General features: G+C 36.4%; 47 protein-coding genes and 1 riboswitch (2 of these 48 cut by a window edge). Of the genes, 24 read left to right on the forward strand and 23 right to left on the reverse strand.

The features are described 5' to 3' along the window. The 4 genes in view from P164_RS01495 to P164_RS01510 are tightly spaced (at most 5 nt apart) and all read left to right on the forward strand, a layout consistent with a single transcriptional unit that may run on beyond the window. On the forward strand, nucleotides 1–30 hold the final stretch of the coding sequence (locus tag P164_RS01495) for a hypothetical protein (protein ID WP_028374720.1). The gene continues 201 nt to the left of window position 1, outside the view; the window shows 30 of its 231 coding nt (coding positions 202–231); its start codon lies beyond the left edge, outside the window; it ends in the stop codon at nucleotides 28–30. After that, the gene (locus tag P164_RS01500) at nucleotides 31–600 is read left to right on the forward strand and encodes a phosphatase PAP2 family protein (protein ID WP_028374721.1); all 570 of its coding nucleotides are present in this window, start codon (nucleotides 31–33) and stop codon (nucleotides 598–600) included. A 1-nt stretch (nucleotide 601) separates the two neighbouring features. Continuing rightward, nucleotides 602–1,546, forward strand: a complete 945-nt coding sequence (locus P164_RS01505) for an NAD-dependent epimerase/dehydratase family protein (protein ID WP_028374722.1) — start codon at nucleotides 602–604, stop codon at nucleotides 1,544–1,546. Between the two features lie 5 nt (nucleotides 1,547–1,551). Continuing rightward, nucleotides 1,552–1,821: a hypothetical protein gene (locus P164_RS01510; protein ID WP_028374723.1), complete on the forward strand. Its 270-nt coding sequence runs from the start codon at nucleotides 1,552–1,554 to the stop codon at nucleotides 1,819–1,821. Between the two features lie 78 nt (nucleotides 1,822–1,899). On the opposite strand, the gene P164_RS01515 is transcribed toward P164_RS01510, so the two are convergent. Beyond that, nucleotides 1,900–3,045 carry a hypothetical protein gene (locus P164_RS01515; protein ID WP_051621114.1) on the reverse strand — a complete coding sequence of 382 codons (1,146 nt, stop codon included), beginning with the start codon at nucleotides 3,043–3,045 and terminating at the stop codon, nucleotides 1,900–1,902. A 138-nt stretch (nucleotides 3,046–3,183) separates the two neighbouring features. Continuing rightward, nucleotides 3,184–3,381, reverse strand: a riboswitch (cobalamin riboswitch). Between the two features lie 103 nt (nucleotides 3,382–3,484). Here P164_RS01515 and P164_RS01520 point away from each other — a divergent pair. After that, nucleotides 3,485–4,507: a family 43 glycosylhydrolase gene (locus P164_RS01520; protein WP_035899283.1), complete on the forward strand. Its 1,023-nt coding sequence runs from the start codon at nucleotides 3,485–3,487 to the stop codon at nucleotides 4,505–4,507. A gap of 47 nt (nucleotides 4,508–4,554) precedes the next feature. On the opposite strand, the gene meaB is transcribed toward P164_RS01520, so the two are convergent. Further along, nucleotides 4,555–5,589: a methylmalonyl Co-A mutase-associated GTPase MeaB gene (gene meaB, locus P164_RS01525; RefSeq protein WP_028374724.1), complete on the reverse strand. Its 1,035-nt coding sequence runs from the start codon at nucleotides 5,587–5,589 to the stop codon at nucleotides 4,555–4,557. Nucleotides 5,590–5,848: 259 nt separating this feature from the next. On the opposite strand from meaB, the gene P164_RS01530 reads away from it, so the two are divergent. Then, nucleotides 5,849–6,274: an organic hydroperoxide resistance protein gene (locus tag P164_RS01530; protein ID WP_028374725.1), complete on the forward strand. Its 426-nt coding sequence runs from the start codon at nucleotides 5,849–5,851 to the stop codon at nucleotides 6,272–6,274. 55 nt (nucleotides 6,275–6,329) lie between these two features. Here P164_RS01530 and P164_RS01535 read toward each other — a convergent pair whose 3' ends face one another. Further along, nucleotides 6,330–6,986, reverse strand: a complete 657-nt coding sequence (locus P164_RS01535; RefSeq protein ID WP_028374726.1) for a hypothetical protein — start codon at nucleotides 6,984–6,986, stop codon at nucleotides 6,330–6,332. A 190-nt stretch (nucleotides 6,987–7,176) separates the two neighbouring features. Here P164_RS01535 and P164_RS01540 point away from each other — a divergent pair, with 190 nt between their 5' ends. The 6 genes from P164_RS01540 (at nucleotide 7,177) to P164_RS01565 (ending at nucleotide 15,645) form a co-directional block, all read left to right on the forward strand. Continuing rightward, a complete protein-coding gene (locus tag P164_RS01540) occupies nucleotides 7,177–7,668 on the forward strand; it encodes an RNA polymerase sigma factor (RefSeq protein ID WP_051621116.1) in 492 nt (163 codons plus the stop codon). Next, nucleotides 7,652–8,251, forward strand: a complete 600-nt coding sequence (locus tag P164_RS01545) for a hypothetical protein (RefSeq protein ID WP_028374728.1) — start codon at nucleotides 7,652–7,654, stop codon at nucleotides 8,249–8,251. The genes P164_RS01540 and P164_RS01545 overlap by 17 nt, the downstream gene beginning before the upstream one ends. 4 nt (nucleotides 8,252–8,255) lie before the next feature. Further along, nucleotides 8,256–9,971: a DUF4097 family beta strand repeat-containing protein gene (locus P164_RS01550; RefSeq protein ID WP_159105999.1), complete on the forward strand. Its 1,716-nt coding sequence runs from the start codon at nucleotides 8,256–8,258 to the stop codon at nucleotides 9,969–9,971. 88 nt (nucleotides 9,972–10,059) lie between these two features. Then, nucleotides 10,060–10,758, forward strand: a complete 699-nt coding sequence (locus tag P164_RS01555; protein ID WP_028374729.1) for a peptidoglycan DD-metalloendopeptidase family protein — start codon at nucleotides 10,060–10,062, stop codon at nucleotides 10,756–10,758. Between the two features lie 278 nt (nucleotides 10,759–11,036). After that, nucleotides 11,037–14,033 carry a SusC/RagA family TonB-linked outer membrane protein gene (locus P164_RS01560; protein ID WP_028374730.1) on the forward strand — a complete coding sequence of 999 codons (2,997 nt, stop codon included), beginning with the start codon at nucleotides 11,037–11,039 and terminating at the stop codon, nucleotides 14,031–14,033. Between the two features lie 10 nt (nucleotides 14,034–14,043). After that, nucleotides 14,044–15,645: a RagB/SusD family nutrient uptake outer membrane protein gene (locus P164_RS01565; protein ID WP_081817295.1), complete on the forward strand. Its 1,602-nt coding sequence runs from the start codon at nucleotides 14,044–14,046 to the stop codon at nucleotides 15,643–15,645. An 85-nt stretch (nucleotides 15,646–15,730) separates the two neighbouring features. Here P164_RS01565 and P164_RS01570 read toward each other — a convergent pair whose 3' ends face one another. Next, complete coding sequence (locus P164_RS01570) at nucleotides 15,731–16,573, reverse strand: AraC family transcriptional regulator (RefSeq protein ID WP_028374732.1); 843 nt, start codon at nucleotides 16,571–16,573, stop codon at nucleotides 15,731–15,733. A gap of 365 nt (nucleotides 16,574–16,938) precedes the next feature. Here P164_RS01570 and P164_RS01575 point away from each other — a divergent pair, with 365 nt between their 5' ends. Beyond that, nucleotides 16,939–19,635 carry a DUF5695 domain-containing protein gene (locus P164_RS01575; protein ID WP_035899285.1) on the forward strand — a complete coding sequence of 899 codons (2,697 nt, stop codon included), beginning with the start codon at nucleotides 16,939–16,941 and terminating at the stop codon, nucleotides 19,633–19,635. Between the two features lie 28 nt (nucleotides 19,636–19,663). Here P164_RS01575 and P164_RS01580 read toward each other — a convergent pair whose 3' ends face one another. Both P164_RS01580 and P164_RS01585 read right to left on the reverse strand, forming a co-directional pair. Next, complete coding sequence (locus P164_RS01580; RefSeq protein ID WP_234405807.1) at nucleotides 19,664–20,296, reverse strand: DUF1684 domain-containing protein; 633 nt, start codon at nucleotides 20,294–20,296, stop codon at nucleotides 19,664–19,666. Beyond that, on the reverse strand, nucleotides 20,286–21,167 hold the full coding sequence (locus tag P164_RS01585; RefSeq protein ID WP_028374735.1) for an AraC family transcriptional regulator: 882 nt from the start codon (nucleotides 21,165–21,167) through the stop codon (nucleotides 20,286–20,288). The genes P164_RS01580 and P164_RS01585 overlap by 11 nt, the downstream gene beginning before the upstream one ends. Nucleotides 21,168–21,269: 102 nt before the next feature. Between P164_RS01585 and P164_RS01590 the strand changes: the two genes are divergently transcribed. After that, nucleotides 21,270–21,617 (forward strand): DUF983 domain-containing protein, encoded by a 348-nt coding sequence (locus tag P164_RS01590; protein WP_028374736.1) that lies wholly within the window; start codon nucleotides 21,270–21,272, stop codon nucleotides 21,615–21,617. 85 nt (nucleotides 21,618–21,702) lie between these two features. On the opposite strand, the gene P164_RS01595 is transcribed toward P164_RS01590, so the two are convergent. From P164_RS01595 to P164_RS01610, 4 genes are all read right to left on the reverse strand, one after another. After that, complete coding sequence (locus P164_RS01595) at nucleotides 21,703–24,963, reverse strand: S41 family peptidase (protein WP_028374737.1); 3,261 nt, start codon at nucleotides 24,961–24,963, stop codon at nucleotides 21,703–21,705. Nucleotides 24,964–25,160: 197 nt separating this feature from the next. Continuing rightward, entirely contained in the window at nucleotides 25,161–25,643 is a 483-nt protein-coding gene (locus tag P164_RS01600; RefSeq protein WP_028374738.1) for a hypothetical protein, read from the reverse strand. A gap of 310 nt (nucleotides 25,644–25,953) precedes the next feature. After that, complete coding sequence (locus P164_RS01605; protein ID WP_028374739.1) at nucleotides 25,954–27,288, reverse strand: DEAD/DEAH box helicase; 1,335 nt, start codon at nucleotides 27,286–27,288, stop codon at nucleotides 25,954–25,956. 158 nt (nucleotides 27,289–27,446) lie between these two features. After that, the gene (locus P164_RS01610; protein WP_028374740.1) at nucleotides 27,447–27,860 is read right to left on the reverse strand and encodes a hypothetical protein; all 414 of its coding nucleotides are present in this window, start codon (nucleotides 27,858–27,860) and stop codon (nucleotides 27,447–27,449) included. A 414-nt stretch (nucleotides 27,861–28,274) separates the two neighbouring features. Here P164_RS01610 and P164_RS01615 point away from each other — a divergent pair, with 414 nt between their 5' ends. Beyond that, complete coding sequence (locus P164_RS01615; protein ID WP_028374741.1) at nucleotides 28,275–31,484, forward strand: carboxypeptidase regulatory-like domain-containing protein; 3,210 nt, start codon at nucleotides 28,275–28,277, stop codon at nucleotides 31,482–31,484. Between the two features lie 231 nt (nucleotides 31,485–31,715). Here the strand turns inward: P164_RS01615 and P164_RS01620 are convergent, their stop codons facing one another. From P164_RS01620 to P164_RS01630, 3 genes are all read right to left on the reverse strand, one after another. Further along, nucleotides 31,716–33,224 (reverse strand): M20/M25/M40 family metallo-hydrolase, encoded by a 1,509-nt coding sequence (locus P164_RS01620; RefSeq protein ID WP_234405808.1) that lies wholly within the window; start codon nucleotides 33,222–33,224, stop codon nucleotides 31,716–31,718. A gap of 225 nt (nucleotides 33,225–33,449) precedes the next feature. Then, the gene (locus P164_RS01625; RefSeq protein ID WP_028374743.1) at nucleotides 33,450–34,427 is read right to left on the reverse strand and encodes an acyl-ACP desaturase; all 978 of its coding nucleotides are present in this window, start codon (nucleotides 34,425–34,427) and stop codon (nucleotides 33,450–33,452) included. A gap of 310 nt (nucleotides 34,428–34,737) precedes the next feature. Next, nucleotides 34,738–37,188, reverse strand: coding sequence for a prolyl oligopeptidase family serine peptidase (locus P164_RS01630; RefSeq protein WP_028374744.1), 2,451 nt, complete (start codon nucleotides 37,186–37,188; stop codon nucleotides 34,738–34,740). Nucleotides 37,189–37,356: 168 nt separating this feature from the next. On the opposite strand from P164_RS01630, the gene P164_RS01635 reads away from it, so the two are divergent. After that, nucleotides 37,357–38,364 (forward strand): 3-oxoacyl-ACP synthase III family protein, encoded by a 1,008-nt coding sequence (locus P164_RS01635; RefSeq protein WP_028374745.1) that lies wholly within the window; start codon nucleotides 37,357–37,359, stop codon nucleotides 38,362–38,364. A gap of 100 nt (nucleotides 38,365–38,464) precedes the next feature. On the opposite strand, the gene fahA is transcribed toward P164_RS01635, so the two are convergent. Then, on the reverse strand, nucleotides 38,465–39,757 hold the full coding sequence (gene fahA / locus P164_RS01640; protein ID WP_028374746.1) for a fumarylacetoacetase: 1,293 nt from the start codon (nucleotides 39,755–39,757) through the stop codon (nucleotides 38,465–38,467). Between the two features lie 109 nt (nucleotides 39,758–39,866). On the opposite strand from fahA, the gene glyA reads away from it, so the two are divergent. The 4 genes from glyA to P164_RS01660 all read left to right on the forward strand — a co-directional run bounded on the left by glyA (nucleotide 39,867) and on the right by P164_RS01660 (nucleotide 44,509). Continuing rightward, the gene (gene glyA, locus P164_RS01645) at nucleotides 39,867–41,141 is read left to right on the forward strand and encodes a serine hydroxymethyltransferase (protein WP_028374747.1); all 1,275 of its coding nucleotides are present in this window, start codon (nucleotides 39,867–39,869) and stop codon (nucleotides 41,139–41,141) included. Between the two features lie 287 nt (nucleotides 41,142–41,428). After that, on the forward strand, nucleotides 41,429–41,836 hold the full coding sequence (locus tag P164_RS01650) for a two-component system response regulator (protein ID WP_051621122.1): 408 nt from the start codon (nucleotides 41,429–41,431) through the stop codon (nucleotides 41,834–41,836). Between the two features lie 472 nt (nucleotides 41,837–42,308). Next, nucleotides 42,309–44,105 (forward strand): sensor histidine kinase, encoded by a 1,797-nt coding sequence (locus P164_RS01655; RefSeq protein ID WP_028374748.1) that lies wholly within the window; start codon nucleotides 42,309–42,311, stop codon nucleotides 44,103–44,105. Further along, entirely contained in the window at nucleotides 44,102–44,509 is a 408-nt protein-coding gene (locus tag P164_RS01660; RefSeq protein ID WP_028374749.1) for a response regulator, read from the forward strand. The genes P164_RS01655 and P164_RS01660 overlap by 4 nt, the downstream gene beginning before the upstream one ends. An 11-nt stretch (nucleotides 44,510–44,520) precedes the next feature. Here P164_RS01660 and P164_RS01665 read toward each other — a convergent pair whose 3' ends face one another. The 3 genes from P164_RS01665 to P164_RS01675 all read right to left on the reverse strand — a co-directional run bounded on the left by P164_RS01665 (nucleotide 44,521) and on the right by P164_RS01675 (nucleotide 46,714). Next, entirely contained in the window at nucleotides 44,521–44,964 is a 444-nt protein-coding gene (locus P164_RS01665; protein WP_028374750.1) for a hypothetical protein, read from the reverse strand. 85 nt (nucleotides 44,965–45,049) lie between these two features. Beyond that, on the reverse strand, nucleotides 45,050–45,643 hold the full coding sequence (locus P164_RS01670) for an RDD family protein (RefSeq protein ID WP_051621123.1): 594 nt from the start codon (nucleotides 45,641–45,643) through the stop codon (nucleotides 45,050–45,052). Nucleotides 45,644–45,718: 75 nt separating this feature from the next. Beyond that, nucleotides 45,719–46,714, reverse strand: a complete 996-nt coding sequence (locus P164_RS01675; protein ID WP_051621126.1) for an alpha/beta fold hydrolase — start codon at nucleotides 46,712–46,714, stop codon at nucleotides 45,719–45,721. Nucleotides 46,715–46,867: 153 nt separating this feature from the next. Between P164_RS01675 and P164_RS01680 the strand changes: the two genes are divergently transcribed. After that, a complete protein-coding gene (locus P164_RS01680) occupies nucleotides 46,868–47,788 on the forward strand; it encodes a metallophosphoesterase family protein (protein WP_028374752.1) in 921 nt (306 codons plus the stop codon). 1 nt (nucleotide 47,789) lies between these two features. Here P164_RS01680 and P164_RS01685 read toward each other — a convergent pair whose 3' ends face one another. Beyond that, nucleotides 47,790–48,251 carry an Lrp/AsnC family transcriptional regulator gene (locus tag P164_RS01685; protein ID WP_028374753.1) on the reverse strand — a complete coding sequence of 154 codons (462 nt, stop codon included), beginning with the start codon at nucleotides 48,249–48,251 and terminating at the stop codon, nucleotides 47,790–47,792. A gap of 163 nt (nucleotides 48,252–48,414) precedes the next feature. Here P164_RS01685 and P164_RS01690 point away from each other — a divergent pair, with 163 nt between their 5' ends. From P164_RS01690 to P164_RS01700, 3 genes are all read left to right on the forward strand, one after another. Beyond that, on the forward strand, nucleotides 48,415–49,377 hold the full coding sequence (locus tag P164_RS01690; RefSeq protein ID WP_028374754.1) for an NAD-dependent epimerase/dehydratase family protein: 963 nt from the start codon (nucleotides 48,415–48,417) through the stop codon (nucleotides 49,375–49,377). 10 nt (nucleotides 49,378–49,387) lie between these two features. Continuing rightward, nucleotides 49,388–50,575, forward strand: a complete 1,188-nt coding sequence (kbl, locus tag P164_RS01695) for a glycine C-acetyltransferase (protein WP_028374755.1) — start codon at nucleotides 49,388–49,390, stop codon at nucleotides 50,573–50,575. Between the two features lie 211 nt (nucleotides 50,576–50,786). Beyond that, nucleotides 50,787–51,743 (forward strand): family 43 glycosylhydrolase, encoded by a 957-nt coding sequence (locus P164_RS01700; RefSeq protein ID WP_234405809.1) that lies wholly within the window; start codon nucleotides 50,787–50,789, stop codon nucleotides 51,741–51,743. Nucleotides 51,744–51,822: 79 nt separating this feature from the next. Here P164_RS01700 and P164_RS01705 read toward each other — a convergent pair whose 3' ends face one another. The 5 genes from P164_RS01705 to P164_RS01725 form a co-directional block, all read right to left on the reverse strand. Next, on the reverse strand, nucleotides 51,823–53,010 hold the full coding sequence (locus P164_RS01705) for a DUF4861 family protein (protein ID WP_035899287.1): 1,188 nt from the start codon (nucleotides 53,008–53,010) through the stop codon (nucleotides 51,823–51,825). A 143-nt stretch (nucleotides 53,011–53,153) separates the two neighbouring features. Then, the gene (locus P164_RS01710; protein ID WP_028374758.1) at nucleotides 53,154–53,486 is read right to left on the reverse strand and encodes an STAS domain-containing protein; all 333 of its coding nucleotides are present in this window, start codon (nucleotides 53,484–53,486) and stop codon (nucleotides 53,154–53,156) included. 194 nt (nucleotides 53,487–53,680) lie between these two features. Further along, complete coding sequence (locus P164_RS01715) at nucleotides 53,681–54,262, reverse strand: hypothetical protein (RefSeq protein ID WP_125411733.1); 582 nt, start codon at nucleotides 54,260–54,262, stop codon at nucleotides 53,681–53,683. Nucleotides 54,263–54,270: 8 nt separating this feature from the next. Further along, nucleotides 54,271–54,852 (reverse strand): hypothetical protein, encoded by a 582-nt coding sequence (locus tag P164_RS01720; protein WP_028374760.1) that lies wholly within the window; start codon nucleotides 54,850–54,852, stop codon nucleotides 54,271–54,273. A 2-nt stretch (nucleotides 54,853–54,854) separates the two neighbouring features. After that, a protein-coding gene (locus P164_RS01725) for a hypothetical protein (RefSeq protein WP_028374761.1) crosses the window boundary here: on the reverse strand, nucleotides 54,855–57,671 show its 3' portion. Its footprint extends 45 nt past the window's final position; 2,817 of the gene's 2,862 nt are visible here — the last part of the coding sequence; the start codon falls outside the window, past its right edge; it ends in the stop codon at nucleotides 54,855–54,857.

Raw genomic sequence — 57,671 nt, forward strand, 5'->3', positions numbered from 1 at the left:
AGAGAGGTAGCGCGTTACGAAGAAGATTAAATGAACGAATTACAGCAACTGGATCACGAGGTTTATCTTTTTCTCAACAACCTGGGAACAGAGACGTGGGATCCTTTCTGGCTTTTTATTACCAATAAATGGTGCAGCATACCGCTCTACGTTTTTTTACTGATTTTAATTTATAAGAAATTTGGTGTTAAAGGGACGCTGTATACCCTGGTTACCGTAGCACTTTTGATAACCGCTACAGATCAGCTGGCAAATGTTTTTAAACACGGTTTTGAGCGTTTGCGACCTTGCCGACAGGAAGGAGTAATGGAGCAGGCGCGTTTTATCGCAGTTAGATGTGGGAGTTTTGGGTATTTTTCTGCACACGCAGCAAGCTCAATGGGTCTGGCCGTATTTGTAGGACTTTTATTAAAAGCACGTTACAAATGGATATTTCCCGTGTTGTTTGTTTGGGCCGTATTTATAGGGTATAGTCGTATATATGTAGGTGTTCATTATCCCGGTGATGTTTTAACCGGTATGTTAATAGGTGGCTTGATAGGTTTAGTTATGTTCTATCTGCACCGTTTTGGCTTTGCCAGAATTTTTAAAGATAATTAGTATGAAAGCATTAGTAACCGGTGCAGCCGGTTTTATAGGTTCACATTGTGCAGAGCGTTTAAAAGCGATGGATTTTGACGTGGTAGGAATAGATAATTTCTCGCCTTATTACAGTCCCGATCTTAAAAATAGAAATGCAAAAACTCTTAAGAATGCAGGTATTCCTATTGAAATAGTTGATTTAAGAAAGCCTGAAGATTTTAAAAAATTAAAGGCAGATTTTAATTATATCTTTCATTTTGCTGCTCAACCCGGTATTGCTGCGACTTCAACCTTTGAAGATTATTTGATGAACAATCTGGTGGCGACAAAAAATCTAATGGATTTTGCTCTTACCTGCAAAGACTTAAAACTTTTTACTAATATTTCTACGTCTTCAATTTATGGTCTAAGAGCAACCTTAACCGAAGATGCAGCGCCAGAACCGGCCTCGCTTTACGGTGTTACAAAACTAGCGGCAGAACAACTGGTATTGTCAAAGGCCAGAGAAAATCAAATTAAGTCTTGTTCTTTACGATTGTTTTCAGTTTATGGGCCTCGCGAGCGTCCTGAGAAATTGTACACAAAACTAATAGGTTGTGGTTTCTTTCATCAGGAATTTCCACTTTTTGAAGGTAGCGAGACTCACGTACGCAGTTTTACTTTTGTAGATGATATTATTGACGGCGTGGTAAGCGTTATAGGTAAAGAAGCGGTCGTAGATGGCGAAGTGATTAATCTGGGAACCGAGCAGGAGCACACCACTGGCGAGGGAATGGCAATCGTAGAAGAATTATTAGATACGCAGATACGTAAAGATATTGTAGGCAAACGGGGCGGAGATCAAATGTTTACTAAAGCAAATATTGATAAAGCCAGACGCTTGTTAAATTATAATCCTACTACGACTTTAAAAGATGGTTTAGCTAAGCAAATAGACTGGTATCGAAAAGAATTTGTAGAGTAAGAACTATGATGCTAACCGAAAAAGACAAAGCCTTTATCAAAATGTGGCGCGAAAAAAGAACTGCAAAATTTCAATTTTTTAGTGGAATTGTGCTGCAGATTGTTCTAATTGCCGTCACGTATAAGTTGGTTGTTAATTATTTTTCCGGCGGAATATTTGATATTGAAGTATTTCTCAAATACGGTCTTTTTGGGTTGATACTGGGAATTGTCGTGGCGTTCTTAAAATTCAGAACTAATGAAAAGCGCTATAAAAAGCTGAAGCCTGGAAGTTAAATTCGTAAAAAAGGTAAAATTAAAACCACTGACTAAACGTGTACTCGAGTTACTACGTTGAGTCAGTGGTTTTTTTATTTATTCTAGCATAGAAAAGTCTGCGATACCGCGTATTTCGGTGGATAGTTCACCTAAGGCACCTGCATTAACCTGAGCTCCCGTGTAAATACGTATAAAGTCAATACCTCTTAGATTAACAGAATTTCCGTCTGCATCAATGGCCTGATCTATATCGAGAAGGTTTCCTTTATAAGTGGCATAATCTGCATCGTAATTATCTACATAACCCCATTCTAGCGAAGCAATATTTGTAAATCCGCTGTTAGATACTACAGGAAAGACACGAGTTCCTGTGTACGATACTTCTTCAAGTTCGGTGATAAAAAGGGGATAAAAGTTCTGGGGGTGATATGAGTTTACCACAACACTTCCTGCAGTATTGGAGCTGTCTAACCACGGTACGTCTGCGTGCATTCCCGGGTTAGTATACGTTGTCGTGTAATTTTTAAGTGTTGCTGCATCGGCGTGAGCACTTCCGCGTAACTCATAAAAGGTATCGTCTGCGAGTCCGTTTCCATTAGCATCAAAAGAAACCTGTACAATACCGGGTTCAGAAAGGCCATTAAATGCGTTACCATAAACCAGAAAATCTTTAGCGTCTGTTACATTTTCTATAGTATGATCAAAACCTACTAAAATAGAGCCTCCCCAGGCACCTAGTGAAATTGTATTTGTAGTGCTACCGATTAGTTTTTGGGCATCCTCGGGAGTACCAAAAGAACTATTAATAAATTGACCTGGAGCTGGGTTATATGCCAGTACTTGAGAAATTAACGAGCTACTTTCAGAAGATTTAGGTCTGTAATATACATCATAGGGGTCATTTACTTTAACCTGATAGGTGCGCGATATCGAATCAAGATTGGTCGTGGCTTTAAACGTGAGTGCAAATGTTTTGGCCTGCTTAGGAATATATTCTAAGTTTTGTAATGTGCTTAGGACAGTATCTTCAGTAGTCCATTTAAATTGCACGTTTTCCGGAAGATTTAAAATTTCCTGATTCAGTTTAAGCGTGTCTCCTAAAAGGAGTTCAAGGTTGGTTTCATAGGTTGGTGTTGTAAATTCCATAGGGGTGAAAGCCGTGTCATCATCATTAGCACAGGATGCTAATAGCATAGTGATTCCTGCCAGAAAAAGTAGTTTGATTGTGTTTTTGTGTTGCATAATACTAGATATACTAATTAATAAAAGGTTACTTTTTTAGTAAATCGTACAACGGGAAATAGATATAGATAGAAGAAGCACACCTTAAAATTTAGACGCACAGAACAATCTACCCAAAGCAATAACTCCCGAAAGCTTTGATTTATAATAGATTGTGGCAGGTCTTCTGACTCATCCCTCGTTTTAACCCTTCCCATCATTGCGACAGTGGTTTTGTTAAACGATTATCCTGTAATACAGAATAGGATTTACAGCAGCGGGAACTGTTCAGGATTTACACCTGATTCCCTTTTAATACAGCATAAGAATGCTATAACCAAAAATCTGTACAACGTTAGTATATTTTAATAAGCTAACTCAATGTTTCTAGAATAAAAACGAATTATTTTATCTTAAATGTATATATTACATTTAAGTAAGTAGGTATAGGTTCGTTATTATGAAAAAAAGGCTATTGTTAAGTTCTGCTATGTTATTAGCGGTTTTGAGCAGCTGTAAGCAGACAGATAAAGCAAAACAAACCAGTAATCAGGAAAAATCTGAAGATTTAATAACTAACCCTATTGCTGAGGGTTATTACGCAGATCCTTCTATTGTTCAGGAAGAGGGTACATTTTATATTTATGCAACCAAAGACCCGTGGGGTAAAGAAGACCTTGCCGTTTTAGAGTCGACCGATTTTAAAAACTGGGAACAGAAAACTTTAAACTGGCCTACAAAAGAGGCGTGCACGAGCCCCACTTCAAACGGAAGTATGGTTTGGGCACCTTCCGTAATTAAAGCTAAAAACGGTAAGTTTTATATGTATGTGTCTGTAGGAAGCGAGGTCTGGGCAGGTGTTGCTGAATCTCCTTTAGGACCGTGGAAAAACGCCAAAGAAGATGAAAGTCCTTTAATAAAAGGAAATCTATTCCCCGAATATCATATGATAGACGCGGAAGTTTTTATAGATGATGACGGGCAGGCCTATTTGTATTGGGGTTCTGGTTTGAACTGGGTTAACGGGCATTGTTTTATTGTAAAACTGGGTGCAGATATGATCACCTTTGAAGGCGAAATTAAGGATGTTACGCCAGCCAATTATTTTGAAGCTCCTGTAATGGTTAAAAGAGATGGTGTGTATTACCTGATGTATTCAGATGGAAAGGTAATAGAAGACACCTACAAGGTGCGATATGCTACAGGAAATAATCCTTATGGGCCGTTTACTGAAGCAGAAAACAGTCCTATACTTTCTACAGAAACCGATTCTACAACCTATAGCCCCGGACATCATACTGTTTTTAATAGAAGCGGACAGGATTATATTTTGTATCACAGACATTCTGCAAACTCGCCAAACTCTGAAGACTTACTTCGGGAGTTGTGTGTAGACAGTTTAAACTTTACAAAAGATGGTTTAATAGAAAAAGTTAGACCTTCCGGGATTGCAGCTTTTAAAAGTAAAGCCCTAGAAAATTAGAAATTAGAAAAGGGGTTTATTTTTGTATTTGATTCAGAAAGCAGAAATCAGACCTTTTTCAATAACTCCTGTGCAGCCTGAAACGGAGTAGTTTTTCCTTCGTTTAAAGCTTCAAGAAGTAGCGGTAGTTTTGCTTTTATTTTAGGGTCTGAGTAAAAATTATCTTTAAGGGTATTTTCTATAGTGTTTTTTAACCAGTAGGTGTTTTGCTTTTTACGGTTGGTTTCAAAATAACCGTTTTCATTTACAAGTTTTATATAATTAGAAATTGTTTCCCAGATTTCTTCTATACCTTCATTTTGTAAGGCACTGCAACGTTTCACTTTTGGAGACCATTCACTTTCTTTAGCGGGATAAAGGTGTAGAGCTTTTGCAAATGCACTGGCAGCAAGTTTGGCTGCATTTTTATTGTCGCCGTCTGCTTTATTAATAACCAGAAGATCTGCCATTTCCATTATTCCGCGTTTAATGCCTTGCAGTTCGTCACCGGCTCCTGCTAATTTTAGTAACAGGAAAAAATCGGTCATCGCGTGAACAGCGGTTTCACTTTGTCCCACGCCCACTGTCTCAATAAGAATAACCTCATATCTGGCAGCTTCACAAAGTATTATAGCTTCGCGGGTTTTGCGGGCAACTCCTCCCAGAGAATCTCCTGCAGCAGATGGTCTTATAAATGCACGTTCATTTACAGATAAGGTTTCCATTCGGGTTTTGTCACCCAGAATACTTCCGTGGCTAATGCTGCTACTAGGGTCAATTGCCAGAACGGCAATCTTTTTACCCTGTTGCGTTAGATGGTGACCTAAGGCTTCTATAAACGTACTTTTTCCTACGCCGGGAACTCCGGTTATTCCTATACGTATAGATTTATTGGCGTGTGGCAGGCATCCGGTTAATATTTCTTGAGCGATTGCTTGATGACGTGCCGCGGTACTTTCAACCAGGGTAATACTTCGGCTAAGTGCGGTTGTATTTCCTGAGCAAATTTGCGTGATAAGTTGCTGCGCATCGGGTAAATTTCGGCGTTTAGCAATTATAGTATTTGCTGAGGTAGAATCGATATGATTCGTTTTTTTAGACATTCTTTAGGCAATTTTCAAAATGGAATAAAGGTAAGGGAAATGATTAAAGTAGAAATACGAAATACGAAATACGAAATACGATTTTTAAATGATACTAATAAATACGGAGTGTTTAATCTGATCTCCTATGACAAGTGTTTTTCAAATACAATTGGAAATTAGACTCAACTTATTTTTTGTGAAATCTTTAGTAAGTTGAAGTTGATTTCTGTTTATGGTATTGGTATCTTGAACCCTTAATCATTGAAAAATTCTAGATATGAAAGCTTTATATAAAGCAAAAGCGACTGCAAACGGTGGTCGTGACGGCAGTGTTTCATCAGATGACGGAACTTTAGATTTTAAATTGTCTGTACCTAAAGGTCTTGGTGGTGCAGGAGGAGAAGGTACAAACCCAGAGCAACTTTTTGCTGCAGGATATTCTGCTTGTTTTGGTAGTGCTTTAGCTCACGTAGCACGTAGTAAAAAAGTAGATCTTGGGGATTATACGGTTACTGCAACGGTGAAAATTGGCAAAAATGAAGAAGACATGTTTCAGCTGGCAGTAGTGCTTGACTGCTACCTACCAACCGTAGATGTAGAACAGGGTGAAGAGCTGGTAAACGAAGCTCACGAAGTATGCCCGTATTCTCGTGCTACGATGGATAATATAGATGTGACTTTAAATTTACTTTTAGATGAGTAATTTGAAGTTTATATAAAAATAAAAAACCCGCGACTGGCGGGTTTTTTTATGCTTTTTAGTTTTTTGAGAAAGGAGGTGGGGGCGGTGGAGGAATATGAGTCGTGTCAATTTCTAAATAATAAGAAATTTCTAAATCATACTTTTCCTGAATTTCGGTCATCGTTTTTGTAATAAAAAGTAAGGTGTTTTTTAAATTTTCAACAGACGTATTTCGTCTCTCGTGAGCGTAATGAACACTAATTAAGATCCTTCTTAATTTCTCTTTATTAAAATAGGGTGATCTGAGTTGCTCATCTAAAGAGACTTGAACTTCTTCATTAAAGAATTTTGGTGAGATTTTAGTATTATAATTCTTCAGTAGAGAATCGTTTTGAAAATCAAAAAAATCAACCCTTCTATAACAGGCACCACCTCTACTTTTAGAGCAGTCCTTAAAAACTGCAATTTTAAAATGGATATTGTTATGCTTAAAACTTAAAACATTTGTTTTATCGTCGCAGGAATTTTTATCCATTACTGTGACTAGTTCTTCATACGTTTTATAATCATCGAGATTGATGTTACTATTCTCTAGATCAATTGCATTAAATCGTTCTTTATTCGGAAAATAAAAAGTTTCAACATCTTGAAATTCTTCTGCAATTTCTGGCGGATTTTCACAGGAATACAGCCCTAAAAAAAATACCATAATCAAAAAATAGAGGTGTTTCATAGAAGCCTGTTTACAGTTTTAAAATCAAATAACATGCCATTATTCCTAGTTCTAAATTAATTAATCACAATTTTGCAACGCAGGCGAAATAGATTCGTCTTTAGAAAAGGAATTAGCAACTAACCAAACCATCATTTTGCAAATTACCGAAATACTTGAACGATGTAAACAGAACGACAGGCGGGCGCAGATGCAACTGTATAATAAATACAGCCAGGGTATGTACTACGTAGCGTTTCGGTTTTTAAAAAACTCTTTTGAAGCTGAAGAAGCGATGCAGGAGGGTTTTGTAAAAGCGTTTACAAAAATGCATCAATACAATGGAGAGGTGACGTTTGGTGCATGGCTTAAGCGTATTGTGATTAATAAGAGCATAGATATGCTTAAGGCAAAAAAGCTTGAGCTGGTAGCGATAAATGAGCAGGTTTTAGGTACCGTAGATGATGACAATGACTGGGCGGTAGAAGATGGTATCACAGTAGATCAGATTAAGGAAGCTATAGAAGAACTTCCAGAACGGTACCGGTATGCTGTTATGCTCTTCTTAATTGAAGGTTATGACCACCAGGAAATATCTGAAATATTAGAAATCACCGAAGTCGCATCGCGCACACTGGTGCACAGAGGTAAAAAGAAATTACAAGAAAAATTAAAAACAAAATATCATGGCACAGGATATTAGAGAGCTTCTTAAAAATGATTTGAGCGTCCCGTCAGAAGGCTTAAAGCCTAATCATGAAGCTCGATTTAACGCTCGACTTGACGCTAATTTTGGAGCGCAGGCTAAGGCAAAAGCAGAAGGATATCTCTGGATGAAAATTGCTGCAGTATTGGTTGTACTTATTGCCGTTACCGGTTTGCTTTTAAACAATCCGTTTAGTGCTTCCATTCAGCAACAACAACCTACAGAGGCTAATTCTGTAGCGAGTGCAGAAACCACAAAGGTTCAATTAAGTGATTTCTCACCAGAGTATAAGCAAATAGAAGATCGCTATCTGGCAAGCATTCATATGGAGCTGGCGCAGCTAAATGTAAATGATGATAATAAAGCAGTTGTAGATGCTTTTATGGGACAGCTAGAAGAGCTGAATCAGGAGTATGATCGTCTTAATCGTGATCTGGTAGAAACCGGGGTTAACGATCAAAACATACAATCTCTTATAGATAATTTACAGTTTAGGCTAGACCTTTTATTAAAGCTAAAAGAAAAATTGAATGAATTACAAGAATCTCAATTTGATGAGATTAAAACCAACACCGTATAATACAATGAGACTATTTGTTCATTTTTGCGTGCTTACCCTTGTAGTGAATCTTGCTTCACAAGCACAGGCACAAACAACAAACACTAAGTTTAATGAGCGCTTTTCAACGCGTGCAGATGTTACAATTAATGCAGATACACAATATGCAGATGTTGTTTTTGAAAACTGGAATAAAAATGAAGTTGCGGTAGAAGCTGTTATAGAATCTGAAGATCTTTCTAAAGAAGAAATTAATGAGTTATTAAAAGGCTGGCAGGTACAAGTACAGGGCAACAGCAACGCCGTGCAAATACTAAGTAGAGGTGCACCTGCTGCAGTAAATATCGCTTTAAGTGATGTACAAATGCGGGGAGCTAATGATTTAATAGCATCATCTATGCAAATGATGCAGCCTATGATGAAGAATATGTTGAGCCCTATGCTTGAGCAGTTTTCAGGAATGAAATTACCTGTGGAATATTATAAGGGAATGAAAAATATTTCATTTGATTACAATGCATACAAGCGGGATGGGGAGAAGTATTTAGAGCAATATAAAAAGAAGATCGAAGCTAATTTTGGTGAAGACTTTGATGCGGTGATGAAAAAATGGGAACGCAACAATCAAAAGAAAGTTGCTGCAGGACAAGGACTAGCCGGAAGTAGTCTATTAGGAATGCCAAAATCGCCATTCTCAAAGCAAATGAATTTTGATGCGGATGCCTATAAAAGAGATAAGAAAGGCTATGTATCTGCGATGAATAAAAAATATGGTACGAGTGTAAGTGTGTCACAGACCGATAAGTGGCGCGCAGATATGGAAGCCTGGGGAGCAGATTTTAATAAAGATATGAAAGCCTGGGGTGAGCGTTTTGGGAAACAGTTTGGTGGTTCTACCGAAGCTTTAGGGGCTAATTTCAGTAGAGCTTTAGAAAGCGATATGGCGGCTTTAGGACAAAATATAGGTAAAGCTATGGAAGGCTGGAGCGATAGTTTTGCAAAAAAACTTGAGCAAATGGCAGAGCAACAGGGAGGTAATCTTCAGAAAACGGTTACCCGTGATGCTAATGGTAATGTGAGCACGCAAATGACGTATAGTTTTACGGGATCTAATGTTCCTAATGTTGCTAAACCTAAAGGATCATACAAACGTAAGATTGTGGTGCGTATGCCTAATGACGCTAAATTAGATCTTAATGTACGTCACGGTAATATAAAAATTGCTGAGGCTACTAATGCTAAGGTTAATTTGTCGCACGGTGATTTTATTGCCAATACCATTTCTGGAGATAAAACATTTATAAACGTAGCTTATAGCCCTGTTGATGTGGCAACCTGGGATTATGGTACACTGCAGGCGAGTTACACAAAATCCTGTGTGATAGATAAGGCAAAAAGCATCAATATAAATTCAAGAGCAAGCAGTATTGTTATAAATGAATTACAAGATGCAGCGGTTATTACCGGTAGTTTTGGTGAGTTGTCTATACCTAAGTTGGGTAAAAATTTCAAGACTTTAAATATAAGTGTAGAGAATAGTGATGTGGTACTTAATCTGCCAGATACACCTTTCCATTTTAATTTTAACGGTGTACGTAGTCGTTTAAATTATCCAAAAAGTTTAGACGCAAAAGTGATGGAAGGTTATAACAGCAGTATGGTAAATGGTTTTTATAAATCGAGAAATACAGATAGTATAATCGCCATCTCTTCAAAGTTTAGTGATATAGTTTTAAATTAGTTTTAAGTTAATTAGTAAAAAGTCCGTTCCTGCCAGAACGGACTTTTTTTGTGCTTAATAATTTCAATAGAATTGTATTTTTGAGCGTATGCAAACACGAGATTTTTCAGCAGAATTAAGCAAATTAACTTCCGGTTTTACGCCGATAATTGACACCACTTATAAAGCGGAAGATTATAAATTTCTTGATCTTTCGGTAACCAACCCGGTTTTAGAGGAAGTAGATACAAGCTCTGCGGAAGCAATACAGGTTTATATAAATACTTATTTGTCTAAAGTAGGCGGTACTATCGCCTATGGCGGGTATTTAGAAAAACGTAGTATTTACGACCGAAGCCTTTATTTTAGTAATACAGATGAGGTGCTAAAGCGTAATATACATTTGGGGCTTGACATCTGGTGTCCTCAAGGTACAGCGGTTTTAGTACCTGTAAAAGGTATCGTGCATAGCTTTAAAGATAACCGCAATCACGGCGATTATGGCCCGTGTATCGTTTTAGAACATCGTTTTGAAAATCTCACATTTTACACACTTTACGGCCATTTAACTCGATCTTCTTTATCTAATTTAAGCATAGGACAAATGTTTGAGGCAGGTGAAATCCTGGCCCATCTTGGCGTACCCGAAGAAAATGGCGATTACGCTCCGCATTTACACTTTCAGATTATTCGAGATATACAAGGTAATAGGGGTGATTATCCGGGAGTGTCTACGCTTCAGAATCTAGATTTCTACAAGAAAAATTGTCCCGATCCACAATTACTTCTTAAAATCAATACGCTGTAGATTTAGATAAAATCAATTTCAGTTTCCGCAACTTCTTCAATATAAAATGACATAATAGTTTTTAAAAACTACTATTCCTATTGTTAAAAAATTAAGATGAAAGTAGGTAACTAACCGTAAATGATGTTATTTAAGTGAAATACTGTTAAGATAGTATTAGGTTAAGCTAAGATAAAGTTAAAAAAGGATTTCGATCCCTGCTAATTTTATTCCGCAGTTAATGATTCCCTAAGGGGTTATTAATTCTCACGAAGCAACTAACCTAAACTGTCTAACAAATGAGTCAAAAATTAAATCAATTAGTAGTAGCTAAGCGTAAGGCTTATAAAAACAAAGGACATCTTCTCTTTGGTCTATTTCTACTGTGTTCTTTTATTACCCATTCACAACGTATACTTACAGGAACTGTAAAAGATGACAAAGGAGTTTTACTTCCCGGTGTAAACGTAAAGGAGAAAGGTGTTTCAAACGGTTTTATCACAGATTTTGATGGTAATTTTCAGTTAACTACCCAAAATGAGGCTGCAGTTTTAATATTCTCGTATGTAGGATTTGAAACTTTAGAAGTATCAACACAGGGTAAAATAGAATTCAATATCACCTTAAAAGAAAACCTAGAGGCTCTTTCTGAAGTCGTGGTCATAGGTTACGGTACACAAAAGCGGGCAGATGTAACCAGTGCAGTAGCTAGTGTAAAGTCTGAAGACTTTATAGAAGGTAACGTGCGTGACGCAGCCCAACTTGTACAGGGTAAAGTAGCCGGTCTTTCGGTTTCTGCACCTTCTGGAGATCCTACAGCGGGCACGCAAATACAACTAAGAGGGATTGCATCACTTAATGGCAGCAGCGCTCCCTTAATCCTTGTAGATGGTGTTCCCGGAAGTTTACAAACTGTTGCTCCCGAAGATATTGCTTCTATAGACGTTCTTAAAGATGGGTCTGCGACTGCTATTTATGGTACTCGGGGTACAAACGGTGTGATCATTATTACTACCAAAGGGGCAAATAATGATATGCAAAATACAATCGAATATACAGGTAATGTGTCCTTTCAATCTATTAGTAACAATCTCGACTTCTTAAATGCTTCAGAACTTAGAGAGAAGTATGCTGAGGGGTATACGTTTACCGGAGCTAATTTTGAAGATTTTGGTTCAGATACAGACTGGTTAGATGAGATTACTCAAAATGCTGTAAGTACCGTGCACAATGTACTTTTTAGAGGCGGAAACAAAACAACAAACCTGAGTGCTTCGGTTAATTACAGAAACCTGGAAGGAATTTTTATAAATACCAATAACAAACGCTATACCGGTCGTATAGATGTCAACCACGCGATGTTTGACAATAAATTGAAAGCCAATTTTAATGTCGTTCTCAGTGAACAGGAATTTTATACCGGTGGCGATGGTTACAGTTTTAACCCGTATGTGTATCGCCAGGCGCTAATACATAATCCTACTGAGCCCGTGCGTAACGAAGATGGGAGCTGGTTTGAAAGAGATGTGTATTTATACGACAACCCGGTCGCCTATCTAAAAGAGACAGACGGTCAAAACCGTTACCGCAATACGCGATTTACAGGAAGTTTAGCTTATTCTCCCATAGAAGATTTAACCATTCAAGGTTTATATACGCGTAAAGGAAATTCAAATATACGAGGCTATTACGAGAGTAAGAATCACGTTTCTACTACAAAAAATGGTGTTGAAGGCTATGCTTCAAGAGGTACCGATGATTATGTGGGAGATTATGGGCAGATTACCTTAGACTACAAGAAAAATATTGGTCTTCATAAAATCACAGCGCTTGCGGGTTATAACTATGAGAAAAATGTAAATGAAGGTTTTTACGCAAATAACCGCAACTTCCCATCAGATGCATATACTTACAACAATCTTGGTATTGGACAGGGGCTTCCGTTAGGTGAAGCAGGTATGGGTAGTTATAAAAACTCAGACAAGCTTATTGCATTTTTTGGTCGATTAACTTACAACTACGATGATAAATATCTGTTTATGGCAAGTTTGCGTCATGAAGGTTCGTCGCGTTTTGGCGCAGATAACAAATGGGGAAGTTTTCCGGGAGTTTCTGCAGGATGGCGTATTAATGAGGAAGAATTTATGAAAGATGCCAAGTGGGTAAACAACCTTAAATTAAGAGGAGGTTTTGGTATCACAGGTATAAATGCAGGAAGTTCGTATCAATCTTTAAGTAGCTTAAATTATAGTAATTACTTCTATTATAACGGCAGGTGGTTACGCGAATTAATTCCGTCAAGAAATCCAAACCCGGATCTTAAATGGGAGAAAAAAGAAGAATTTAATATAGGTCTTGATTTTGACCTATTTGATGGTCGCTTAGGTGGTGCATTAGATTATTACAACCGTCACACTAAAGATGCACTCTATAATTACGATGTGCCCACACCTCCCTATTTGTACAGCAGCATTACGGCTAACGTTGCTGAGGTGAGCAATGTAGGTTTTGAAGCGTTGTTAACCGTTTTACCGGTACAGACCGAAAACTTCAACTGGAATTCAACGTTTACCTATTCTACAAATAAAAATGAGTTAGTGTCTTTATCTAATGATCAGTTTCAGACAACAAATGATTTTTTCTACACTGGTTACACGGGTGAGCCCATTCAACTTTCTACGCACATCGTACAGGTAGGAGAGAGCATCGGTAATTTCTACGGATTAAAAAGTGTAGATATTTCAGATGAGGGAATCTGGTTAGTAGAGAATGCTGATGGGGAGATTATACCTGCTACAGAATCTTCTACTGCAGACCGCCAGGTTTTAGGAAACGGGTTACCTAAACATTATTTAAGCTGGAATAATACCTTCAATTATAAAAACTGGGATTTAAATGTGAATATGCGCGGAGCTTTTGGGTTTCAGATATTAAACTTTTCAAGAATGTTTTATGAGAATCCTACCATAGGTTACAATGTTCTTGATACTGCTTTTGATGAGGTATATGGTAAAGCTGTGCTCTCTGATGTACAGCGATTTGTGAGTTACTATGTTGAAGATGGTGATTACTGGAAAATAGATAACGTGACTTTGGGATATACCGTTAATACAGATAAAAGCGACATCATTAAGCGCTTGCGGGTATTTGCATCTGGTTTAAATCTTGTAACACTTACTGGCTACAAAGGTATAGACCCTGAGGTTAACAGATCTGGCTTATCTCCGGGTAATGATGAGCGGGATAAATATCCTACCACACGCACATTTAGTTTAGGAGTGAACGTAACGTTTTAATAAAAAGACTATGAAAACTATATTTAAGCATATCGTATTAAAAAGATCATTTACAATGCCGGTTTTGGGGTTGTTCGTTTCCCTATCATTTTTAGCCTGTACAAATCTTGAAGAAGAGGTATTTTCAGAAATTACCGAAGATTCATTTGTGCCTGCAGATGAGGATATTGTAGCATTAACAGCTTCTGCCTATACACCCTTACGCTATATTATGAGCTGGCAGGGGTTGTTTGATGTGCAGGAAGAGTCTGGTGATACCTTTATAACCCCTACGCGACCTAACGGTTGGGATGACGGTGGTACGTACAAAAGAATGCATTTTCACACGTGGGATGAGACGCAATATCAACCTAGAAATACATGGCTCACTTGCTTTAGAGGTGTAAATAATATCAACAGGGTGATTTCACAGCTAGAGTCGGGCTCCCTTCCTGTAACCCCAGAACAGGCCGCAACAGTAATTTCAGAATTGAGAGCGTTACGAGGATTGTATTATTCAATATTATTAGATACCCACGGAAATGTGCCAATACTCAAAGATTTTAGTGATGAAATTCCACAACAAAGCACGCGGCAGGAAGTGTATGATTTTGTAGTTTCAGAACTTACTGAAGTTATTCCTGATCTTTCTGAAACCGTAGATGCTACTACCTATGGCAGATTAACGAAGTTTGCCGCTATGCAAATTTTAGCTCGGGTATATTTAAATGCCGAGGTGTACACAGGTACTGCAAAATGGGCAGAATGTTTAGCGCTTTGTAATCAAATTATAGATTCTGGAGCTTATGAACTCGATACAGATTATGGTGCAATTTTTACTACTGAAAATCAAAACTCTCCTGAAATTGTTTTTGCTATTCCTTACGATCAAATCTATGCAGGAGAGTGGAATCAACATATGAAAATGTTACTGCCCAGTCACCGCGATGTTTTTAAAATGCAATCACAGCCCTGGGGAGGGAGTAGTGCAAATCCACAAATTATAAATAGTTATGAAAGTGGTGATAAACGCCTTGAAGAAACCTGGTTAGTAGGTGATCAAAAAAATGCCGATACCGGTGAGACCTTATTTACGCTGGTAAATTTTATGCCCAGTATTTATTTCTGTGAATTTGAAGAAGGTTTACGTTGCCATAAATACGACATTGCCCCGGGATCTAATAGTAGATTAAGTAACGACTTCCCTCTGTTTAGATATACAGATGTTTTAATGATGAAGGCTGAAACATTATTACGTACAAACCGGGCAGATGAGGCAGCTCTAATTGTAAGTAATGTACGAAGCAGAGCTTTTGATAATGCTGCAGATGCTATAGTTACGGGAGCAGAATTAATGGGCGATACAACGGTAGAATATGGTGTTTTAGGTGAGGACGGTAGTGTTACAGATGCCGGAGACACGACACCGGTTGTCTACGGCAGGTTTTTAGATGAACTAGCCTGGGAGTTTACGGCCGAAGCACGACGTAGAACAGATATGATTCGTTTTGGAGTATACCAGACAAAAAGCTGGTATAACCACACTCCTAAGGGTAATCATACCACGCTTTTTCCCATAGGATTAGAAGAGTTAAATACAAATCCTAATCTTAAACAAAATACAGGATATTAATTGGTTTATTTATCTGAATTGCTGAAGCGGACAATTTTAAAAAATTGTCCGCTTTTTTATGATCTAAATAGAAATGTTATTTGGGTTACATACTTAATCGAAACTGCGTAGGTGTCATTGCTTTGATCTCTTTAAATTTTCTATTGAAATTAGCTATATTCTGAAAACCACAACGCTCAGAAACTTCTGCAACCGGAAGTTCTTTTTCCTTATAAAGCAGTTTACAGGCATATTCTATGCGCAACTCAATTAAAAACTGAAGAAAGGTTTTATTGGTACGTTTTTTAAAATATCTGCAAAAAGCATTCTTACTCATATTGGCTTTTTCAGCAATTGTTTCAAGTGTGATATTTTCTTTAAAATGATCTAATGTGTATTGAAAAACATCACTCATACGTTTACCTTCAACTTCTGTGTATTTTTTATGATAAACAAATGATGAAAGGGGTTTCTTTTCTGCACGTAAAATAATTTCAAGAATTTGAAGCAGATTTGCAATACGTTCAATACGGTTTTGATGTTTTAGTTTATTAAACTTTTTAAGGAGTTTGTTTTTATAGGAAGTTACTTTAATTCCGTATTCAGACTGATCGAAAAAACTGTCGATTTCAGATAAATCGGTGAGTTTAAAGAACTCGTTACCAAAAGAATTTTTAGTAAAAAAAAGTGTGTACATAATTGATAGATCATCGGTATTGCGATCACTTCTAAACACGTGCGGAATATGCTCTCCTATTATGAGTATGTCATTTTCCTGGTATTCATTTATTGTATCTCCCAAGATTAAACTTCCAGATCCTTTAACAATATAACTTATCTGTATTTCTTCATGCTCATGAAGTTTATCATAAAAAAAATGCTCCCGATCTTCTTGATATACAAGAGCTTCTTTACCGGGTTTTGGGATTTTAAAGGGAAGAACTTTCATATGAAGGGGAATTATAAATAAGTATATTGTAGAAATTACACTTATTTATAATGCAAGTCAATACATGAGATAATATAGTATCAATATCGGTTACTTATGGCGCTATTTTTAGGTTTTTTAAGACTCGATTCTAAAAATCACTAGAGGCATAATTTTAAATGTTTTCAATACATTGATATCACATTGGCGATTTTAGTAGAAGAGATCTTAATTTCAGGGTAATATACTATGTGCATCAGCTAACATCAGCACAAATAAAATCTGCAGGAATCTTTTATTTTAGGGGTGTGTTTAGAATTAATTGACATCTTATTTAAAGCATTTTCTAGTTACACAACCGTAAAGCTCAAAAAATCAATTTAAGAATGACGTATAAAAAAATACTACTCTCTGTTCTACTAATTACAAGTACAACCTTACATAATGTTCAGGCTCAGAAATATTGGGATAAGATCAAAGAAAAAGAATCTACTCTAGGTTTAGAAAAAGGTTTTGAAAGCTATGAGACCGCACATTTTATTTTAAAACTGGTTAAAGCTTCTCAAACAGTAGCATCTTTAGCGCCAAAATCAAATCCCGATTTTGATTTTACACCCGGCGAGCGTTTAGAATTGCGCTCTAAAGATGGTTTGTATCAATTAGGTGATATTAATTTTAGATTACGCAATACAGATTCTCTAACGTGGCGCTCGTATTCTACAGCAGTCAAACGTAAAGCAGTAACGCCTGTTAATAAAGAAGGTACATTGGCAGCAGCCAATCTTTCTGCAACGCTGGCAGACGATTTACCACTTGATGTCATACGTTATTATGCTCTTGATAAAGAAGATTTAATTCTGGGATTTGAATTTAAAAATACAACCAATTTTAATGTTGAACTGGGCGCATTAGGTATACCTATGGTATTCAACAATATTCTTGAAGGGCATTCTCTTGATGAAGCACACGCAAAAAATGTATTTTTTGATCCTTATATAGGTGAAGATGCCGGGTATCTTGAGGTTAAAAAATTAGATGGCAATGATGAGGTGCTCTTAGTATTACCTGAAGAGAATATGCCTTTTGAAGCGTACAGACCTTTACTAGACGACGAGACACCGCGCAGTATAGTTTTTGAAGGCTTTCACGAGTGGATGCCGTTAAGCAAGGCGTATGCAGATAAAGAATGGCTTGGTGTTTCACAATGGAATACCCCTACTTCCGTTGTGATTAAACCGGGCGAGACTAGAACTTTTTCTTTAAAGTTTACACTTGCACCTTCAGTTAAAGAGGTTCAGCAAACGCTTATATCAAATAAAGTACCGGTTGCAGTAGGCATCCCGGGCTATGTGATTCCGCAGAATGTAAATGCTACATTGTTTTTAAATTATACTGCTGCAGTAACTGCTTTTGATGTTTTTCCTAAAGGATCACTTTCAATAGAAAAGAAGGAATCCACAGCTAACGGTTATGCCACGTATGCCGTTAAAGGAGAACAGTGGGGAAGGAGTAGACTTACCATTACTTATGCAGATGGTAAACAGCAAACCGTAAATTATAAGATTATAAAAGCGGAAGATGAGCTGGTAACTGATTTTGGTAATTTTTTATTTGATAAACAGTGGTACACAAATAAAGAAGACCTGTTCAAAAGGGCTCCTTCTCTAATTTCTTACGATTATGAAACAAAGCGACAGGTTACTGAAGATTCCCGTGCATGGATTGCCGGTTTAAGTGATGAAGGTGGTGCTGGCAGTTGGTTGGGAGGGATTATGAAGCAGCTTATAAAACCAGATCAGCAACAAGTAGCAAAGCTTGAAGATTTTATACATCAAACCATCTGGGGCAAACTGCAATACGATACGGGTGAAAATAAATATGGCGTGCGTAAAAGTTTATATTATTATGAGCCCGAGCAAATGCCGGCGGGAACGTATAGCGATACCATTAATTACAAAACCTGGGCGGCATGGAGTAAGGAAGGTGCAGATGATCCCGGAAGATCCTACAACTATCCGCATGTGGTGGCTGCTTACTGGACGATGTACCGTCTGGCACGATACCACGATGGGCTGGTAATACAACAAAACTGGGAGTGGTATTTAGACCAGGCATATAAAACTATTTTGGCAATGAGTCGTCTTGCACCGTATTATGCGCAATTTGGACAAATGGAAGGTTCGGTTTTTGTTAAAGTTTTAGACGATTTAAAACGCGAGAAACTCACAGAAAAGGCAAATACGCTGGAGCTGGAAATGAGAAAAAGAGCTGAGCATTGGGAAACCCTTTCATACCCTTTTGGTAGTGAGATGCCGTGGGATTCTACCGGTCAGGAAGAGGTGTATATGTGGTCAGATTATTTTGGTTTTGATGCAAAAGCAGCAGTAACATTAAATGCAATTTTAGCCTATATGCCAGTAATGCCACACTGGGCATACAATGGTAATGCACGCAGATATTGGGATTTTCTGTACGGTGGCAAATTAACACGGGTAGAACGCCAAATTCATCACTATGGTTCAGGAATGAATGCCATACCTGTATTAGATGCCTATCGTAAAAATCCCACAGATTTACACTTACTCAAAGTAGGTTATGGAGGCTTGCTGGGTTCTGTTTCTAATATTACTGAAGATGGTTTTGGGCCTGCAGCATTTCACAGTTATCCTTCAACGTTAGAAATTGATTATTTATCTGGTGATTACGGCTCCAACTTTTTTGGATATGCTATAAATACTTCCTCTTATTTAGTTAAAGATCCCGGTTTTGGGTGGCTAGCCTTTGGCGGAAACATTACCGAAACAGATGATACACTATATCTAGAGCTAACTACGGCGGCTAAAAATGCCGTATTTATTGAGCCTTTAGGTTTGTGGATAACGCTTGATGCAGGACAGATAGAAGCAGTTACTTACACGAAAAATACACAGACTGTAGAACTGCAATTAGCAGCAAAAGATGATTTTACTCCTCAAGCATATATTCATCTTTCTGAAGGTTTTACCTTAAACTATCCTAAAGAACGGGAGGCTTATGTGATTCCTTTAAAAAATAAATCAACGTCTATTTCTATCAAAAAATAGGAATTCGTTTGAGTAAAGAAAACTAGTATTATTTGTGACCTACAGGGCTCATTACACCGGCTTTAATTTCAATTTTTAAATCGTTGTTTTCAGGTGGTATGGGACAGGAATAGTTGGGACTGTAGGCACAAAACGGATTGTAGGCTTTATTAAAATCGATGATGATGGTATCTCCCTCAGGAATTCTCAAATCGATATATCTGCCGGCACCATAGGTTTCTAAACCGCTGGTATAATCGGTGATGGGCAAGAAGAGATAATCTTTATATTCAGGAATTTCGCGTAAAGACTGTGATTGATAAACTGTTAATTGGTAAGGTTTTCCAAATAATTCGAATTTTGCAAGCGCATAGGTGTCGTATTTTTTTACCACGCCAGAAGAGGTTTGAAAATCTATAGTTATAGGATTTGCAATACGCTCAAATGAGGCCTTTACACGATAGTTTTCATCAATAGGATAAAAAGTGTGCGTGGTGAATTGCTCAATTTCTTCTGCGGTAAGTGGCGATTCTTCGGGGTTTTTATATTCAGCATTTAAATCGCTTTGAAAGGTCAAAATTTCTTTTTCATAATCGGTTTGTGCGTTTAAATTTCCGCAGTAAATAATTAAGAGTGAAATATAAAGTGCTGTTTTAATCATTGTAAATGTTTTAATGCGCATATAGGTTTTTAAACGATAAGGGGGTTTGATTTGTTTTCGCTTTAAAAATACGCGAGAAATAGGCATAATCTTCAAAGCCCAGAAGTTCAGAGATTTCATTTAGTGAATTTGAAGTATGCACCATAAGTCGCTTCGCTTCTAGTAAGGTACGTTCACTTATTAAATCTGTTGTGGTTTTGTCAAGAATAGTTTTGATAATGCGATTGAGATGTTTTGTGGTGATATTGAGTTTCTCAGCATAAAATGAAGCTGACTTTTCTTGTCTAAAGTGAATGTGTAATAATTTTTCAAATTCTTTCAAAATATGCACGTAATGAGCAGAAACTGTAGTGTTTTCTTCAGGTTCTCCGGTAATATAAAGCCGTGCCAGATCTATATAGGTAAGATTTATAAGGCTTAGTATTTTTTCAGTTTTATAAATGGCTGTTTCCAGATACGCTGTATAAATCTCTTTAAAGCGATTAATCAGTTGCGGAAGTTGCTTATGACTAAGAGTGATGGCGGGTGTATTATTTATAGAATAATAAAACGGAAAATGCTCAAGCCGCTGCTGCGGAAAGGCCATCTCAAAAGCAGCTAGTGTATGAAAAAAAATATAGCCTTGTGGTTGCGAAGTAAATTTCCAGAAATGAGTTTGCCCGGGATTAAGAAAAAACACAGAACCCGGTACTATGGCATATTGTGTAAAATCTATTTCGTGCGTGCCCGTACCTTCGGTAAAAATAACGCACAAGTAAAAATTATGCGTATGCGGTTTGTGTACCAGTTTTTCATTGTCTCGTATATGCTTTGCAAAATCGTTAGCATATAATTCTGAAGCATTAAAATTGTGGTCAAATGCTTCAATTTGTAAAACCGGAATTCGTTTCATAGAATTAGTTATGTCCTAAAAGTACAAAAAAGGAGGACATCGGTATAAGTCCTGTTGTGGTTTGTAAGTCTAATTTTGCTTTACAAATTAACCACTTCTGTTATGAGTTTACTAGATATCCTAAAGTTTAAATGTCCTAATTGTAAAGAGGGAGCTATTTTTGAATCTAACCAACAGTTGTTTGCACTGCATATTCCTAAAATGCATACACGTTGTAAGAAATGTAACCGCAAATTTGAAATTGAATCAGGCTTTTTTATAGGTGCGATGTATGTGAGTTATGGGTTAACAGTAGCAGAATTTCTAGCTGTTTTTATTCTTTGTTATTTTGTATTTCAGACTTCATTAATAACCGCTTTTCTTTTTGTTGTGGGTGTTATTTTACTTACCAGTACGCTAAATTTTAAACTTGCACGTACGCTGTGGATTTATATGTTTTACTCCAAATAGGGAATACATTTAGTATCACAGGCAGTGCTACATAAAAAAATCCTGATCGTTAGATCAGGATTTTAAAGCTAAAAGTGGGTATTATTTAGTTTTTTGTTTTTATAGGATAGGATGGAGTAGTCAATCCTTTTGGGGGATTCTCTTTCAGCTGTTTTAAGATGATTTCAATCGCTTTTTCAAGCTGGGGGTCTTTCCCGGCAATTACTTCTTTTGGCGTTTGCTCTACTTCTACATCTGGTGGCGTACCTACATTTTCAATACCAAAACCTTCTTCATTATAGAAAGCCACATTAGGAGCTGTTACAATCCCACCATCTATAAATTCAGGATAACCCAAAACTCCTACCAGACCACCCCAGGTGCGTTTACCTACTAATGTTCCCAGATTGTTTCTACGGAATAAATAGGGTAAATAATCTCCTCCAGAACCCGCGGTTTCATCGATTAGCATCACCTTAGGGCCTTGTATAGAAGCGCTTGGGGCTTTCATATCACTGCCGTATCTAAAGTTCCAGTAGCTCTGCATCGGTTTGTTAAGCAAATCAATTACATAATCTGCTAATTGCCCGCCACCATTAAAACGTTCATCAATAATAATTGCTTTTTTATCTGCCTGCGGGTAAAAATAGCGTTTAAAATACTCGTGACCTCCGGTTGCTGTATTGGGTACATATACATAAGCAACCTGGCCATTTGTAGCCTCATTTACTTTTTTAATATTGCCTTCTACCCAGTCGCGGTTACGCAGGCTCATTTCTGAATCTATAGCGGTTACCTGCTCTTCGTGTGCGTTATTTCCGTTAGGATTTGCAGAAAGGGTAAGTGTTACAATTTGGCCGGCTTTGTTTTCAAAAAAGCTATAGAAATTATCTGAAGAAGTAACTTCTTGACCATCTACTTTAATTACATACTCGCCAGTTTTAGCAGAAATCCCGGGTTCGGTAAGAGGAGCGCGCAAATCTGGATTCCAGTTGAGGCCGCCATATATTTTTGAAATTTGATATCTTCCGTTCTTCACAACATAATCTGCTCCCAGAAGGCCACCGCTAATTTCTTCTTTTTCAATACGGTTATCGCCGCGGTAATCAAAACGGTGATGTCCTACCGAAAGCTCTGCGAACATCCAGCCCATCATGCGATACAAATCGCTTTTTGTAGTTACATCTGGTAAAAAGATTTCGTATTGTTTTTTCATCGCTTCCCAGTCAACACCATGCATAGCAGGATCGTAAAAATAATCGCGGTTTACACGCCAGGCCTCGTTAAAGATATTTGCCCATTCTTGTTTAGGATTTATTTTAATCTGTATGGCTTCTAAATCTAGCGGTGGGTTATCAGCTTTTTTACCAGTCTCTGAAACAAACCAGCTACCGCCATTATAGTACATCATTTTTTTACCGTCTGAGCTAATCTCATAGGAGTTGGTTTCTACGATCTCCTCATCCTCCTGTTCTGCTAAATCATATTTGTGTAGCATCACGGCGTCATCGTGAGCGGGATAGGACAGGTAAAATAAAACACCTTCTTCTGGTACCGAAAGTGAGCCGTAATAACCACTGCCTACAGGAATGGCAACCATTCTGTTTAAAATACCATCCCAGTCAATTTTTAAGGTAGGAACAGCCTTTTCTTTTTTATCATCTTCGGAAGCTTTTTCTTCTTTTTCGGCTTCTGCTTTAGCAATTACTTCAACATCATTTTCTTTTGCAAAAGGTGATTTTACATCATTCTGAAGTGTTATTAAATACAAAGAGTTTGAAGCTTCCATATCCTGATTAGACTGGTCAAACCAGTTCACCACCGGCCCAGCATCTGTAGAGGCGGTTAGGTATAAATACTTACCGCTAGGGTCAAATGTAGGATTTGCAACATTTGAGAGTCCGTCTGAAATAGGATACGATTTATTTTCGCTTTGCGAAAAAAGATAGGCCTGTTCAAAATTAGTATTGGTAATTAAAGTATAGGCGAGCCAATTAGAATCTGCAGACCAGCTCCCAAATAAATCCCGGTAAACTCCCGGCTGATACAAGATATCCTGGGCTACTTTTTGTGTTTTTCCGGTAGCAACAGTGGTGATGTATAAATTTCTGCCATTATCTACATAAGCTACTTTTTTACTATCTGGCGACCAGTGAATGTATGCATAAAAACCGGTACCCTCTAGCTGAATGCTTTTTGCAGCTGCGGTGCTATTTTGATCTTTAACGTGCAAAGCATACTCACCGCTTGCGTCAGAAAAATAAGCGATAGACTTGCCATCTGGCGACCATTTGGGGTAGTTTTCGTGTACTCCTGGAGTTTGTGTAAGATTTGCCACGTCTCCTTTTTCTGCAGGGACAGTTACTATTTCTCCTCTAAAATCTACTACAACTCGTGCCCCTGAAGGAGAAATACCACCGCTACGTACATAATCACTTCCGCTTACAAAACGCTCGCGAAGCTCTAGCAAATCTGTTGCGATGCCTATAGTGAGTTTATTTAATGATTTTGTAGATGTGTTATAACTGTGTAAGTATCCTGCCTGCTCGAGTATAAGAATTCCTGCGCTGTTTACATCAAGATCTTGCAAGCCAAAATTTATGAAATCTGTGTGGCGTGTTATTTTTTGTGAAGCCAGATCGTAGCTATATAAATTAAACTCGCCATCGCGATCACTTTTAAAATATACCGAACTCCCAGAGAATACCGGTTGCGCATCATTACTACCATCTGTAGGTTTAGGGATCTCAACAACTTCTTTAGTAGCAGTGTCAAAAATAAAAATACGCGATTGGGTACCACCACGATAATGTTTCCACTGGTTAAAACGATCTGGAATAGGCGTGTAGGCAATGTATTTGCCATCATCTGAATAACTGGCCCAGTAGGCATTAGGTATTTCTAGTTGTGTGGTATGCCCTCCTTCTATAGGAACTGTAAATAGTTGTGCATATCTATTTGTAAATAAAGACCGTTGAGATGCAAAAAGCACATGTTTACCATCTGGCGTAAAATCGCGCACCCAGTCTGAGTAAGGATGGTAAGTAAGTCGTTTAGGCACACCGCCGGTAGTGGCTACAGTAAAAACATCTGTATTGCCATCATATTCTGCACTAAATGCAATCGTCTTGCCGTCTGGTGAGAAAACCGGGTTTGACTCTATTCCTTCGTCAATAGTTAATCTACGAGGTTGAGAACCATCTTTATTAGCTACCCATAAATCTTCAGCATAAATGAAAGCGATATGATTTATACTTATAGCAGGCTCGTGCATAAGCCGCGTATCTATGGTGTTAACCTCCTGTGCAAATCCCGCAATACCTAAGGAAATTGCCAGGATACTTAAAATTTGACTTTTAAAATTCATGTGTTGATTTTGATTGATTTTGAGTTTGTAGTTTAATATCTTAAATGAATGTTTTAGACTTGCTTAAGTTACTAAAAAACCAAATTCTAATTTGAGAGTCCGCAAGACTGAAGCATAAATAAAAAGTCCGTTGAAGATTTTCAACGGACTTTTTATTTTAGATGATTGATTTGTAAAGCGAGAATATGCTCAATAAACTAATGTTTTTCAGTTTTTTTAAGAGATTCTTGTTCTGCTTCAATCATTTTTAATTCAGTTTTGATTTGTGTTAAACGAGCAGCGATATCTGTGTTGTTAGCTTCCATCTCTACTAATTGTGCCTCCATTTGCTCTACTGAAATGCTGTCTGACATAAAGTAAGATTTTACGTCTGCATGGCTTTCAATCAGTTTTTTTAATTTAGAAAGCGAAGTTGCCTGCTCTTTTAATAAAACCTGATGCTTAGCTAAATCTGCAATTGCAATAGAATCTGTTTCCTCTACATCTTTCAATTTTTGTGCAAGTGTACGGGTGTCAGTTTTAAGTGCATCGTGATGAACCGTCATCGCATCGTGTACCACATCAAGACTATCTGTATGCATAACATACTCTAGATATTGCTCGTGTAAAACTTTACGCGTATCATCGCAACTCACAAAAAGGGTAGCAGCAAACGCGCTAAGTATTATAAATTTTCTCATAATAAATCTAATCGTTAATGACGGAATAAATATAAAAAAGAAACTGAACCCATAGCTTTACTCTGGCTATAAATGCTGTTAAATTATAGTTAGAAATTTTAAATGTTGCATTACACTGGTATTTGCCTACTTTGCGATTTAAAATTGCTGAAATTGCAAATTAAAGAATAACGTTGTTAGTCGCTATTACTGCTTCTGATAATACCAAATAGGACTTAGTGATCAAATTATAGCTCTTAAGATAATAAGCAAAACTAAAAAATCCGCTGTAGTTGCCTACAGCGGATTTTTTAGTTGTCAAAACCAGTTCTTAATTCGATTCTGGTTTGCTGTTAAAACGTTTTTTAGGGTTTCCCGCTGTACGTTTTACAGGGCCGCTATTTCTGCGATCATCGTTGTTTTTTGAACGACCAGAACTATTACGTGAACTGTTGCTGTTGCGTGAGTTATTACGTGTGTTGTTGCGTGGTGGTCGAGCATCAGGTTCATCTGAAGGATCGTCAGGACCGTCAATTAAGAACGGGTGTTCTGCAATCACATCTATCTTCTGCTTAATTAATTTTTCGATATCTCTAAGATAAGCACGCTCTTCTTTATCACAAAAAGCTAGCGCAACGCCACTGGCTTTTGCTCTACCCGTACGACCTATACGGTGTACGTAGGTTTCAGAAACGTTAGGTAAATCATACTGAATTACCATTTCTAATTCAGAAACATCGATACCCCTTGCAGCGATATCAGTGGCTACTAAAACCTGAGTTTGACCATCTTTAAAAGCGCTTAGGGCTTTTTGACGAGCAGCCTGTGATTTGTTACCGTGTATAGCTGCAGCATTAATTCCTGCTTTATCTAAGATTTTTACAATCTTATTAGCACCGTGCTTAGTACGTGAAAAAACCAAAACGGTAGCGGGATTTTCAGTCTCAATAAGATGCTTTAATAATTTTGGCTTACTTTTTTTGCTTACAAAGTAAATCCCCTGATCTACACGTTCTGCAGTAGGTTTCTCAGGCTCTATACTTACTTTTTCAAAATCACCAAGTATAAGTTTAGAAAGATCTACAATCGCCTTTGGCATCGTAGCCGAAAAGAATAATGATTGTCTATCGTGCGGTACTAGTTTTAGTACTTTCTTAATATCGTGAATAAAACCCATATCGAGCATCTGGTCTGCTTCATCAAGCACCAGATATTCAATATCTTTTAAACTAATAAACCCTTGTTTAACCAGGTCTAAAAGACGTCCCGGAGTAGCAGTTAATACATCAACTCCTTTGCGCATTGCAGAAACCTGCGAAGCCTGTTTAACACCACCAAAAATCACAGTATTTTTAATACCGGTATATTTGCTGTATTCGGTTACATTATCGTCTATTTGTATAGCAAGTTCTCGCGTAGGGGTAATAATCAAAGCTTTAAGCTTGCGTGTGCCTTTGCCAGAACCTATGTTGTTATAAATTTGTTGAAGTATCGGGATGGTAAACGCCGCTGTTTTACCAGTTCCTGTTTGTGCAGAACCTAATAAATCTTGTCCTCTTAATAATACCGGTATTGCTTGCTGTTGAATAGGGGTAGGGTGGGTGTATCCTTTATCAGCTAAAGCTTTAAGGATAGGGTCTATAAGACCTAATTCTTTAAATGTCATAAAATATAATAAGCGGCAAAGATAAGCTTATTATTGATGCTTGTAGCTCATTTAACAGAAAACGTTGGTTTGTAAGGTGTTGAGCGAGATATGCCAATTATTAATACTTAAGGCTTAAAAGTTAATTCCCAATTATTTAGAAAATTAATTTATTTAAATCACTTGATAAAAGGTGTTTTTTCTGTTGGAAGATTAAGCTCTGAAAGTATTTTAACCAAAGAAGTAAGCGACTGACTTTCAATAAACGAGGTATTGATTTTTAATTTCGTATCATTTGATTTTAAGGTGTAGTCTCCGGCAAATTTTTCAACCCTATCAATATCTTTAAGATTTATTTTTTTACGAAAACCATAAAGACTATTTTTCTTAATTACACCATCTTCAATTTCTAAGTACTGGTGCTTGAGATCGTAAACATAATGAGCCAGGTAGAAAACACCAATACCAAAATAGATGTAATCTGACCAATTTAACCCCTCATCTCTTAGTAGACTTAATGGTGCAATTATAACCCAAATTATGCCCAATACTAAATTGGCGTATAATCTCTTCTTTTTGAATTTAATTTTCATCTTCTAAATATAAATAAAGATTACGTAATATTTAATACTACAATTTCATTTGCGTAAGTCAACCTTAGTGTTGTCGCGTATAGCTTTAATCCCTTTAATTTACGTATTTACATGTGTTAGCGCCTGTCTAAAGAATGAATCTAATAATCACAAGGGTGTCATTTCAATTTAAAGGCCAAAGCTAAATATACAAACACACTTTCTTTTATGCTTTTCTGAATAATTAAGTTGATTGGTGTATATCTTCTTCTGGTTTTTAAGTGTTTTATTTACAGGTATTTGCTATTTAATTTCTTATCAACAACTGTTCATTTTATTTTTGGAAATTGAAATATAGGAAGCTCAACTTTAATAGGTTTTATTTTATTTTGCAATTTCTTAACACTTACTAAACTCAAATTCAAAATGAAGCTTATGAAAAGACAGCAACTTCTTTTTTTTATCAGCCTTTTTATGTTGGTTCTTACCGCCTCAGCACAGGTAACAACTGCAGAAATCAGTGGTATTGTATATGATGACCAAAACGCAATTCTGCCCGGAGCCAATGTAACTGCAACGCATACGCCTACGGGTACGGTTTACGGTGCAATTACAAATTTTGACGGAAGATTCTCGCTGCTTAATGTACGTGTAGGCGGGCCGTATACCATTTCAATTAGCTATGTAGGCTTTAAAACATATGTGCTAGATAACATTAATTTATCACTGGGACAGTCTTTTAACGTAAAAGCAGTTTTAGCTAGCGATGCAACAGAGCTTGATGCTGTTGTGGTGTCTTCTTCAAAAAATAATGTAATTAATAGCGACCGTACCGGAGCAGAAACCAGTATAGGCAGACGCGAACTTAAAAGTTTACCTACGATCTCAAGATCTGCTGCAGATTTTTACAGGTTAGAGCCTACTGCCTCTAGTAATGGTTCTTTTGGAGGAAGAAATGACCAATTCAATAACTTTAGTTTAGACGGTTCAATTTTTAATAATCCTTTTGGGCTTGATGCGGCAACACCGGGTGGGCAGACTAATGCACAGCCTATTTCGCTTGATGCAATAGACCAGATACAGGTTTCAACTGCACCCTATGATGTGACTCAAGCAGGTTTTACCGGAGCTTCGGTTAACGCTGTTACCAAGAGTGGTACTAACACGTGGGCGGGAACAGTTTATGGTTTTTACCGTAATCAGGATATGACGGGAAGTAAGGTAGGTGACGATAAAATAATTGTTCCTGAGCTTAATCAAAAACAATACGGGGTTAGCGTAGGTGGACCTTTAATTGAAAATAAATTGTTTGTTTTTGCAAACTTTGAAAAAGATGACCGCGCAGATGCAGGTTCAAACTTTTTGGCAGCGCGTCCGGGCATTACAGGGCAAAATGTATCTCGTGTTTCTGCCGAAGATCTTGATTATGTTTCTCAACAATTATCTAGTTTAGGTTACGAGACAGGACCTTATGAAAATTTCACGCATAAGACGGAATCTACAAAAGGTATATTTAAACTAGACTGGAATATTAATAGTAAGCACCGTGTTGCGGTTATTTACAACTTTTTAAATGCCTCTCGAGATTTGCCGGCAAATCCTGAAGCGATAGGAAGAAGAGGACCAGACCAAACAACTCTTCAATTTAGAAATGCAGGATATCGCATTAATAATAAGATCGACTCCTGGTTAGTTGAATTAAACTCCAACTTTGGCGGTAACGTGACTAATAAACTTCAGGCGGGTTATACTTTCTTTGATGATAGCAGAGATCCTTTTTCTGCACCGGCACCGGCGATTAGTATTCAGCAAGATGGGGTACGTGCTATAATTGCAGGTCATGAGCCTTTTTCAATAAACAATAAATTAACGCAGAAAGTTTTTCAAATTACAGATAACTTTAATGTTGTAACCGGAAATCACACAATTACCTTAGGTGGAAGTTTTGAGAAATTTATGTTTGATAACAGCTTTAACCTGGGTGCGTACAGCTACTTTAATGCAAATGGCGGAGTTGGTGTTTTTGCACCAGATTTTACAAGCGTACGTGCAAATCCTAATGTTGCAGGATTAAGTTTTGAAGAAGCAGTAAACAACGGTTTATTAGCTGAAGCGCTGGCGAGTGCTCAAACTACTTTTGACAACAATACAGCTAATGATAGTTGGGCTTTAGCCGAAACTAATGTAGGTCAACTTGCTTTCTATGCACAGGATAAATGGAAGGCTACCGAAAATTTCACTTTGACCGTAGGATTACGTATAGACAAGCCACTGTTTTTTAATACACAAGATAAAATACGTGAAAACATTTTACGTGCAGCCGGCGGTACGTTCCCTGACGGAAACTACCAACCCGGAATCACCTATTTTGATGAAAATGGAAACCCTACAAACCTAAATAGTTTAGATCTTCCTTCTAAGAAAATTTTATTCTCACCACGAGTAGGATTTAACTACGATGTTTTAGGAGATAATACGTTTCAAATACGAGGAGGTACGGGTGTATTTACCGGTCGTTTACCTTTTGTATGGATAGGAAATCAAGTAGCAAACCCAAACTTCTTTTTCTACACGACTTCTGCACCAGACTTTAAGTTTCCGCAGGTATGGCGTAATAGTTTAGGTCTTGATTATCGTTTTGAAAATGGAATCACCGCTTCAACAGACTTTATTTATACCCGTGATTTAAATTCACAAATGGTGCGTAATTATGGTCTGGCAAATCCTTCAGGAACCCTTGCAGGTCCAGACGGCAGACCTATTTATTTAGATAGTGATCGCGCAAAAGACGAGTTTGGCGGCAATACAAATGCCTATGTATTCTCAAATACAGACGTAGGATTTTCATTTAACTGGTCAACAAAATTTCAGAAGACATTTAGCAACGGTATTTTTGCGAGCATAGCATATAACTATTTAAAAGCAGAGGATGCGAGTTCATTAGACGCAGAAATATCTAGTGATGCATATGATCGTAATCCGGCTTTTGGCAATGTAAACAGAGCGGTAAGTACCACCTCACGTTATGGAGATAAACACCGTATCGTAGGCCAGCTTAACAAAGCATTTACCTATGGAGCAAACAAGCAATGGCGTACTTCATTAGGTGCTTTTTATGAGTATGCGCAGGGCGGAAGATTCGCTTATACCTATAGCGGTGATATTAATAATGATGGTTCTGTACTTAATGATTTGATTTATATACCTACGAGTCAGGAGTTAGAGAGCTATGCATTTTCAGGGGATGCTGCGGCACAGGCTGCACAGCGTACCGCTTATGAAAATTATATAGCTCAGGATGACTATTTAAGTGATCGTAGAGGTGCATACGCCGAAAAATATGGTGCACTGAGCCCGTGGAGAGGTCGTTGGGATTTAAAAATCTTACAGGACTATGATTTTAAAGTTTCTGAAAATAAGACAAATACCATTCAGTTTAGTATAGATATTTTAAACCTGGGAAATCTTATTAGTTCAGACTGGGGTGTTATTGAAGTGCCGGTAAACGATCAACCTTTAGGAGTTGATGTTTCTAGCGGAAGCCCGGTTTACACGTTTAATACTTCACAAACAAAAACGTTTACTAACGATTTTAGTTTAGACAGCAGATGGCAGGCGCAAGTAGGATTGCGTTATATTTTCTAATTGATTTAATCCTGCTCTAAATTTAAAATCCCCGCATTTTACGATGCGGGGATTTTTTATGGTATTACTTACAGTTTATAAAACCAAAGAAAGTGTTTGTAATTCCAGGATTCCTAACTGCTGGAAATAGATACAACTTCAATCTTTTCTGAGTTGGCATTTACAAACTCAACAAGCTCTTGCTTCTTAGTAAACTCGATGACTTTAAATTCTTTTTGAGACATAAATAGTTTAAAGATTAGTTTGTAAAAGAGCTAGACAGATTTGAATACCCTGACGCATATTACCTATGCGTATATTTTCATTAGGGCTGTGCTGGTTATTATCCATATTAACAATTGGGATAATTAATGTAGGAATATTAAGCGCATTTATTACCGGTACAATAGGAACGGTACCACCCATCATCCTGATTTTTATAGGCTCTTCATTAAATGCTTTAGAAAGACTGTTTGAAATGGTTTTTCCAAAGGGGCTGTCGAGGTCTGTTCTAAAAGCATTAATTCCTTCATTTGCTATAAACTTCGCTATTTTAGGATGCGTAGCGCGTTCTTCAGCTGTAGGATCGTGATCAATTACATAATATCCTTGTTTTACAATATGAGTTCTAATTTTTTCAAGTTGAATTTGTGCTTCGGTCTCAGGAACGAGGCGTACATCAAGATCTGCTTTTGCAAATTCAGGTACCACAGTTTTTAAATTCTCTCCAGACCACGAGGTACCTATCTGGCGAACATTCAACGAGGGGTACTGCAGCGCTTCCTGATAATTATTTCCTATTTTTTCTGAAGTAAAAATGCCCAGTTGGCTATTGAGCGCTACTGAGTCATAGGGAATAGATTTTAAAACATCAGTTATTTCCGGACTTAAATTGATGCCTTTGTAATAGTCTTTAATGAGTACATAACCCTTATCATCCTTCATGGTACTCAATAACTTTGCAAGGCTAAAAACCGGGTTGGGGACATAGTTGCCATAATGGCCGCTGTGTTGAGGTAACGAGGCGCCATATGTGGTTATAGAGCAGGTAACAATACCTCTGCAACCAAATGTTACGCTAGGTTTATTAGAATCGTGAGCCGGCCCGTCCATTACGATAAAATAATCTGAAGAATAGCGTTCTTTATTTATGGGCAGCGTTGATAATAATGCCGATGAACCATATTCTTCTTCGGGATCAAAAATTACTTTTATATTAAAGTTGGGTTTCTTATTCTGAGCATCTAGCTGTTCTAAAGCAGACAGAAACATAATTATAGGCGCTTTATCATCTGCTGCTGCACGTGCAAATATGCGCCACTCATCATCTATTTTTGAGTCTAGAGCGTTCCAATCTAAATATTGCCAGTTTCCTGCGGAATCTTGTTTTTTTAAAACTGGAGTAAAAGGATCTTCCTGATCCCAATTCACTTTATTTACAGGCTGCCCATCTATATGAAAATAAAACAAAACTGTTTTAAACTTGGGATTGTAGACTTTTTCAGCCAATAAAAGTGGAAGCGTACTTGATGGAAGCAAGGTTGTTTTAAAGTCTAATTTTTGATAATAATCAGTAACCCAGTTAATATTTTTAAGCATTGATGCTTCATCTTCGGGCAAATTAGGAATACTCACCAGTTCTTTATGTAATAATAATGTCTTTCTTAATGCATCGTCAACATCTTGAGATTGTGCACTGGTAGGTAAAGCTATACAACAAAAGAGTGCGAAGTAGAATAGCTTCATTGGGTTGAATATCATAGAACTATTTTTAAAGTCGTTTTTTTAAACATATAGCATAGAGGTATCGACTTAAAAATACAAAATTAAGAGTGCGGTAAAACTGTAAATTTTTAGAAGGTGTCTATTTGATTTTTTAAGTTAAAATTCTCGACAGCGCTCTACCTGAGTTGCGTTTAACACAAAAAAATAACCCTGAAAGAAAACATATCTTTCAGGGTTATTTTTTTAAATGAGTTATGCTTTTTAACTAGCAATCCATTTAAATTTGTGATCGAGTTTAGGAACTACAATACGTTGTGAAATACGTTCTAAACGATCAGGTAGGTTTAATAAATAATCACGAGCACGCTCGCCTTTATCATTAAGTCCTTTTATATCTTCAATTTTCCAGTCTGCAACCAGAGATTTTAAAATGGTGATATAATCCTGTGTGGTATAAACCATAGAGCGCTGCGCAGCATCTGAGAAATGTTCCCAAAGCTGACCAATATGCTGCCCAGATTCTCTTAAGAACATAGCCGGCATGACAATTTTGTTACGCATCATTGCTTCAAAAGCCATCATCATCTCACTAGGATCGAGATCAAAAATACGACGTACAAACTCCATGTAAGCAGAAGCATGACGCGCTTCATCTTTAGCAATCATATTACATATTTTTGCCAATTGCTTATTTCCAGATTTACGTGAAAATGATGCTACACGTCTGTGTGATACATTAGTCGCCAGTTCCTGAAAACTAGTATATACAAAGTTTTTATAAGGATCCATACCGGTACCTATGTCAAAACCATCGCTTATAAGGTATTGTGTACTTACTTCCATCTCACGCATGTTTACGCGACCAGAAAGGTATAAGTATTTATTAAGTAAATCCCCGTGACGATTTTCTTCGGCAGTCCATGAGCGTACCCATTTAGACCAGCCGTTACCATTAACCTGATCTACCCCCTGAACTCCCATTAACCAGGACTCGTAAGTAGGTAAAGCTTCTTCGGTAATGGTGTCACCTACTAAAACAGTAAATAAATCATAATCCATCTCGCGGCATAACTCCTGAATCTCTTTGACTTCATCAATAAATTCAGGATTTGTAGCGTCGGGAAGCATGTCTGTAGGCTGCCAATTTTCATCAATTGACTTCAGGTAGGTCCCAATAAGTTCATCCATAGATTTTCCTATGGTTTGCATTACTTCGAGACGTATATTATTTAATATCATATTTCTGTAACAAGTTTTGTGTAAATGTAGCAGTTTTGGGTCGTTTAGAAGTGTTTTCTTATCAATTCTTACTATGCGTGCATAGCAAAACTTTGCCAATTAAATCGTATTAATCACTTTAAATTAATGCAATTCTAATCGTACAAAACCTTATATCAAATCTGCATTTAGAATTTTTCGGTCTTATTTAAATATACGAAAAATTAAAGAAAGTAGTTTTTGTAGTTGGCCCTGTGTTAAATAAACAGTCTCAGGAATCTATATAAGATTGCTGAGACTGTAAACTAAGTTCTATTAATTAAAAGAAGATTTACTTTTTAATTTCTTCAGTCTTTTTAATTTCATTTACATCGCGGTTTTTTACATATTTTTCGAGCCATTGATCTTGTTCCCACAGCATATGTAAAATAGATTCTTTTGCAGCGTAACCATGACTTTCTTTAGGCAACATTACTAAACGAGCTGTAGCACCTAATCCTTTTAAAGCATTAAAATAGCGCTCACTTTGTAGTGGGTATGTACCGCTATTGTTATCTGCTACACCGTGAATTAAGAGCAACGGAGTTTTCATTTTATCGGCATGCATAAAAGGGCTCATAGTGTTGTAAACTTCTGGAGCCTCCCAGTAATTACGTTCTTCAGACTGAAAACCAAATGGAGTCAACGTACGGTTATAGGCACCGCTACGCGCAATACCGGCAGCAAATAAATCTGAGTGTGATAATAAGTTTGCAGTCATAAAAGCACCGTAGGAGTGACCACCTACCGCAACCTTATTTCGGTCTATATAGCCTAAAGCATCAACAGCATCAATAGCTGCTTTACCATTAGCTACAAGTTGTTTTCTAAATGAGTCATTAGGTTCTGTGTCGCCTTCACCTACGATAGGAAAAGAAGCATCATCTAGCACCACATAACCCCGCGTTACCCAATATACCATAGAACCATAATATGGGTAGGTAAATTCATTAGGATTTGAAGTGGTTTGACCCGCACTATTTTTGTCTTTAAACTCAGTAGGATATGCCCAGAGAAGCATCGGTTTTTTCTCTTTCTTTTTCATATCATAACCTACAGGAAGATATAAAGTCCCCGAAAGTTCTAAACCATCTTCACGTGTGTATTTAATGACCTCTTTATGTACATCCTGAATACTCTTAAACGGATTTTCAAAACGAGTAATTTGGTCTAAACTTTTATCATCAAGATCTCGTATGTAGTAGTTGGGATATTCAGTAGGCGCTTCAATACGCACGAGTATTTTACCTTCTTTAATATCTAATACTTTCTGTAAATTTTCAAGCTTATCTGTATATTCCGACTCATAAATACGCTGAGTTTCCTGTGTTTCAAGATTTAATTTATCTATAAATGGAAACTGACCTTTTTCACTAAAGCCATCTCCTATTAAATAAGCATTCCCGTCAACCAGTGTAAGCACGGGTTTTCCGTAGTTGTTATCCTGAGTTACAAAGCTACCGGGATCGCTGTAGGTATCTTGATAGTTTCGGTCTGCTATCACTTTACCTTCGTTGCTTTTGTCTGAAGGGTTAAATACATATGTTTTTGTATTACGCGTGTTCCACCAGTAATCGTAAGCTATTGCTGTGTTTTCTGAACCCCAGGTAATTCCTCTAAAACGGTTAATAGTTTTTAAAACTTTTGTAGGAGCCTCAGAAAAGGGTGCTTTTTGCATATATACCTGATCTCTAAAAGGTACTTCAACTTCTGGATCTCCCTGGTCTAAAGCTTCAGCCCAATATAAGGTTGCAGGGTGATCTGCTCTCCAGTACATATTGCGCTTTCCAGTCTGTGTAGCCATAAAGCCCTGCGGAAGCTCCTCAATTAACGGAGTTTCATTTACTACTTTTACAAGAGTACCGTCTTGCTTATATACACTTACTTTCTCAGGAAATCTACTATAGGGTACGATATATGAAAACGGTTTGTGAATGGTAGTTGTCATGATATATTCCCCATCTGGAGAAAATGATACACCTGTGTACATAGCTGCCTCGCCCCAGGTTGTGCTGGTACCATCTAAATTTTGTTTGACTAGTACTGATGTTGCCAATTGCTCAAAGTTGAATATATCATTCGGGTTTTGAAGTAAATCCTGATAGGTTCGGTTTTGAGCCTTAGAGCCGTCACTGGTGGAAATTGTGGGTCCGGTAGGTATAGCTTCTGCGGTATTAATTAAATCTTTACGCTGTGCAGGAAGCATATTTATTAACAAGCTCTTACCGTCTTTAAACCAGCTTATGGGACTTCCCATATTGGCATTTAGTGTGGGCTCAGTAAGTTTGCGTACGGTCGCAGTGTTTAAATCTAATATCCAAACTTCTACACCGGTCTCAGTTGTATTGGTAAGTGCCATTTTAGTTTCGTCTGGAGACCAGCTAAAGTTGCTAAGCAAAGGATTATCTGGTAAACCGGAAATAGCACGGGCTTCAGTTTCCTGTACTCCTTTTATTTTTACATCATTATAAAAGGTAGTACGACTGCCTATATTTGTTTTGGGATTTATACGTAAACCACCCAGACGCAATTCTTCTTCAGAAAGTTCTGCAATGGTTTTAAAACTGTCGCGGTAGAGTAGAAGCATCGTATCACCTGCGGTATTCATGACCACAGCGGGAGCTCTGGGAACGTCAACTAAATCAAGAATTTCTTTAGGTGGTTTTTGATAATCTAAATTTTCCTGCGCAAAAAGTGGGGTAGAGAGAAATAACATTAAAGCAAAGTAGCATATTTTTTTCATGAGATGGATTTTAATTCAATTTAGGAAAAATAATTATTCTAATTATTATGCACGCATAGCTAAAGGCAGCTGCTTTAAAGCATTTAAAATTGCAGAATCTGTATCTTTCCGCGGTTTATGGCATCAGAAATTCTGGTACTACTAATTATATCTCATATTTATTACCCTATGTATAATTCTCGAATTGCAGGAATGGGAGCCTATGTTCCCGAAAATATAGTGACAAATGATGATTTGTCTAAGATTATGGAAACCAATGACGCCTGGATACAAGAGCGTACCGGTATCAAAGAACGCCGTCATATAAAAGACGGAGACGGCAACAGCACCGCAGTTATGGGTGTAAAAGCTGCAAAAATCGCTTTAGAACGTGCAAAAATGACTGCGCAGGATATAGACATGATTGTTTTTGCTACGTTAAGTCCAGATTATTATTTTCCGGGCTGTGGTGTGCAGGTGCAGGAAATGCTAGATATGCGTACCGTACCTGCATTAGATGTACGTAATCAATGTAGTGGTTTTATCTATGCCCTCTCTACAGCAGACCAGTTTATAAAAACCGGGATGTATAAAAATATATTGGTAATAGGTTCAGAAAATCACAGTGGCGGTTTAGATATGACTACGCGTGGGCGTAATGTATCAGTCATCTTTGGTGATGGGGCAGGAGCGGCAGTACTTACACGAGAAGAAGACAATGCAAAAGGTATTTTATCTACACATTTACATAGTGAAGGTAAACACGCCTTAGAGCTTTCTTTAAAAGGACCAAGTACTATGGAATGGGTGCCTGAATTGATTGAAAAAAATCCGCAGGAGGATATCCCGTATTACCCGTATATGAATGGTCAATTTGTATTTAAAAATGCAGTTGTGCGTTTTTCTGAAGTGATTGTTGAAGGTCTTGAGAAAAATAAACTGAAGGCTGAAGATATTGATATGTTGATACCGCATCAGGCAAACCTTAGAATTTCTCAATTTGTACAGAAGCAGTTTGGTTTAAATGATGACCAGGTATATAATAATATTCAGAAATACGGAAATACCACTGCCGCATCAATCCCTATCGCTTTAACTGAGGCCTGGGAAAAAGGTAAAATTAAAGAAGGAGATACGGTTGTACTTGCTGCTTTTGGTAGTGGGTTTACCTGGGCGAGTGCTATTATTAAGTGGTAATAAGTATATACACTTAAATTTTTTCCAAAAAGAAGAACTTGAGTTTAAAAGCAAAAAAAAAGAGCAACCCTGTTGCTCTTTTTTTTATTGAAATTCCTTTTTATTTTTTCTTCGGTTTAAAAACGGGTAGTATTTTAGTTTTTACCTCGCCAAAACCTATACGTACTGCACCAGGTTTCTCGCAGTAACCTCGCATAATTACCGTGTCTTTATCTTCAATAAATTTACGGTCACCACCATCATTAAGCTTAACCGGTTTAGAACCCTTCCAGCTTAATTCTAGCATAGACCCAAATGATTTAGGAGTAGAACCCGATATCGTACCACTTCCCATCATATCTCCACTATTTACGGGACAACCGTTAACAGTGTGATGCGCCAGTTGCTGGCTCATATTCCAGTAGAGGTGTTTAAAGTTAGAATTAGTAACTACCGTTTCTTCTTTATTTTCGGGCTTGATGCTTACTTCAAGATTTATATCAAATGTTTTTTTACCACTGTATTGTAAATACGGCAATAGGTCTTTTTCAGGCTTAGGACTCGCCGTACGGAAAGGCTCTAAGGCATCTAATGTAACAATCCAGCAGGATACTGAAGAAGCAAAGTTTTTTCCTAAAAACGGACCTAGAGGAGCGTACTCCCAACGTTGAATGTCGCGCGCACTCCAGTCATTAAACAAGACCAATCCAAATATATATTCTTCGGCTTGATCTACAGGAATAGGTTGCCCAAGCTCATTAGCATCTGTAGTAATAAAAGCCATCTCCAATTCAAAATCAAGTTGACGTGATGGGCCAAATATAGGTTCTGTAGCGCCATTAGGTAATTTTTGTCCCTGTGGTCTGTGTACAGAAATACCTGATGGTATTATAGAACTGCTGCGCCCGTGATAGGCTACCGGTAAATGCATCCAGTTAGGTAACAAAGCGTTTTGAGGATCACGATATAAAGACCCTACGTTTATGGCATGTTCTTTACTACTGTAAAAATCTGTATAATCGCCTATTTGTACAGGAAGCTGCATTTCGACTTCATCCATAGCAAAAATAACACGTTCACGATGATCTTTTTGATCTCGTAATTCGGCATTTCCCGCTTCAAAAATCACTGAAATACGATTACGTACTGCACGCCAGGTCTTGCGACCGTCTGCTATAAAATCATTTAAGCTGTCTTGTAAGAAAATATCGTCTGTAAGGGGGATATCGCTGAAATACCCTAATTGATGTAAGGCTCCCAGATCTATGGCAAAATCACCTATACGTGTACCTATGGTGATAATGTCATCTCTGGTTAAAAACACACCAAAAGGTATATTTTGAATAGGGAAATCTGTGTCTGCAGATGTTTCTAACCAGGTTTTGCGTTTTGGATCGTTAGTCTTTGAGGGCATAGATTTTTAATAAAATGTTAGTAAATGCTCATTTCAAATATAGAATTAAAATAGTACCAAAGGCATGTATTCACTACTTTTGAACCTAATTTAACAAACTTTATATCGCATGCAACGGGATACCGAAATCTTTGATCTAATTCAAGAGGAAAAACAACGCCAACTTAATGGTTTAGAGTTAATTGCTTCAGAAAACTTCGTAAGCGAGCAAGTTATGGAGGCTGCAGGTTCTGTATTAACTAATAAATATGCAGAGGGATACCCCGGCAAACGCTACTATGGCGGGTGTGAAGTGGTAGATGAAGTAGAAACCATTGCGATAGAGCGCGCAAAAGAACTTTTTGGAGCAGAATATGCAAACGTACAACCGCATTCTGGCTCACAGGCAAATACTGCTGTATTTCATGCAGTGATGAAACCGGGAGAAACTTTTTTAGGTTTTGACTTATCACACGGAGGGCATTTAACACACGGTTCACCGGTAAATTTTTCAGGACGTATCTACAATCCGGTTTTTTACGGGGTAGATAAAGAAACTGGTCTCTTAAATTACGATAAGATAGAAGAGCTTGCGATACAAGAACAACCTAAAATGATCATTGCGGGAGCATCTGCTTATAGCCGTGAGATAGATTATAAGCGTTTTCGCGAGATAGCAGATAAAGTAGGTGCTATTTTATTATGTGATATGGCACACCCGGCGGGATTAATCGCAAAAGGTATTATAGGTGATCCTGTACCACATTGTCATATATGTACAACAACAACTCACAAAACGCTGCGTGGACCACGTGGAGGGTTAATTATAATGGGTAAAGATTTTGAAAACCCATTTGGTATTAAACTAAAGAATGGAAGTTTACGCATGATGTCTTCTCTATTAGACAGTGGTATTTTTCCAGGAAATCAAGGTGGACCTTTAGAACATATTATTGCTGCAAAGGCAATCGCCTTTGGAGAAGCGCTTACCGATGATTTCTTACATTATATGGTTCAGGTTAAGAAAAATGCTGCGGTTATGGCTGCTGCTTTTGTAGAGAAAGGATACAATATCATTTCTGGCGGAACAGACAATCACATGATGCTTATAGACTTGAGAAATAAAGACATTTCTGGTAAAGATGCAGAAGAAGCTTTAGGAAAAGCAGATATCACAGTTAATAAGAACATGGTACCTTTTGATACCCGTTCGCCATTTGTAACTTCAGGTATGCGTATAGGAGTTGCAGCTGTTACTACCCGAGGTCTTGTTGAGGCAGATATGAAAAAAGTCGTAGACCTTATAGATGCAGCTCTTACTAATTTTGATAATGATGAGAAGCTAGAAAGTATAGCAGACGAGGTTAATGCAATGATGGGGCACAGACCATTATTTAAACATTAAAAGTTGTATTTTTTATAAAATTATAGACCGGCATTTTTTGCCGGTTTTTTTTGGAAATTTAATTCAGTTTAACTTCTAAATGGCTGAATTGATTTTAATTACAAAACAAATATTTTGCTTATAAGGATTGAAAATATAGTTAACTTAATCGATTAACTTGTATAATTCTACGACTAGTTGTTATTCATCGATTATTTTGTTAAAAATTATTAACTTAATCGATTAACTAACGTTCTTTGAGTCCCCTAAATATTTAAAAGACTTTAATTTTTTAATTATTTTATTATATGGATTTAACTACAACTATTTTTTTAATTGATGATGATGCAGTTTATCGTTATGGGATGCAAAAAAAATTAAGAGCTCAATTGAGCGATGTTAATATTATTCCATTTAAAAATGGCCTGGAAGCATTAGAATATTTAGCAAATGAATCTCGGGAAATAGCTTATCCTGATCTGATACTTGTTGATATTAATATGCCTATAATGAACGGCTGGGAGTTTCTTAATGAGTTAGATAAATTAGAACTTAACACGGAAAAAGAGACATCTTTATACGTGGTTTCTAATTTTTCAGAAATTGCATTAAAAGAAATCTGTAAGTCATTTAATTTTATAAAAGGATATCTTCAAAAACCTATAGATTTAAAGGCCTCCACAACTGAGATGGGTGGCTTAAGTATAGCCGTTTAAAATGATAAAAAAATTACTAGTTAGATAGTTTGCTTATGATGGTAAAAAAAAATTGACAAGTATTTGTCAGTTTTTTTTAAGTACTGCAAAATGCCAATTACTCCGTTAAAGAGATATCCTTTGCAAATAATACTAGTACTTTCTGTAATCGATAAGAATTAAATGTATTAAAAACGTTTGCTATGTCACTAATTATCATTTAATTATTAAAGTTTTATTCGTCGACTTAATAAAGAGTGATTTTTTTAAATTAATATATTTTGTTTGTACGATTAAGTCTCTTAGTTTTATAAAGCAGTTCTTTGTTTTTAAAACTTCAATCGCTATAATAGTGAATGGTTATTCCCTAAAACCAGAGTTTTAAGTACGTTAGGTTATCTATTTTCACACTTATATATTGATATTATTTTACAATTACTTGTAATCATATTAAGTAAAAAAATACGTATACGAGACTGTTAATCTAAATTGCATGGGGATACAAATACTTAAACGTTTTCTGATTATATATTTGCCTGTATTGCTCTTTACGTTTCTGTGGAGCAAGTTTCAGTATGATCATCTTATTGAGGTTTTCTCAGTTGTTGAAGACCGAACCATTAAAAATAAAAAAGACCTTTTAGAAAATCTATTTCAAACTGTCTCATTTAGTATAGAGCATTGGGGTGATGTTATTGATGCAGATTATATAGCTGAATTATCTACAGATTCAATTGCCGGTAACCATTATTTTAAAATTATAGACGAATTAAGAGATTTTGATCAATTTAGAATTGTTGATTTAAGCGGTAACGAATTATTGCGTTATGAGCGCGATCAATTAGGAAATCTTAAGAAGGGAAAACTACAAAACAAATATCATCGCGATTATTTTAAGCAAGGTATTTTATTAAAAAGGGATGAAATTTATCTTTCTAGAATTAACCTGAATAGAGAAAACGGTGAAATTGAAATTCCTTTAAAGCCGGTAATGCGTGGTATTTCGCCTATTTACGATCATCAGGATAATCTGAAAGCTTTGGTCATTATTAATTTTAATATGACTCGAATTTTCAATCAATTAAATCAGCAAATTACGTTAAGCAATCTGTACTTAGTTGACCAAAATTTAAATGTCATTACAACCAATGTCTCTTCTGTACCACTATCTTATGAGCTTCAAGATACTTCTCAAATAATACGAGTTGCAGATAAAACAGCAACTTATTTTAAGACATTTGAAGATACTACATTTCAAAATGAAGGTGCAATTTGGACCTTAAGTAAATTTAATTTCTCGACAAATAAGTCTTTAGACAGTATTGTTAGTAAGACATCAAAAACAATTGTAACTCCTACTCAATGGGCTATTTTACACGAAGTTCCTGCTGAAGCTGTAGATTTAGTAGTGGGTCCAATTTTTCGGTTTTTTATAATTTTTAATTGTTTTGGAGCACTAGCAATTTTTGTAATTGCCTATATAGTTGAAAAAAGAAAAGTTAATGAACGCTTGATGCTAAATGCTATCAAGCAAAAAAATGAAAATCTGCGGTTAAGTGAAGCTTCGCTAGGAGAGTCTAATCAAAAGTTGACAGAATCTAACAGCAGGCTAAAAACCCGTAATAAACAACTTGAAGAATTTAATTATTTAGTTTCTCACAACCTGCGAGCGCCTGTTACCAGTATGTCTACTGTTGTTGATCTTCTTAAGGAAGTGCAAACCACAAATGAATTAGATTTATTATTACCAAAACTTTCTCAGATAAATGATAATATAAGCATCATTACAGATGATATACGCGAATATGTATCAATATTAAGTGAGAATGAGATCGATAAAAAAAATATAAATATAAAGGCTATTATAGAAAGTGTAGAAAATGACTTTCCAGAATTATTGAGTAATAATTTAAACTTTAAAGTTCTAACAAATCTTCAATCCTGGGATCATGTTATATTTTCAAAATTTTATTTTAAGAGTATTGTTCAAAGTTTTATGTCTAATTCAATTAAGTACAGAAGAACAGATATAGCATCATTTATAAAATTTGAAACCCAAATTGAAAATGGACAAAAAGTACTTTATGTAATTGATAACGGTTTAGGAATAGACTTAGATCTGCACGGTAAAGATGTTTTTAAATTATATAAACGATTTCACAGAGGATATTCTGGTAAGGGTATGGGGTTATTTATTGTAAAATCTCAAATCGAAAATCTAGAAGCAACTATTGAAATTGAAAGTGCGGTAAATAAGGGAACCACATTCAAAATTATTTTTAAGGAATGAGTCAGGCTGCAGACATAGTGCTTATAGATGATGATGATGTCTACTTATTTGTCGTAGGGCATATGTGCAATACCTATTGTCGGGATTTAAATGTTGTGACTATTACAGATGGCGAATTGGGTATTAATTATTTCAAAAAAGTAAAAGAAGATAATATACAGTTGCCTAAACTAATTTTATTAGATATAAACATGCCATATCTTGACGGTTGGGGATTTTTAAATGCTTTTAGAGAACATAAAATAGACCAGTTTGATGAGATTACGATTTATTTGGTAACCTCATCAAATAGAAACTGTGATAAAATACGAATAGAAAGTTACCCTGAGTTAAACGGATTTATATTAAAACCAGTGCGTAAAAAAGAACTGCATCAATTGCTTGAATCGGTTTTTAAAAAATAGCCAATTTAGAGTTACTTGATCTCAACAATTTTTATTACCTGATCTCTAAAAGTAACTGTTTCTCCTACCTGTGCACCAGTTAATAATTCTCCTATGGGTGATGCCGTTGAAATGCAATACACATTACCTGTTGCAAGTTTTAATTCTCCAAAAGGAATCCCAATAAAATAACTGGCTTTATCTGTTAGAACTAAACTTCCGTCTCCTATAATAGTGTTAGGAGTAAGACTAATACGACTTAAAACTTCTTTTTGCTTTTCAGTTTGATCTATTTGTCCTTGCGTGCGCTCCATCTCCTGCTGAATCATTTCAACGCCGGTTTCATATTTATCACCTGCACTGCTTTTTCCGTCACTTTCTCGTGATTCTATAAGTCCTGCTTTGGTCTCACGCAGTTGTTCAAGACGTTTGTTTAAACGCTCTTTCAGTTCTTGTATAAGTTCTTTTTTTAACATTTGCAGATTTATTTAAAGGCGGCGAAATTAAGCTAAAAGCGTTCACATACACAGTTGTTTATTTTAATTTAAGAATAAAATTTACTTAATCTTTAATTACCTGTGTGTGTGATAGTTTGTCGTGAAAACCCTTTTTAAAAAGTAGAAAAGACAAACGATCAAAAGGGATAAGCCTGCATAAGGTAAGTATAAGTATCGCAAGCGCACCGGGTTTAGAACCATCAAGGTTTACTACTTTAGTTTTAGTAAAATACTTTCCCAGAGTTTTTTGAAAGAAATATTCAGATACGCCATAATAAACTAAAAACAATATAAAGACCATACCATAACCTATACTTAAGAGCAGTTCATTATTGGATGTGCTAAATACAGCATCCAAAATAAATGTGCCTGCAAGAATTAAAAGTATAAAAACCACAAAGTCTATGGTAAAATTTACAAACCGAACTCCAGAATTAGTGACATAAGACTGTATTTCCTGTACAGCTATATTTTGTTGTGCTGCTGCTTTAACTAAACTAGCCATTTGCATTTTAGAAACAGAACGTTTTGAGAGTTCGCGTTCTGCAGCTTTAACAGTATCCGGGTGGTGTTTATGAACTTCAACAGTAACAATTTTTACTAATTCTAAATCTGTATAGTTGCGAATGCTCGTATTTGCGATTTTTCCTGATGCCATTTTTAAATTTAGATAGTATTAGTGTTGTATTTCAATTCTTATAATGCAAAAATTCACCTCGTTAATCGTTTGTCACTAGTTCTTTAAAAAACTTTTTAAAGGAACTATAAATTTTTCAAAACGTTCTATATGGGGTAGGTGACCGGTATTTTCGATTTCTACTAACGTGCTGTTAGAGATTTTTTGTTGAGTAACTTTACCTAGCCTATCATACAATCCCATCGTTTTACGTATGTTTTCAGATACTAAAGGTTTGCCTAAAGCAGTACGGTCGCGGGTACCTATAATTAATAATGTAGGTACTTTAAGTTCAGAAAATTCATAGACAACAGGTTGTGTAAAAATCATATCATAGGTAAGTGCAGCGTTCCAGGCAATGGTTTTATATTCAGAATTGAGTGTCCACCCTGCTAATAAGTTCACCCACTCATCATAAGCAGGATCCCAATTCCCATCATAATAGCTTTCTAATTGATATTTTTTAATAGCCTTATAATCCTTTTTAAGTTCGTTCTCATACCACCATTCAACAGGTTTGTAGGGCACTTTTAATTTCCAGTCTTCAAGACCAATAGGATTTTCAAGAATCAATTTTTCAGTAATTTCAGGAAACATAAGCGCAAATCGTGTCGCGAGCATACCACCCATAGAATGTCCTAAAACTGCTGTATTAGATATACCTATAGCGTCTAGAACTGCTTTGGTATTTAACGCCAGTTGTTGAAAGGTATAGTGAAAATGGTCTGGTTTTGAAGATTTTCCAAATCCTATTTGATCAGGAACTACTACCCGGTAACCTTCGGCAGTTAATGCATCAATAGTAGTTTTCCAGTAGGCACCGTTAAAGTTTTTACCGTGCAGCAGCATTATATTTTTACCGTTATAATTGTTCGGTTTCACATCCATATAAGCCATTTCTAATTCTTGATTTTGAATCGAAATTGTTATGCTGCTTACTTCATAAGGATATTCGTAGTTATTAAGTTGCAGATCTAGAAGTTGTAATTGGCTTTCCTGGGCAAAAACTAAAGAAGCGAAAAGTATAAACAGAGAGAGAATTGTATTTTTCAAGGGCTGAAAATTTTAATTTATTGCGGTGGTTTACTATTCAAGATTACTAAAACTAAATGAGCTGCTCAATTCTTTAGTATTTCTTTATAGCCGTTAATACGCTTATTTTATAACGGAAAGAATCTCTAAATTGTGGCTTCAAAACTTTCTTTTATGAACTCATCTCACCTCAGCAGACGCAACTCACTGAAGCTTTTTGCCTTAACCGGAACAACAATTTTAGCAATGCCTAATCTGTTATTAAGTTGTGATAGCAAAAGAGATTTTAAAATCCGTTTTGGAATTTTGACAGACTCCCATTATGCAAATCGGGAACCGGTGGGAACTCGTTTTTATAAAGATTCTATTCCTAAAATGAGAGAAGCAATTGCAACTTTAAGCACTCAAAAATTAGATTTTCTGATTCATTTGGGTGATTTTAAAGATCAGGATGCAGGTGCAAAAACGGAAGATACACTTGGTTACCTTAAAAAGATAGAAGCTGTTTTTCAAGAGTTTGAAGGAGCAAACTATCACGCGCTGGGTAACCACGACGTTGACAGTATTACCAAAGAGCAGTTTCTAAAAAAAATTCTAAATACCGGCCAGCAAATTGCACAAAGCTATTATGCATATACGGCAAATGGAATGCAGTTTATTGTATTAGATGCAAATTATGATGCAGATGGAACTTCGCATCATTTTGCCGAAGGATCAGATTGGGAAAATGCTACTATTCCTAAAAAAGAGGTGGACTGGTTTGCAAATTTATTGGCAAACTCAGATTTGCCTACCGTTGTTTTTTGCCATCATCCCTTATATGAATATTATAAAGAGGGTTCAAAATTTCACGTGACTAATTACGCCGAAATTCAACAATTAATGGAGGCAAACGGAAACGTGATTGCGTGCTTTCACGGCCACGTACACGCTGAAGATTTAAAGGAGATCAATGGCATACACTACATTACCCAACTGGGTATGGTAGATTATGAAGGACTTGAAAATAATACTTTTAGTCTGGTAGAAATCACACCCAATCAATTGAAAATAGAAGGGTATAAGCGTGCATCAAATAAGCATATTACGCTTTGATTTAAAAATCTATAGCCGTGGTATTGTGTATTTCTTTCAGTACAAAATAACTTTCTAATACGCCTATATTCTGAATTTTTGAAAGTTTACTGCGCACAAACTCGTGGTACTCTTCAAGGCCTCCTAAATGAATTTTTAAGAAAAAATCTACTTTACCCGCCATATGGTAGCATTCCTGTACTTCAACAAGTTCTTTAATCTGGCGTTCAAACGTGTCTATAAAACCCTCATTGTGATAGCGAAGGGATACCATACAAATTGCTGTTACCGGCCTATTAAGCATTTTTTTATCTAAAATGGCTACATAGTTTTTTATATATCCCTTTTTCTCTAAGCGCCGTATTCGCTCGTATACAGGCGATGCCGTTAGGTGTAGTTGTTCTGCAATGTCTTTTGTTGTTTTCTTCGCATCTTCCTGTAGTATTCTTAAAATTTTCAAATCGGTTTCATCAAGTGTTTCCATAAAGAGAATTTTACTGTTTATAAGGATAGTAAAAGGATGAATTAGATTATACCTTGGTAACAATCCTATTTTAAAGATAAATTTACTTAATTTATAGGATTTAGCAGTTTATTATATGGTTTGGGTACTCTTTTTTCTAATTTTATATTGAAATAAAGTTGTTATGAAAGAGCCAAAAATATTAATTACCGGAGCCTTTGGTCAGTTGGGAACAGCACTTACTGATGCGCTAATATCTAAATACGGATCTGATGCTGTAGTAGCTACAGATCTTCATATACGAGAAGGATTTAGTTGCAAAACCTTAAAGCTTGATGCTACAGATATTCAAGCATTAGATGAAGTTGTAAGACAACAAAAAATCACTCAGATTTACCACCTTGCAGCAATATTATCTGCAAAAGGAGAAGAGAAACCTCTGCAAACATGGGATTTAAACAATTCTACTTTTTTTAATGTTCTTGAAGTAGCGCGTTTAAATGCTATTAAAAAGGTGTTTTTCCCAAGTTCAATAGCTGTTTTTGGTCCAGATGCTCGCAAAGAATACGTGTCTCACGATTTTGCGCTGCATCCTACAACTGTTTACGGTATAAGTAAAGTAGCCGGTGAGCATTGGGCACGTTATTACAATGCTAAATACGACTTAGATGTACGTTGCTTACGTTATCCCGGTCTAATAAGTTATCAATCCTTTCCCGGTGGAGGTACAACAGATTATGCAGTAGATATCTTTCATAAAGCAATTAATGGAGAAAATTTTGTAAGTTATCTTCAAGAAGATACGCAGTTACCTATGTTATATATGGATGATGCCATTGAAGCAACACTTCAATTAATGGAAGCACCTAAGGAAGCTATAAAAACAGTAGGTTATAACATTCAGGGAATTAGTTTTTCACCTAAAGAGCTTTTAGAAGCGATTCAAAAACACATTCCAGAATTTAAAGCCGCGTACAAACCAGATCATAGACAAGCAATTGCAGAAAGCTGGCCTATATCACTAGACGATCGTGCTGCACAGGCAGAGTGGGGTTGGAAACCAAAATACGATCTTGCAAAAATGACTCAGGAAATGCTGAAGCAACTTGAGTTAAAAAAAAATAACAGTCAGAAACAACACGCATAAAAATCACACTATGTTTACATCAGTAAGAGAAAATATACAGAACGAACTAGAAGAAATACGGGAAGCCGGTCTTTATAAAGAAGAACGCATAATAACTACACCTCAACGGGCTAAAATAAATACACAAAACGGATCTGAGGTTTTAAACTTTTGCGCAAACAATTATTTAGGTCTTTCTGCACATCCAGATATTATTGAGGCAGGAATTTCAGCGATTAAAACACATGGTTTTGGTCTTTCTTCTGTACGTTTTATTTGTGGAACTCAAGACATTCACAAAGAGTTAGAGCGTAAAACTGCTGAATTTTTAGGCACCGAAGATTGTATTTTATATGCTGCAGCTTTTGATGCTAACGGCGGTGTTTTTGAACCTATTTTAGGCAAAGAAGATGCGATTATTTCTGACGAGTTAAATCACGCCAGTATTATAGACGGCATACGTTTATGTAAAGCTGCCCGTCACCGATACAGTCATAACAATATGGACGCTCTGGAAGAAGAATTGAAAAAAGCTTCAGGAGCCCGAAGAAAGTTAATTGTTACAGACGGCGTATTTTCTATGGATGGTACAATTGCACAACTGGACAAAATTTGTGATCTGGCCGATAAATACGATGCTATGCTAATGGTAGATGATTGCCACGCCACCGGTTTTATAGGTGAGAACGGTAAAGGTAGTCACGAGTACAATAATGTGATGGGACGTGTTGATATCATTACTGGAACCTACGGTAAGGCCTTAGGTGGCGCTTCTGGTGGTTTTACTGCTGCCCGAAAAGAGATTGTAGATATGCTGCGTCAAAAATCGAGACCGTATCTATTTTCAAATACGCTGGCTCCCGCAATTGCAGGAGCATCTATAAAAGCTATAGATATGTTGAGCACTTCTGCAGATTTAATTGCAAAAGTTCAAAACAACGCAAAACGTTTTAGAAAAGAAATGACAGATGCAGGCTTTGATATTATACCGGGAGTGCATCCTATTGTTCCTATAATGCTGTACGATGCTAAGGTCGCTCAGGAATTTGCAGCAAAATTATTAGAAGAAGGTATTTATGTGATTGCATTTTTCTATCCGGTAGTGCCGCAAGAAAAAGCACGTATTCGAGTACAGTTATCTGCAGCTCATGAAGATGAGCATATCACAAAAGCAGTTGCAGCATTTACTAAAGTAGGTAAGCAGCTGGGAGTTATTTAAAATTAAAATTGCGTTTAATTCTAAAGTGCCTTGCGTTTATCGTAAGGCATTTTTTGTTTTACAAAGACTTGAATTGGGGAAAATTTAATTAAAATGTGAAATAAACACTTATATTTAAACTTTGCTAAATTTCACTAAAATGAAACTCTTTAAATTTTCCATTTGTTTTATAATGCTATTTACCGTTTTGTATTTACAAAGCTGTAAACCTGTGGCAAAACTGCGAGATAGCAGTAAAATAACCTATAATAATCCCATTGTACCCCAGCGTGCAGACCCGTGGGTGTATAAAGATACAGACGGGACTTATTATTTTATTGCTACCGTCCCTGAATATGATCGTATAGAACTACGCCAATCAAAATCACTTAATGGCTTAGGTACTGCGGAATCTAAAGTGATCTGGACAAAACATAACACTGGCATTATGGGAGCGCATATCTGGGCTCCAGAATTGCATAAAATTGACGGGAAATGGATTATTTATTTTGCAGCGGGAGATGTCGAAGATGTTTGGCATATACGTATGTATGCACTTTCAAATTCATCAGAAAACCCGTTGGAAGGAGAATGGGTTGAGGAAGGTCAAATTAAGACTGAAAGAGATTCATTTTCGCTAGATGCTACTACATTTGAACATAATGGAGAACGCTATTTAATATGGGCACAAAGTGTTCGGGAAGGAGAAAACACCTCCCTGGTACTGTCTAAAATGGAAACTCCTACACAACTTAAAGGGGAAGAATTAATTATATCAGATCCTGAATTTGACTGGGAGCGTGTAGGTTATAAGGTAAATGAAGGTCCCGCAGTGATCCAACGTAACGGTAAAATTTTTGTTACTTATTCTGCAAGTGCAACAGATAGTAATTATGCTATAGGTTTGCTCTGGGTAGATGAGCAAGCAGATTTAATGAATTTAGCAAACTGGCATAAATCTGAAACTCCTGTATTTTCAACAAATGAAGAAGTAAGAAGATATGGTCCCGGTCACAGTTCGTTTACTGTTGCTGAAGATGGTAAAACAGATGTATTAATTTATCATGCACGTGTTTATAAACAAATACGCGGAAACTCGCTACAAGACTTTAACAGGCACACACGAGCTCGTATTGTTAACTGGGATGAGAAGGGTTTTCCAGACTTTAGGCGATCTGAAACAGATTAATGAACACATTTTTAATCTTAAAAAAAAAAGCCTCAATTCTAATTTTGAAATGAGGCTTTTTTGTGGGTTTAGAATTGATTTATTTAGAAAAACTAACCTGTAATGGGTTTGATAATTTTTCTGAAGTTGTATTTAAAAAAGCAAGCCATTCCTGCTCATTTGCAAACTGGCCGCTTTTTTTCCAACCAAAACCTGCATAATAAATCACTTTATTATTCTCAACGTTTATATGCGCGTAGAGGTTACTTTCATCTTGCTTTGGTGTAAGATACTTTTCTGTAGCTTGAAGCCCTTGCGGAATAATTAGCGCCGAACCTAAATCAGAATCATCAATGTGTTCCCAGTAAGAAATCCATTTATTTTCTTCATTTACTGAAGTTTTCCCGGTGTTGGAGTGTAAGGTAAGGCCCGCAGAAACAGTATCTGCACCGGTAATTGTGATTTCAAACTTAGAAAAATTGCTTCCGTAGTCGAGAGATATTTTTTTCTGCTCGGTTATTTGGGTTCCATTAGCATCCCAATTTTCGTACTCGAGAATAAAACTGGTGCGTAAGGGTCCTGTCGCTAAAGTCTTCCACGTAGTGAAATTTTTAGAATAGTAATAAGTTGAATCTTTTTTTACAGCAATACCACCTATTCCTCGACTTGCACCTACGTGAAAATTATCTAAACCTTCGCCTGTATCTTCGTGATAGGTTCCCGCTCCCGAAGTCATTTTTTTATACCATTTATTAATTATAGGGTAATCAACTCGCTTAAGCCAGGCGTCTATTCCGCTTGACAATGTACCACCGGGTACATTATCTTCAACCATTTTTTGAGCCACGGGACCATAAGTTCTAAACGCCACTTTGTTATTTTCCCAGGCATAATCATCTGTACGCTCAGGTACAAAACGCGAATAAACAGCAGGGTTTTCTGTTTTTGCTTCAGATCTTTTTGAGATGCTTATAAGATTGTAAGTATTTGCACTTTTAGCAGCTATTTTAGGCTGAAAAATAACCACATCTGCTACGCCATCACCATCTTCATCAACTAACTGACTCGTTAAAGTATCTTTAGACTTTGGGTATATAACGGCTACGGTCGTTGCTGTGTCTTTAATATTAAACGCAGTTACCCGGTTGAGATCTACAGATACTGTTTCAAAAGAACGTTCTGTATTTAAAGTATTTGTAACCGTTACGTGTAAAGCAGAATTTTTAACCCCACAACTCGATAAAGCTAGCAGTGTGGTGCCAAGAAAGACAATTTTAGAATAGTGCATGGAACTGGATTAGAGTTATCAAAATTTTGAAATCCGAAGTTAGCGCACTTTTCTTTTCTATTAAAGCATTTGACTAAGAGATTAAATAAGAAGAAGTTTTAGCTATACCTATTCAAATATATAAAAGCTATGTTATTTCTTTTTTAGACTGCCTGATCCTTTTGTTTTCGGGATTTACAGCAGAAATTTTTTACAAATAATTCGTGAATTCCGGTTGCCTTTAGTGCACTTTGAAAAATGACAGAATTTAGACCTATTAAACATATTTCTTTATTTTTAGACTCCGCACTTTTCGCTATGAGATACAACATATAAATACCAGAGATGTCAATGAGATCTAATGTGCTAAGTCTAATATTTAAATGGTTATAGTCACATAGCGTATTCTCTATTTTATGTTGTATTTCAGAAACATTCTCGCTAGTAAGTTTTCCACTTAGAGTTATATCATTTTCAGTGGTTATAAAGTTAATCATGGTCTGTTATTTTTTGCCAAAGATTAATCTTATTTGAGTAGCAATTTTTGTTTTTAGATAGTTAGCGGTTAACTATAGTTTAATGGATGATAATATACTTTTAATAAAATAGATTTACATTTTTTATCTTCTAATGCGCACTTCATACATAGTATTCCGTAATATTAGAATACAATCTATTTTGATGATGTTATTTACAATAAACTTGCGACAACGGTATAATAAATATTAAAGTTAGAAACTCCTGCCTGTACAAGCGAACTTGCTTCTATTTTAAATTGAATGGGAATGTCTGTTCTACATCCTACAAATTCACAAACTTTAATTGCCTGAGAGGCATCATTAGGTATTGTAACATAATTACCTCCATTTGTAGCTGTCAAATTACGAGGTCCCAGGGGTTTAATAATTAAAATATCATAAATGCTAAATGAAGGAAACCGAAACCCGCTGTTTGTATAAGTTTTCGCCTTTACCGTTAGATTTTGGGGTGCATTCTGAGTATGCATAAAAACACTATATCTAAAAACATTATCGCTACAAAGCGTGGATGACGAGAGAATTAAAATAGGATTAAGTACAAAACTTATTTGATTTGCATCTATTGCGCTTTCAAAACCTATGCTGTTATCATCTATACCTGCTTCTTGTACGGTATCCTGAAATGACTGTATAAAGCTAGGCATACCATTTACATCTAAGGTACCATTTAAAAGCTGGGCTTGTAAACTAAACAATGAGCAAAAAGCTATTAAATGTGATAAATACCGTTTCATAAGCGTTATTATTTTATCTCAAAAACCATTTCAAAACCACTGGGTAATGAGAGCGCATTGGGATTGTTAATTTGATATCTAATTTGATATCCCGTGTTTTCGCCATCGCCCGTAAATCCATTTGCGAAGTCGTAAACCAGAACTTGCTCTGTCGTAGATAAACTTACTGGAGATAAATTAGGGTTAGCTGCAAACTGACCGTTTATAGATGCAGTGTTTATAACCTGAAGCGTAATGGTCATATTTGAAGGTATGGGCAAGTTTGTACTCGCATATATTCTTGCATTTTGAAAATTAGCACCCCTGTATGTAAAATTTAACCAAAAGTCACCGGTACTTGGAGATCCTATGCCCGTAAATGGTTTACCGGCTTCTGAAACTACTACAGTATTTCCTGCTGGTATAGCGTTCTCAGGTTCTAAATCAACAATATGTATAGGTTGTAAATCTAATACCGCTGAGACAACCTCTTGACCACCACCTAAAATAAAGACACTGATATTGTTTGCATTTATAGTTTCCTGCGCACATAATGTCTGCTGAAAAAACAGAATAAAAAATGTCATATTAAGTAGTAATAGCTTGCTCATCGTTAATTACTTATTATAAAGTTAGTAGTGTTAAACTTTATTTTTTGTTCTTTAGCTGTTAGATAAACGTGAATGTCTTCTTGCTTGCCGGAGCTGGCAGTTATTTTATAATCACTCATTTTCTCATAATCGTTCTCTTCTTTAAAACGTATGAGAGTAAGTGTATACGTGGCGGGCACAATATTTTTAAAAGTAAAACTGCCGCTTGCATCTGTTTCAATAAAATAGTTATAATCAGCTCCAGATAGTTTTACATATCCCTTATAACCAATAGTATCTTTCTTAGATATCAAATTAATTTTACCGGTTACCACAGCTGCTTTCACCAATTCTATAGATAAATCTGCTGTATTATCTGAGGTGACATTTACTTCAAAAGGCGCTTTTCTGGTACTTACAATATTTTCAGGAAGACTGCTGTCATCTATAAAAACATAATTTTTTCCAAGAGGTAAATTGTTTAGGCGAAATTCTCCTTGTTCATCTGAAGCTATACGCTGTCCTGTAGTTATTATTTTAATATTTTCTACCGAAATAGTGTCATCTTCAGAAAAAATAAATCCGTCAACACCACCTTGTTCCATTGTACGTTTTAATGGTGCGCCAAAGGAGTAGGTGTATTTTCCGAAGGCCAAAAGTTCACGGTTATTAATAGCTCCCGCATTCTCAAAATAATTAGCTCTAATTTCAAATAAATGATTTTTAGAGACGCGAACGGCAAGGTTTGCATTAATAAAGTCTCTCCTTAAATAACTGTCATCTGGACTAAAACCACTATTATAAGAACCGTTAAAGTTTATTACTTTATTAAGGTTATAATTTACACCCAGATTGTACCGTGTATAACTCGTACTAAGGCCAGAATTACCATATCTATTATTATAATTGTGATTTAATCCTACTCGTAGGGATAAGCCCGAAAATAACATATACGAGGCATTGGCATTATGAGCATACGAATCTCTATACCCATCAAAATTACTGAGTAGATTACGCGTTTTTGATACACGACCATTAAAATTGAAATTAAAACGCCCTCCTGAAAAGAGATATCTGTAGGTGATTCCTTTTTCTTTATAGAAGTATGATTTAGGCTCTAACTGGTCTTCACGTTGTCTTTGATCTGCACGCACATCTACAGAATGTTTTTGATTAAAGCGGTAACCTAAAAGTATAAAGGTATTTTCAAAGTAGGGTTCTGCTGCATAAAACAAGGGGTCAAGTCGTTGATTAACGCGAGAAACGGTATTACCAGCAGAAACATTCCATTTATTAAATTTATAAAATAGGTTATTTGAATACTGAAGACTGTTCCTAATCGAACCAAAATAATTTTCACCTGTAATTGTAAGCGTGCCGCTGTAGGTGAGGTTTTTATAGGTTTGTATCAAATTTAAATACCCGGCATAATCGGAATATAAATTTGTAAAACTTCCTGAAAATTCAGATTCTATAAACGTATTTTCGCTTTTATAATCTAATGATAAGGTAGCAATCTGGCCTTTTTCATTTTCATTTGCTTCTATCTTATTACTGGCGCCTCTTATGGTTCCGTTAGATGAGGTTAGCGATAAACCCATTTGAAGTTTTGAATTAAATGCATATTTAACCTGCGTTCCATAAAGCGGACTATCATTAAATGTGAATAAACGTGGGTTAGAATAAAAGGCAGTAAACGTCCAGTTTTTTACTCTTTGATCTACTCTAAAACCTAGCCCGAAACGGTTATCAAAGCCTAAACGATTTATGAAATAGGCGTGATCACCCAGATAAATTGTCGTTTTATCATCGTAATTATAAATAAGACTGTATTGATCTGTAACACCAAAACGTTTTAAGGTTTGTTGTTGTGGAGCTCTCAAAATAAAATTAAGATGGTGTTTTTTGTTTAGGTCTAAAAAGCCGTCACCAGATAGCTCACCAGAAATTGTAGAAAAATGAGTGTTAGGTGATGTATAGCTGTTATAATTAAAACTAGCCCGTATAGGAAACCTAAAAAAAGCATCTTTTTGTTCAATTTTACTTGGGAAAACAGTTGTATTTGAAAAGCTCTTTAAGGTTTCTTTTTTAGAATTAGTCACCTGTAAATAAGAGCCTAAAGTCATAACATAGTAATGCTTAGCATCTGTGTTTCTGGTAACTTCTACAGTTTGTGTGATAGATGGTTCTAGTGTTAACATAGTCTCACCTTCAATTTTTGCATTTGAAGATAATGCTACCTGCTGAGCCATATTGCCAATATTACGTACGCCAAATTTAGAAACTACACGTTCACCTGCCTTAACGTTTTGTGGACCTGAAATCAGGAAAACTTCCAGGTCATAATTTTCTGCTATTTGAATTGAAAAATCTTTACTTAGTGACCGGTTACCTGTCACCTCTGTTAATTTCAATTGAATTGTTACAGTACCTGGAGGGGTATTTCTAGGTATAAAGAAACTAACAAGCACCAGTTTAGAGTTACGGCTGTCTAGCTTTTCTATTTTACTGGATGAAATTAATTTCCAGTCTTTAGGCAGAATAGGTTCCAGATTAAAATTATTGATTTCGCCTTCGGCTAACTGTAATTCTAAAGCCAAAGTATGTTTTTGCCCGGGTACGTAAGCTTCCTTAGGGTTCTTAACGGTTATGTTTAAGGTTAAAGGTTTATTAGTTTTAGGCGGGTTTATTTTTTTGCTTTTTAAACTATCAGAGGCTATGTGTGCTTTTGTAGTCCACTCTGCTATGTTGCTATTAAAACGATTGTGATAGGGGTTTGAAGAAAGATCTGTAACGTCAAAATTATTAGAACTCGTATATACACCGGTAGCACCTAACAG

It is taken from the genome of Leeuwenhoekiella sp. MAR_2009_132, assembly GCF_000687915.1.
GTDB lineage: Bacteria > Bacteroidota > Bacteroidia > Flavobacteriales > Flavobacteriaceae > Leeuwenhoekiella.

Coding starts and splice junctions, on each gene's coding strand:
- P164_RS01500 (WP_028374721.1), top strand. CDS start 31: ATGAACGAATTACAGCAACTGGATCACGAGGTTTATCTTTTTCTCAAC.
- P164_RS01505 (WP_028374722.1), top strand. CDS start 602: ATGAAAGCATTAGTAACCGGTGCAGCCGGTTTTATAGGTTCACATTGT.
- P164_RS01510 (WP_028374723.1), top strand. CDS start 1,552: ATGATGCTAACCGAAAAAGACAAAGCCTTTATCAAAATGTGGCGCGAA.
- P164_RS01515 (WP_051621114.1), bottom strand. CDS start 3,045: ATGCAACACAAAAACACAATCAAACTACTTTTTCTGGCAGGAATCACT.
- P164_RS01520 (WP_035899283.1), top strand. CDS start 3,485: ATGAAAAAAAGGCTATTGTTAAGTTCTGCTATGTTATTAGCGGTTTTG.
- meaB (WP_028374724.1), bottom strand. CDS start 5,589: ATGTCTAAAAAAACGAATCATATCGATTCTACCTCAGCAAATACTATA.
- P164_RS01530 (WP_028374725.1), top strand. CDS start 5,849: ATGAAAGCTTTATATAAAGCAAAAGCGACTGCAAACGGTGGTCGTGAC.
- P164_RS01535 (WP_028374726.1), bottom strand. CDS start 6,986: ATGAAACACCTCTATTTTTTGATTATGGTATTTTTTTTAGGGCTGTAT.
- P164_RS01540 (WP_051621116.1), top strand. CDS start 7,177: ATGCAACTGTATAATAAATACAGCCAGGGTATGTACTACGTAGCGTTT.
- P164_RS01545 (WP_028374728.1), top strand. CDS start 7,652: ATGGCACAGGATATTAGAGAGCTTCTTAAAAATGATTTGAGCGTCCCG.
- P164_RS01550 (WP_159105999.1), top strand. CDS start 8,256: ATGAGACTATTTGTTCATTTTTGCGTGCTTACCCTTGTAGTGAATCTT.
- P164_RS01555 (WP_028374729.1), top strand. CDS start 10,060: ATGCAAACACGAGATTTTTCAGCAGAATTAAGCAAATTAACTTCCGGT.
- P164_RS01560 (WP_028374730.1), top strand. CDS start 11,037: ATGAGTCAAAAATTAAATCAATTAGTAGTAGCTAAGCGTAAGGCTTAT.
- P164_RS01565 (WP_081817295.1), top strand. CDS start 14,044: ATGAAAACTATATTTAAGCATATCGTATTAAAAAGATCATTTACAATG.
- P164_RS01570 (WP_028374732.1), bottom strand. CDS start 16,573: ATGAAAGTTCTTCCCTTTAAAATCCCAAAACCCGGTAAAGAAGCTCTT.
- P164_RS01575 (WP_035899285.1), top strand. CDS start 16,939: ATGACGTATAAAAAAATACTACTCTCTGTTCTACTAATTACAAGTACA.
- P164_RS01580 (WP_234405807.1), bottom strand. CDS start 20,296: ATGCGCATTAAAACATTTACAATGATTAAAACAGCACTTTATATTTCA.
- P164_RS01585 (WP_028374735.1), bottom strand. CDS start 21,167: ATGAAACGAATTCCGGTTTTACAAATTGAAGCATTTGACCACAATTTT.
- P164_RS01590 (WP_028374736.1), top strand. CDS start 21,270: ATGAGTTTACTAGATATCCTAAAGTTTAAATGTCCTAATTGTAAAGAG.
- P164_RS01595 (WP_028374737.1), bottom strand. CDS start 24,963: ATGAATTTTAAAAGTCAAATTTTAAGTATCCTGGCAATTTCCTTAGGT.
- P164_RS01600 (WP_028374738.1), bottom strand. CDS start 25,643: ATGAGAAAATTTATAATACTTAGCGCGTTTGCTGCTACCCTTTTTGTG.
- P164_RS01605 (WP_028374739.1), bottom strand. CDS start 27,288: ATGACATTTAAAGAATTAGGTCTTATAGACCCTATCCTTAAAGCTTTA.
- P164_RS01610 (WP_028374740.1), bottom strand. CDS start 27,860: ATGAAAATTAAATTCAAAAAGAAGAGATTATACGCCAATTTAGTATTG.
- P164_RS01615 (WP_028374741.1), top strand. CDS start 28,275: ATGAAAAGACAGCAACTTCTTTTTTTTATCAGCCTTTTTATGTTGGTT.
- P164_RS01620 (WP_234405808.1), bottom strand. CDS start 33,224: ATGATATTCAACCCAATGAAGCTATTCTACTTCGCACTCTTTTGTTGT.
- P164_RS01625 (WP_028374743.1), bottom strand. CDS start 34,427: ATGATATTAAATAATATACGTCTCGAAGTAATGCAAACCATAGGAAAA.
- P164_RS01630 (WP_028374744.1), bottom strand. CDS start 37,188: ATGAAAAAAATATGCTACTTTGCTTTAATGTTATTTCTCTCTACCCCA.
- P164_RS01635 (WP_028374745.1), top strand. CDS start 37,357: ATGTATAATTCTCGAATTGCAGGAATGGGAGCCTATGTTCCCGAAAAT.
- fahA (WP_028374746.1), bottom strand. CDS start 39,757: ATGCCCTCAAAGACTAACGATCCAAAACGCAAAACCTGGTTAGAAACA.
- glyA (WP_028374747.1), top strand. CDS start 39,867: ATGCAACGGGATACCGAAATCTTTGATCTAATTCAAGAGGAAAAACAA.
- P164_RS01650 (WP_051621122.1), top strand. CDS start 41,429: ATGGATTTAACTACAACTATTTTTTTAATTGATGATGATGCAGTTTAT.
- P164_RS01655 (WP_028374748.1), top strand. CDS start 42,309: ATGGGGATACAAATACTTAAACGTTTTCTGATTATATATTTGCCTGTA.
- P164_RS01660 (WP_028374749.1), top strand. CDS start 44,102: ATGAGTCAGGCTGCAGACATAGTGCTTATAGATGATGATGATGTCTAC.
- P164_RS01665 (WP_028374750.1), bottom strand. CDS start 44,964: ATGTTAAAAAAAGAACTTATACAAGAACTGAAAGAGCGTTTAAACAAA.
- P164_RS01670 (WP_051621123.1), bottom strand. CDS start 45,643: ATGGCATCAGGAAAAATCGCAAATACGAGCATTCGCAACTATACAGAT.
- P164_RS01680 (WP_028374752.1), top strand. CDS start 46,868: ATGAACTCATCTCACCTCAGCAGACGCAACTCACTGAAGCTTTTTGCC.
- P164_RS01685 (WP_028374753.1), bottom strand. CDS start 48,251: ATGGAAACACTTGATGAAACCGATTTGAAAATTTTAAGAATACTACAG.
- P164_RS01690 (WP_028374754.1), top strand. CDS start 48,415: ATGAAAGAGCCAAAAATATTAATTACCGGAGCCTTTGGTCAGTTGGGA.
- kbl (WP_028374755.1), top strand. CDS start 49,388: ATGTTTACATCAGTAAGAGAAAATATACAGAACGAACTAGAAGAAATA.
- P164_RS01705 (WP_035899287.1), bottom strand. CDS start 53,010: ATGCACTATTCTAAAATTGTCTTTCTTGGCACCACACTGCTAGCTTTA.
- P164_RS01710 (WP_028374758.1), bottom strand. CDS start 53,486: ATGATTAACTTTATAACCACTGAAAATGATATAACTCTAAGTGGAAAA.
- P164_RS01715 (WP_125411733.1), bottom strand. CDS start 54,262: ATGAAACGGTATTTATCACATTTAATAGCTTTTTGCTCATTGTTTAGT.
- P164_RS01720 (WP_028374760.1), bottom strand. CDS start 54,852: ATGAGCAAGCTATTACTACTTAATATGACATTTTTTATTCTGTTTTTT.